Source organism: Stenotrophomonas sp. Marseille-Q5258, assembly GCF_946900935.1.
Lineage (GTDB): Bacteria > Pseudomonadota > Gammaproteobacteria > Xanthomonadales > Xanthomonadaceae > Stenotrophomonas > Stenotrophomonas nematodicola.
On sequence record NZ_CAMPPN010000029.1, the window covers coordinates 1 to 49,591 of the forward strand.

Below are 49,591 nucleotides of genomic sequence, written 5' to 3' on the forward strand. Positions count from 1 at the left end.
CAATTCGACTGACGGACCCTGCCCCTATGCGCTCTTCCCGCCCCCTGTTTACGCGCCACACGCTGTCCCTGGCCCTGGCGGCCGCCCTCCTGCCCTCCGTGGCGATGGCTGCCGACGATGACGGCCATCGCGGCCACCTGACCGAGCTGTCCGAGGTCAAGGTCACCGCCTCGCCGCTGCAGGGCGATGCCGAATCCCTGGCCCGCCCGGTCGATGTCCTCGCCGGCGAACGTCTGGACGAACAGAAGGCCGGCACGCTTGGCGACACCGTCGCCAAGCTGCCCGGCGTGCAGAGCACCTTCTTCGGCCCCGGCGTCGGTCGCCCGATCATCCGCGGACAGGAAGGCCCGCGCGTGGCGGTGCTCTCCAACGGCATGGGCAACATGGACGCCTCTACGGTCAGCGCCGACCATGCCACCAGCATCGAGCCGTTCCTGGCCGACCAGATCGAAGTGCTGAAGGGCCCGGCCACGCTGCTGTTCGGCAGCGGCGCGATCGGCGGCGCGGTCAACGTGGTTGATGGCCGCATCGCACGCGAACTGCCGGACCGCCCGCTCAGCGGTCGCGCCGAACTGCGCGGCAACTCGGTCAATGACGAGCGCAGCGGCATGTTCCGCCTGGACGGCGTCAGCGGCAACGTGGTGCTGCATGTGGATGGCCTCGTACGCAACGGCGACGACTACCGCATCCCGGGCTACGCCGTGATCGATGGCCTGGAAGACCACAGCGGCCACGACCACGACGAAGACGACGCCGACGAGCCGCGCCGCGGCCGTCTGGACAACAGTTCCATCCGTACCCGCGCCGGCGGTCTGGGCGTCACCTGGCTGGGCGACGGCGGCTACGCCGGCATCTCGGCCAGCACCTACCGCACCAACTACGGCATCCCCAACGGCGCACACGTGCATGCCGACGATGATCACGACCACGATCACGACCATGACCACGGCGAGGAGGAAGAAGGCGACGAGCACGACGTGCGCATCGACATGGTGCAGAACCGCTTCGAAGCGAAGGCCGGCATCTACAACCCGGTCCCGTTCCTGAAGAACGTCAATCTGCGCACCGCCTACACCGATTACGAGCACACCGAGCTGGAAGCCGGCACTCCGTCCACGCGCTTCACCAACCGCGGCATCGAAGCCCGCCTCGAGGCGGTACAGCAGCAGATCGGCGGCTGGGATGGCGCCTTCGGCGTGCAGTTCGGCAACAGCGACTTCGGCGCCAAGGGTGAAGAAGCGTTCGTGCCCGACACCGGCACAAAGAACGTCGGCCTGTTCGTGCTGCAGGAAAAGCAGTTCGGCCCGTTCAAACTGGAACTCGGCGGCCGCCACGACCAGGTCAAGCTCGACCCGACCGGCGACTACCGCGCACGCACGTTCGACGCCACCAACCTGTCCGCTGCCGGTATCTGGAAGCTCAATGACGCGGTGGACCTGCGCTTCGGCGTGGACGGCTCCGAGCGCGCACCGACCAACGAGGAGCTGTACGCCGCTGGCGCACACATCGCCACCCGTTCCCTGGAAATCGGCAATGCGGACCTGAAGACCGAGCGCGGGCAGCGCGTCGAACTGGGCATCCACACCCACAGCGACCGCGTCGACTTCTCGGCCTCGATCTACCAGACCAGGTTCAAGAACTTCATCTACCTGGCCGACACCGGCGTGGTCGAATCGCTGCCGGTCCGCCTGTGGACCCAGCAGGATGCCACCTTCAAGGGTGCCGAAGCGGAGGCCCTGTTCCACCTGTTCGAAGGCACGTCCGGCGACTGGGACCTGCGCGTGTTCGGCGACTACGTAAAGGCCGAACTGGATGGCAGCGGCAGCCGCAGCGTGGACATCGCCGTGCCGCATGGCGACCACAACCACAACTACACCGTGGACCTGGCCAACAGTGGCTACCTGCCGCGGATTTCCCCGGCCCGCATCGGCGCCGACCTGCGCTGGTCCCGCGACGGCTGGCGCGCCTCGGTCGGTGCCGTGCGCTACAGCAGCCAGAAGGATGTGGCCCAGAACGAAGACCCGAGCAACGGCTACACCCTCGTCGACGCCCACCTCGCCTACCGCTGGGACCGCAACGACAGCAACAGCTACGAAGTCTTCCTGGACGGCAGCAACCTGACCAACCAGGAAGTCCGCCCGCACACCTCCCTGCTGCGCGACTACTCGCCGCTGCCGGGCCGCGGCGTGGCCTTCGGCATCCGCGCCTTCTTCTGATACCCGCCTCTCACGACCGGGGTCGTTGTTCTTACTCTGAGGGGGCCGCAAGGCCCCCTCTTTTTTTCCCTTGTCCCTCCCCGTGGCACGCAGGTCGATCGAGTGCCGGGGCTTCACCGTGGCTGGCCACCGTGCCGGCACCGCGCTGGGTTCACCCGCCCTGCACAAACCCCAGCGGCGCCCCCTGCGTGCGCCTGACGTGACGCGTCCGCCCCTTCCAGAACGGACACATCTGTCCGAACATGGGCCATGCCTACCCAACGTGCCGATGCGGCCGCCCGCCGTGCCCAGATCCTCGACGCCGCCGATGCCGTATTCGGCCAGCACGGCGTCACCGCGCCGCTGGACCTGGTGGTCGAACGCGCCCAGGTCGGGCGCGCCACCCTCTACCGCAACTTCCCCGACCGCACGGCGCTGGTGGAAGCCCTGCTGCAACGTACGGTCACCCGCATCCAGCGCCAGGTGCAGACCCTGGGTGACCGCGACGACGCCCTGTTCGAGGTGCTCAACGGCATGGCCGCACGCATCGTGCAGTCGCCCGCGCTGTCGGACTACTGGCGCGCCGTCGATCCGGACGATCCCACCATCAAGACCGCGCGCGAGACCATCCGTGCCGTGCTGCGCGCGCCCATGCAGCGCGCCATCGCCGCCGGCCTGTGCCGCGCCGATCTCGACGTGACGGACATTTCACTGATCTCGGGCATGCTGGGAGCCGCGCTGCGTGGCAAGACCCGGGAAGAACGCGCCACGCTGGCCACGCGCGCCCTGCAGTTGCTGCGTGGTGGACTGCGGGGGCCTGATCACGGGGAGGGGTGATGCCGCAGTACCTCAAGCCGGTACCGGACTGGGAAGAGCACGAAAAACCGACGCTGCCCGGCTCGGCCTCCATGCCGTGGCATCCGCCGCACCGGCGCCTGGCCTATGCGCTGGTGGCGCTGCTGGTCGGCATCACCGGCGGGCTCGGCAACGCCCTGGTCACCGCCAACCTGCCTTTCATGCAGGGCCAGCTCGGGCTCACGCCGGCCCAGGGCAGCTGGCTGGTGGCGGCCTACGCGATGGTCAATGTGACCGCCAACCTGCTGGCCTTCAAATTCCGCCAGCAGTACGGCATCCGCCTGTTTGCCGAAATCGGGCTGGGCCTGTACGCCGCGCTGGCGGTACTGCACCTGTTTGTCGGCAGCTACGAGACCACCGTGCTGACGCGCGCGGCCAGCGGATTCGCTGGCGCGGCCTGCAGCACGCTGGGTACGCTGTACATGCTGCAATCCCTGCCGCGCCGTTACACCGGAAATCTACTGGTGATCGGCGTGGGCATCTCGCAGCTGGCGATACCGATCGCCTGGCTGGTGTCACCGGGACTGGTCGACACCGGCCAGTGGCACAACCTCTACCTGTTCGAGGCCGGGCTGGCGCTGTGCGCGTTCGCTGCGGTAGTCGTGCTCAAACTGCCGCCGGGTGCGCAGATCAAGGCGTTCGAGCCGTTGGACTTCCTGACATTTGCGCTGCTCGCGCCGGCGGTGGGCCTGCTGGTCGTGGTGCTGGCCCAGGGCTATACACGCTGGTGGTTCGACACCCCCTGGCTGGGCTGGGCGCTGGTGGCCGCGATCGTGCTGGGCACGACGGCCTTCATCATCGAACACTTCCGGCGCAACCCGTTGCTGCAGACGCGCTGGCTGGCCAGCCTGCCGGTGCTGCACTTCATTGTCGGTGCGTTCCTGATCCGCTTCCTGACTACCGAGCAGTCCTACGGCGTGGTCGGGTTGATGCGTCAGCTCGGGATGGGTCCGGACCAGATGCGCCCGCTGTTCGGTGTGATCCTCGCCGGCGTGGTGACCGGCATCGCGGCGGCGTCGCTGACCTTCGGCCCCAGGCGGATCATCCCCCAGCTGCTGATGGCGATCCTGCTGCTGGGCAGCGCCGCGTTCCTCGACCAGAGCCGGACGAGCCTGGACCGCCCGCACGACTTCTACGCCAGCCAGTTCCTGGCCTCGGTCGGCGCGGGCATGTTCATGGGCCCGCTGATCATGCTCGGCATCACCCAGGCCTTGAAACAGGGCGTGGACCACATGATCACCTTTCTGGTCACCCTGTCGATCACCCAGACGCTGGGTGGCCTGGCCGGTTCAGCGGTGCTGGGCACCTACCAACTGCACCGCGAACAGGTGTACTCCAGCGCGCTCGTCAGCCAGCTCGATCCGGCCGACGGCGTGGTGGCACAGCGCCTGAAACAGCAGCAACAGCTCTATGCCGGCCTGATCACCGACCCGGTGCAGCGCAGCGCGCAGGGCACTGCGCAGCTGGCACTGACCACACGCCGCGAGGCCAATGTGCGGGCGTTCAATGATGTGTTCACGCTCAGCGGCACCGTGGCGCTGGCCTTCCTCGGCTGGTTGCTGCTGCTGTCGGTGCGCACCGCCCTGCTCAAGCAATGGCGCAAACGCCAGCGCCGTGCCGTTTCGCCGACCGTCCCGGCATCCCCGCCGGCCGCTACCCCATGAGTCCCGACATGCCCACTCCCCCGCCACGCGACGACAGCACGCCCGAGAACGTGAATCCAGCGCCGCCGACCGATGCTGCCCCGACCGGTACGCCCGCCGCGGCGACACCGTCGGGCGTGCCCAAGTACCTCAAACCCAGCACGCGCAGCGTCGTGATCATGATCGTGATTGCCCTGCTCGGCATCGCATTGATCCTGCGTGCATGGTCGTTGTGGCCGTTCGACAGCACCCGTGTCAGCACCGACAACGCCTACGTGCGCGGCCAGATCACCGTGCTCGCGCCGCAGGTGAACGGCTATGTCACCGAGGTGCTGGTCAAGGACTTCCAGTACGTGCGCAAGGGCGATGCACTGGTGCGCATCGATGACCGCATCTACAAGGAAAAAGTGGCCCAGGCCCAGGCCGATCTGGACAGCGCGCTGGCCGCGCTGGCCAATTCCGACCAGACCCAGGCACAGAACCGCGCGCAGATCGCCGCCGCGCAGGCCAACCTTGCCGCCGGCCAGAGCGAGCTGTCGCGATCGCGCAACGAACTCAAGCGCTATGAGGAGCTGGCAGCCCAGCAGCTGGTCGCGCTCAACGACCGTGACAAGTTCCGTACCGGCGCGCAGTCCGCACAATCGGCCGTACTGCAGTCGCAGGCGCAGATCCGCATCGCCGAGGAAACCCTCACCTCCACCCGAGTGGCCCGAAAGGGCCTGGAAGCCCGCGTGGAGACCGCGCGGGCACAGCTCGCGCTGGCCCGCATCGACCTGGCCAATACGGTCATCCACGCGCCACGCGATGGGCAGATCAGCGAAGCGTCGGTCCGCCTGGGTCAGTACGTCACCGCTGGCTCGCAGCTGCTGTTCCTGGTCCCCGATGCGTTGTGGGTGGTGGCCAACTTCAAGGAAGGCCAGACCTGGAAAATGCGCATCGGCCAACCGGCCACCTTCTCGGTGGATGCCTTCGACGGCCAGCGGCTGCACGGCCATATCGAACAGATCGCCCCGGCCACCGGCTCGGAGTTCAGCGTGCTGCGCCCGGACAACGCCAGCGGCAACTTCACCAAGGTCGTGCAGCGCCTGCCGATCCGTATCGCCATCGATCCCGACCAGCCACTGGCCAGGCGATTGCGCCCGGGCATGTCGGTGGTGGTGCGGGTGGAGACGGCCGATGCCGGGGCAGATCCCGGCAGGTAAGCCGCCTCATGCAGAAATCCGCGCGTCTGCCGGATGGATGCCCCGCCAGCACCGGGTGCGGCGTTACCCCGCGCAGCGCGCGCAGAGTCCGTGTACTTCCAGGGTCTGCGCCTGCGGCTGGAAGCCCAGCTCCTTGGCGCGCTTTTCCAGCTGGCTGACGATCTCGCGGTCTTCCAGTTCCACTGCGCTGTGGCAGCTGTTGCAGATCAGGAACGGCACCGAGTGCTGCGCACTGCTCGGGTGGTGGCACGCCACGAAGGCGTTGACCGACTCGAGCTTGTGCACAAAGCCGTTGGCCATCAGGAAGTCCAGCGCCCGATACACGGTGGGCGGGGCGTCAGCGCCCACGCCCTTGCCGTTGCGCACCCACTCCAGCAGTTCGTAGGCCTTGACCGGTTTTCCGGCCTCGGCGATCAGACGCAGCACATTGGCGCGGATGGGCGTCAGGCGCAGTCCGCGCTCGATGCACACGCGTTCGACCACCTTCACGAAGTCCGAGGCATCGTGAACATGGTGGTGCGGGGCGGTACAAGCGGTCTTGGCGGACATGCGCGGTCTCCGGTTATCAGGCCGACGGTACTTTAGTGAGTGCGACGTCGATGCGTTTCAAGGCCTCTTCACGCCCGGCCAGGAACACGGTCTGGGAAATGTCGGGGCTGACCTGGGTACCGGTGATGGCCACGCGCAGCGGCTGGGCGACCTTGCCCATGCCGATCTCCAGCGCGGTGGCCACGTCGTGCAGGGCGGCCGAAACGCTGTCGACCGTCCACTCGCCGGCTGCGGCGAGCAGCTCGCGGGCCTTGCCCAGCGGCAGTTCCGCGCCCGGCTTGAAGTGCTTGGTCACCGCCGCCTCGTCGTAGTCGGTCAGCGGCTGGTACCAGACCACGGCCTTCTCGGCCATTTCCTTCAGCGTCTGCACGCGGTCGCGCAGGGCCACCACGACGTCGGCCGGGGCCGGGCCTGCCGCCAGGTCCAGGCCCAGCTTGTTCAGCTGGTAGACCAGGTGCGGTGCGATATCGGCCGGGTCAACGGTCTTCAGGAAGTGCTGGTTGACCCAGCCCAGCTTGGCCATGTCCAGGCGCGCGGCCTTGGAGTTGCAGTGGGTCACGTCGAACAGGTCGATCAGCTCCTGGCGGGTGAACAGCTCCTGGTCGCCGTGCGACCAGCCCAGCCGGGCCAGATAGCTCAGCAGTGCATCGGGCAGGTAGCCGGCATCCTTGTACTGCATCACGTCGGCCGCGCCGGTGCGCTTGGACAGCTTGGCGCCCTGCTCGTCCAGGATCATCGGCATGTGGCCGAACTTCGGCACCGGCGCGCCGATCCCTTCGTACAGATTGATCTGCCGCGGAGTATTGTTGATGTGGTCGTCGCCGCGGATGACCTCGCTGATGCGCATGTCCCAGTCGTCCACCACCACCGCGAAGTTGTAGGTGGGGAAGCCATCCGGACGGAAGATCACCATGTCGTCGAGTTCACTGTTGGCGATCTCGATGCGCCCCTTGATCAGGTCGTCGAACACCACCGTGCCGTCGAGCGGATTCTTGAAGCGGATCACGCGATTGGGGTCGTCGCGGTACGGCAGGCCCAGCTCACGCGCGGCGCCGTTGTAACGCGGCTTCTCCTGGCGGGCCATCGCGGCCTCGCGCATCGCATCCAGCTCTTCCTTGGTCTCGTAGGCGTAATAGGCTTTTCCGTCGGCAACCAGCTGTTCGGCCACCGCCTTGTAACGGGCGACGCGGTCGGTCTGGTAGATCGGACCTTCGTCGTAGCCCAGACCCAGCCAGTCCATCGCCTCCAGGATTGCGTCGATGGCGCCCTGGGTGCTGCGTTCGCGGTCGGTGTCCTCGATGCGCAGCACGAACTCGCCGCCCCGGTGACGGGCTTCCAGCCAGCAGTACAACGCGGTGCGGGCACCACCGATATGCAGGTAGCCGGTGGGACTGGGGGCAAAGCGGGTGCGGCAGATCATGGAGGGCTCGGGGAACGGGAATCCCGGCAATTTTACCCGCCTGCGGCCGCACATGCGAAAACCGGCCAATTCCTAAAGATTTCCAGGGCGCGCCCTGCTTTCATGGCTGCGCGGTGGCACGCCCACCGTCCTGCAACCCGCACTGCCGGAGGTTTCCATGCACCATCCCGCTCGCCCCCGCGCCCCCGTCCTGCATGTTGCCGCGCCCGCCAGCGCGCTGGTGCTCGCACTGGGGGTGGCGGTGATGGCAGTGGTCAGCTGGCCGGAGGTTCCCGCCCCGCCCGGCCCGGTGATGCCGCGGGTCCAGGCGACGCGCCTGGCCCCCTGGATCACCCGCATGCTGGAGCCGACGCTGCGGTCCCGCCGGATGACCGGGCCACCCGGCCAGGTCGACACCCCGCTGCGTGCGCTGGGCGGACTGCTGTCCGACGACACCGCGTTCCATGCCCTCCTGGACGAATGGCGAGGGCGCCAGGACAGTCCTGATCCACGCACCATAATGCGGCTGCACCAAGGCCTGGACGGCTACCTTGCGACCCTGCTGCCCCCGCTGTCGCTGCACACCCTGGCCTGCGATGCGTCGTTGTGTCTGGCCGTCCTGTCCGGGCCCCACCGGACCCAGGACCTGCTGGCGCGGCAATTGATGGCGATCGAGCAGGACGGACACGCCCCCCTGCAGGCCGTGCACGTGCATGAACTGCCGGCCAGCAGCGATACCGGGCCACGCCAGTTCCGCCTGGCCCTGGCGCGCACGGCTGCGCCCTTCGGCACCGCCGCCACGCCATGAGCGGCAGGCAGCGCCGGATCAGGGCGCGAGCAGCGGTTTGCGCGGCAGCTTTTCCTCGCGCATCGCGGCGTGGTAGACGAAGGACGCCACGATGGCCGCTGCCTGCTTGAGGTCCTCCGGCTCGGCGTGGTCCCAGGTATCCAGGTTGCTGTGATGGACGTTGGTGAAGTAGTCCAGGCGATCCTGGATGAACTGGAAACCGGGCAGGCCGACGCGGTCGAAGGCGATGTGATCGGTACTGCCGGTGTTGCGCGTGGCCACGGTGGTGGCACCGACATCGTGGAACGGTGCGAGCCAGGCCTCGAAGATCGGCACGGCCGCCAGGTTTTCCTGTGCGTAGATGCCACGGAAGCGACCCGAGCCGTTGTCCATGTTGAAATACGCCGAGAACCGGTCGTAATCGCGCTGGCGCTGCAACGCCCCGGTCGGTTCGCGCATCGAGGCCGGCAGCGTCAGCTGCTGCGGGTCGGTCGGTTCGGGGTAACGGGCCAGGTGGCGCGACACATAGTCCTGCGAGCCCACCAGCCCCTGCTCCTCACCGCTCCACAACGCCACCCGGATGGTGCGCTTGGGCTTGGCGCCCACCGCCTTGAGGATGCGCATGGCTTCCATCATCACCGCGACGCCGGCCGCGTTGTCGGCCGCACCGGTGCCGGTGTGCCACGAATCCAGGTGCGCGCCGAGCATCACGATCTCGTCGGCCTTGCTGCTGCCGCGGATCTCGGCCAGCGTGTTGTAGCCGGGCTGGTCGGTGTCGTCGGTGAAACGTGCCTGGACGTCCACGCGCAGCTTCACCGGCTGCTTGTGGTCCAGCGCGCGCACCAGCTGGTTGTAGTGCTCGGCCATCATCGCCAGTTCCGGCACGCCGACCGGCTCGCCGGCCTTGCGCGACCCACCGCCGCCGACACGGATGATGCCGTTGTCCCAGCCGCTGATGCTGATGGTCGCCAGCACGCCCTGCTCGGCGAAGAAGGCGTTGGTGGCACGGGTCAGCGCCTGCTTTTCCAGATATTCCTTGGCCTTCCTGGCGCGGTCGGCCTTGGCGTCGGCCACGTCCTTGGGCACCGCGAACACCTGCAGTTCGGCCAGCCCGGCGTCATCGTGGCGGTGCGAGTCGGCGCTGCTGGCGCGTGCGTAATCGCGCGCATCGTTGAGCAGCAGGATCTTGCCGGCGAGCTTGCCCTTGTACTGGTCGAGGTCGGCGAGCTTCTTGATGTCGACCTTGATCACCTCGCCTTCCACCGGACCACGCGTGCCGGGCGTCCACGCCTTCGGCAGCGCGTACAGCGGGGTCACCCGCGGGCTGAGCATCTCGACGTTGGCGTTGCTGAATTCCCAGCCGCGGCCGAACGCATCGAAGGCTTCGTCGTGCACGTTCTGCAGGCCCCAGTCCGTGAACCTGCTGCGGGTCCAGGCATTGGCCTCGGACATCGCCGGGGAGTTGGTCAGGCGCGGACCGATCTGTTCGGTGAGGTGGCTGAAGGTGGCCATCACCTGCGAGCGATGGAACGCCTCCTGCCGGATGCGGCTGACCATGTCCAGGTCCACCGGCTCCTTCGCCTGTGCACCAGCACCGCCACTCAACGCCAGGGCCAGGGCAAGCACGCCCCACTTCACCGCGTTCCGCTTGAACATGCTCCGCTTCAACTCGACCACCCTTCGTTGCACGGCACCCGCCGCGACAGGCGAGTCTAGCGGGCGGCATGCCCGCTGCCCGCGGGCCATGAGTCATGGTCGGCATCGCGACGCTCACGCGCGCCAGCCATACCAGAGCACCCCCTGGACCGGCATCAGGAGCAGCCAGCGACTGCGGTCGAGCGTGGCGGTGCCGTATACCGGCGTGTACTGCGGCCAGTCGGCCGGGAGCCCGTCGATACCCGCCTCCGCCAGCGCGGCCGCGCCCTCCTGCCACGGCCGGTACGCGGCGCACCCTGCCCGCTGCGGCACGCTGCCGCGCGCCTGGCGCGCATCGCGCAGGAACGCCAGCCCCCGGGCGAGCACCGCGGCGCGGGTCTCGGCCGCGATCGAAAAGCGCATCAGGCCGGGCGCGACCCGCGCGCCCGGCAAGGCCTGCAGCGGGGAGGGCCAACCGTCGCCGGCGCCCTCCCCGGCCAGTACGGCACACCGTCCCAGTCGGGCCGGCAGGGCGCGGCTGGCGCGCTCCTGCAGACGGCGGGAAGTGATCATTGTCGTCTCCGTGCTTACTTGAGGCTGGCGCCCAGTTCGTACCAGTCCACGCGGCGGGTGATCCACATCGCCGAGGCGAGCACCGCAAACAGCAGCAGCGACCCCATCAGCAGCGCGTTGTTCTCCGAGATCAGCAGGCCGTACAGCGCGCCGTACAGCACACTGAGCATGGCGGCAAATCCCAGCCCGCGCTTCCAGCTGTGCAGCACCCCGGACAGATACACCGCCTGTACGCCGATACAGGCCACTGCCGAGACCGCGTACGCCATCCAGAACGGAATGTGTTCGGACAGGCTCAGCAGGAGCAGGAAGAACACCGCCAGGCCCAGCCCCACCATCAGATACTGCAGCGGGTGGATGCGCAGATGCTTGATCAGTTCGAACAGGATGAAGCCCACGAAGGTCAGCACAATGAACAGGATGCCGTACTTGCTGGCACGATCGGCCTGCGTGTACACGTCCACCGGGTTGACCAGTTCCACGCTCACCGACTCAATCTCGGCATCGCCAGCGCTGCGCAGCTGCTGCTGCGCCCGCGACGCCAGCGAGGACACCGCCCACTGCGCGTCGAAGCCCTGTGCATCCACTTTGCGCTGGTTGGGCAGGAAACTGCCGCCGAACAGCGGGTGCGGCCACGGCGAGCGCAGCGCGATGCGGCTGTCGTCGCCCACCGGCACCACCGCCAGCGAGCGGCTGCCGTCAAGCACCAGCGACAGTTCCACCGTACTGGCCTTCAGCACGCCACCGCGGTTGTCGTCGAACGGAGCCAGATCCACGTGCAGGCCGGTGGCGATGTTGCGCACCGGACCCGGATCGGGCAACAGGTCCAGCGCCCGTCCATCCACGTGCAGCTGCGGCGAGCCGACCAGCCCGCGCACGTCGGCGATGCCCACGGTCAGGTACGGCGTGCCATATACGCGACCGTCCCTGGCGGGATAGTCGTCGTCGGCGAATTCAGCGGTGATGGTGGCATTCCAGCTGTACACCGGCACCCGGAACAGGCCCACACGGCGCTCGTCCGGCTGCATCCGCCCGTCCACCTGCAGCTTGGACGGCATCTGCAGCCACTCGCCCTGCTCGACCTGCTTTTCCTTCTTCTTGGTACCCGCCGCGTCCACCACTTCGACCTCGCGGGTTTCGGTCCACGGCACCACGCGGATCGGACCGGTCAACGTCTGCGCGCCAGCCCGGCTCTGCGCGACACGCTGGTAGGCCTCGTTGCGATACGCCTCGCGTTCGTTGATCACGCCTTTGATCAGCGCCAGGGGAATCAGCAGCACCAGGATCAGCCCGCCGACAATGGCGAACCGCAACAGCATCTTCAGGGATTTCATCGCCCGTCCTCGGTTGGGAGGACGCCAGCGTCGCGCACGCCGATGTGCGGGGTTTGTGCTGAATTTGAAGTCTGTGTGAAGTCCCGGCGCGCTCAGCGCCGGGCGGGAGCTGACGGTGGCCGCAACGGCAACCACAACTCGGCCCGCGCGCCGCCCTCGGCACGGTTGCGCAGCCGCGCGCGGCCGCCATGCAGGCGCGCCACCTCCTGCACGAACGACAGGCCGAGCCCGGAACTGCGCTGGCCGGTCGCCGGCCGCGCCAACGAATAGAAGCGTTCGAACACGCGCTCGAGGGCGTACTCGGGCACGCCACTGCCGGCGTCGTCCACCTGCAGCGCGACGCCGCCGTCAGCCGGGCTTGCGCGCAGCACGATACGGCTGCCGGGCGGCGCGAAGGCCACGGCGTTTTCCAGCAGGTTGTTCACTGCCTGCCGCAGCAGGTAGCGATCGCCCTGCAGGTCCGGTCCGCCTGGGGCGTCCACGTCGATCGTCACCCCCGCCGCCTGCGCGCTGACGGCCACCGCATCGGCGGCGGCCCGCAGCAGCGGCGCCAAGGCGATGCGCTCCTGCTTCTGCAGCCAGCCGTACTGCTCCACCTCGGCCAGCGCCAGCAGCTTGTCGATGGTTTCGGTGAGGCGCTGCGCCTGGCCCTGGATGCTGCGTGCGAAGTGCTCGCGGTCGGGGTCGGGCAACGGCTCCTGCAACAGCTCGGCCGCACCGCGGATGGCCGCCAGCGGGCTCTTCATTTCGTGGGTCAGCGATTGCACGTACTGCTCCACGTAGGCCTTGCCTTCCAGCTTGCGGCGCATGGTTTCCAGCGCCTGACCGAGGTCGCCGATCTCGTCGCGGCGTGGCTTCGGCGGCGGCACCGGCTCGCCTGCGCTCACCGCTTTGGCGTAGCGGTTGAGGCGGTTGACGCCGTGCATCAGCCAGGCCGTCATCAGCAGGCCGATCAGTGCGGACAACCCGATCAGCCACGCCCCGCGCTTGACGATCGCGCGCTGGCTGGCGGCGATGAACGGGTCGATGCTGCGGTTGGGCTGGGCCAGACTGAGCACCCCGATGAGCGTGCGCCCATCGGCCGGGTCCAGGATCGGCGCGGCCACATGCATCACCGAATGGGTGTCATCGCCCGGTGTCTCCGGGCTGGAGCGTGCGCCGTACTCGCCGCGCAGCGTGCGGTAGACATCGTTCCAGCGCGAGTTGTCGCGGCCGACGTCACGGCCCCGGGAGTCGTAGACCACGATGCCCTTGGCGTCGGTGATGGTCACCTGGTAGTCCAGCGTGCGTTTGGGAAAGCGCCACACCATCGCCTTGGGATCGCGCTGTTGTGCGCGCGCCAGATTGGCCACGAAGGTGCCGTTGCGCAGGGTGCCCGCCTTGAGATCGGCCGCCGCCATTTCCGCCAGCACGTTGGCCGCATCGACCAGGGTCGACTCCATTGCCTGGCGTACGCCCGGCTTCACTTCATTGACGAAGATGCGCATCACAAAGAACGCGGCGATGCCCACGATCAGGAAGAAGCCCAGGAACAGTTTGAGACCCAGGCGCACCGTTACGCCTCCAGCGCGTAGCCCAGCCCGCGATGGGTGCGGATCGGGTCGGGATCGGCACCTGCGGCGCGCAGCTTGGCGCGCAGGGTCTTCACGTGGGTGTCGACCGTGCGGTCGGCGCTGTCGGCATCGCTGTCCCAGCCGCGGTCCATCAGCTGGGCCCGGCTGAGAATCGCCCCCGGGCGCTGAAGCAGCGCGGCCATCAGGGCGTATTCGTAACGGGTCAGGTCCAGCAGCTGCTCGCCGAAACGGATCCGGCGGCCCTCGCGGTCGATCGCGAAACGCCCGAGCTGCTGCCAGCCCGCGCTCTCGGGCACGGCACTGCTGCCGGCCCGCCGCAGCCGCGCCCGTACCCGCGCCACCAGCTCGCGGGGCGAGAACGGCTTGGCCATGTAGTCGTCCGCCCCCAGCTCCAGGCCGAGCACCCGGTCGAATTCGTCGTTGCGGGCGGTCAGGAAGATCACCGGCACTTCGCTGAACGTGCGCAGGCTGCGGCAGACCTCGAACCCGCTCATGTCCGGCAGGCCCACATCCAAGACCACCAGATCGTAGGCCTGCTGGCGCAACCGGGCCAGGGCGTCGTTGCCGAGCAGGCAGTGGCGGGCGGCGTAGCCCTCGCTGCGCAGCGCATACAGAACGGTCTCGGCGATGGCCGTTTCGTCCTCGACCACCAGGACGTTGTGCAGGGGGTGGCTCATCCGCCCAGCATAGCCGCTGGCGCCCCCGCCCCGTACACTGCCCCGATGAACTACCGCCACGCCTTCCATGCCGGCAACCATGCCGACGTGCTCAAGCACGTCGTCCAGCTTGCCCTGCTCGACACTTTCAAGCGCAAGGACAGCCCGTTCTTCGTGCTCGATACCCACGGCGGCGCTGGCCGCTACCTGCTGGCCAGCGAGGAGAGCCGCAAGACCCTGGAGGCCGAGGACGGGGTCATGCGCCTGATGGCCCAGCCGCAGCAGCCGGCCGTGATCGAGCGCTACCTCAAGGCCGTCCAGGCCGACAATCCGGTCGGGGCCATGATCAGCTACCCCGGCTCGCCGCTGCTCACCGCCCAGACCCTGCGTGCGCAGGACCGCATGGCGGTCTGCGAAGTGCAGGACGACGAAGTGGCCTCGCTCAAGGCCCTGTTCGCCCACGACGCCCGGGTCGGCGTTTACCACGCCGACGGCTACGCCCAGAACAAGGCCCTGCTGCCGCCCAAGGCCAACGGGGTCAAGATCGGCCGCGGACTGGTCCTGATCGACCCGCCCTACGAGGCGCAGGACGCCGAGTACCAGCGCATCCTGGCGTCGGTGACCGAGATCCTGGGTCGCTGGCCGCAGGCCACCTTCGCGATCTGGTTCCCGATCAAACAGCGCCGCAGCATCCTGCATTTCCTGCGCAAGGCCGTGGCGCTGCCGGTCCGCTCGGTGCTGACCGCCGAGCTGCTGATCCGGCCCGACGACTCCCCGCTGCGGCTCAATGGCAGCGGCATGCTGCTGCTGAACCCGCCGTGGCAGTTCGACCAGATCCTGGCCCCGGCCATGCCGGCACTGAAGCAGCACCTGGGCGAGGCCGGCGCCTCGACCCGCCTGCAGTGGCTCAAGCAGGCCGAATGAGCCCCCGTCACCGGGGCGGCGGTCTGTGAGCGTTCCGTTCACGGAAGCCTGCCCCGGGGATGCGAGAATCCGAAGACCACCAAGGAACCACCGGTATGGCTACCCGTAACCGCATGCCGCCCTGGCACGAGACCTTCAAAGCCCCCAGCGGGCATGAGCTGTTGATCCGCCCGATCCGCCCGGAAGACGGTGCGCCCCTGCACGCCGCCTTCAGCCTGTTCGGCCCGGAAGAGATCCGCGACCGTTTCCTGCAGTCGGTGACCGAACTGTCCCCGGAAACCACGCAGCGGCTGACCCACCCCAACCCCAAGACCGAGATCACCCTGGTCGCGGCGGAGTCGTTGCCGGCCGGTGAGGCCGTGGTCGGCGCGGTCGCACGCGCCTCGATCATCCAGGGCACCCGGGAGGCCGAGTACGCGATCCTGGTCAGCCGTTTCCTGGTCGGCCAGGGCCTGGGCCGCCAGTTGATGCGCAAGCTGGTCAAGTGGGCCCGCGGCAAATACCTGGACCGTCTCTACGGCGATGTCGCCGAAGAGAACGAGCCGATGAAGCAGCTGGCTGCCTCGCTGGGCTTCCAGCCGGTCCCGCACCCGCAGGGCACGCCCGGCCTGGTGCGCATGGTGCTCGAGCTCGACAGCTGACCTCATGCCGGCCCCTGGCCGGCACGTCGGTGTCCACGGTCGTTGGCGCGGGGTCTGCTAAAATCGCCGGTTCATGTCACGCACCTCCCCTCCCGCACCGCCGCTGCCTCGTTCCGGACAGCTCCGCGCCTGGTGGCGCGCCCCCGCATCGGCCACCGCGCTGGCGTGGTATGTCGCGCGTGCCGCGCAGGCCCACGACGGGCCGCTGCTGGTCATCGCGCGCGACAACCACGGCGCCAACCAGATCGAGTCGGACCTGCGTACCCTGCTGGGGAACGACACTGACCTGCCGGTGGTGGCGTTCCCGGATTGGGAAACCCTGCCCTACGATGCGTTCAGCCCGCACCCGGACATCATTTCCCAGCGCCTGGCCGCACTGCACCGCCTGCCCACGCTGAAGCGCGGCATCGTCGTGGTGCCGGTACAGACCCTGCTGCAGCACGTGGCGCCGCTGAAGTACATCGTCGGCGGCAGTTTCGACCTGACGGTGGGACAACGCCTGGACCTGGACGCCGAGAAGCGTCGCCTGGAATCGGCCGGCTACCGCAATGTCCCGCAGGTGATGGACCCGGGCGATTTCGCCGTGCGCGGTGGGCTGCTCGACGTCTACCCGATGGGCGCCGACGCGCCGCTGCGGGTGGAACTGCTGGACGAGGACATCGATTCGATCCGCGCCTTCGACCCCGAGTCGCAGCGTTCGCTGGACAAGGTCGATGCGGTACGGATGCTGCCGGGCCGCGAAGTTCCGCTGGACGATGCCAGCATCGCGCGGGTGCTCGCCATTCTGCGCGAACGCTTCGACGTGGACACGCGGCGCAGTGCGCTCTACCAGGACCTCAAGTCAGGTCTGGCGCCGGCCGGTGTGGAGTACTACCTGCCGCTGTTCTTCGACCAGACCGCCACGCTGTTCGATTACCTGCAGCCCAACGTGCTGCCGCTGGTGGTACCGGGCGTCGGCGACGCCGCGGCCGCATTCTGGGCGCAGACCCAGAACCGCTACGAGCAGCGCCGCCACGATGTGGAACGGCCGCTGCTGGCCCCGCAGGAGCTGTACCTCAGTCCCGAGGCCTTCAACAGCCGCCTCAACACCCTGCCGCGCGTGGACGTGTGGGCCGCCGACCACCCGCGCATCGCCGAGGCGCACGCGCTGGGCGACCAGCCGCTGCCGCCCCTGCCGGTGGCCGCGCGCGATGCCCCGGCCGGCGAGGCGCTGAAATCGTTCATTGGCCATTATCCCGGCCGCGTGCTGATCGCCGCTGACTCGCCAGGTCGCCGCGAGGCGCTGCTGGAGGTGTTGCAGGCCGCCGAGCTCAAACCGCCGGTGGTCGCCGACCTGCCGACGTTCCTGGCCCAGCCGGACCTGCGTCTGGCCATCACCGTGGCGCCTCTGGAAGACGGCTTCGCGCTGGACGATCCGGCGCTGGCGGTACTGACCGAACGCCAGCTGTTCCCCGAGCGCGCCGGCCAGACCCGCCGCAGCCGCCGCGTCGGGCGCGAGCCCGAAGCGATCATCCGCGACCTCGGCGAGCTCACCGAAGGCGCGCCGATCGTCCACGAGGATCACGGCGTCGGCCGTTACCGCGGCCTGATCGTGCTCGACGCCGGCGGCATGCCGGGCGAGTTCCTCGAAATCGAATATGCCAAGGGCGACCGCCTGTACGTACCGGTCGCCCAGCTGCACCTGATCAGCCGCTACTCCGGCGCCTCGGCCGAGACCGCCCCGCTGCATTCGCTCGGAGGCGAGCAGTGGACCAAGGCCAAGCGCAAGGCCGCCGAGAAGGTCCGCGACGTGGCCGCCGAGCTGCTGGAGATCCAGGCCCGTCGGCGCGCCCGCGCCGGTCTGGCGCTGCACGTGGACCGCTCGATGTACGAACCGTTCGCGGCCGGCTTCCCGTTCGAGGAAACCCCCGACCAGCTCGCTGCCATCGATGCGACCCTGCGCGACCTGGCCAGCAGCCAGCCGATGGACCGGGTGGTGTGCGGCGACGTGGGCTTCGGCAAGACCGAAGTGGCCGTGCGCGCCGCCTTTGCCGCCGCCAGCGCCGGCAAGCAGGTGGCCGTGCTGGTGCCGACCACGCTGCTGGCCGAGCAGCACTACCGCAACTTCCGCGACCGCTTTGCCGACTGGCCGCTGCGGGTGGAGGTGCTGTCGCGGTTCAAGACCAGCAAGGAAATCAAGGCCGAGCTGGAAAAAGTCGCCGCCGGCACGATCGACGTGATCATCGGCACCCACCGCCTGCTGCAGCCGGACGTGAAATTCAAGGATCTGGGCTTGGTGGTGGTCGATGAGGAGCAGCGCTTCGGCGTGCGCCAGAAGGAAGCGCTGAAGGCCATGCGCGCCAACGTGCACCTGCTGACGCTGACCGCCACGCCGATCCCGCGGACGTTGAACATGGCGATGGCCGGGCTGCGCGATCTTTCGATCATCGCCACGCCGCCGCCGAACCGGCTGGCGGTGCAGACCTTCATCACCGCCTGGGACAACGCGCTGCTGCGCGAAGCGTTCCAGCGCGAGCTGGCGCGTGGTGGCCAGCTGTATTTCCTGCACAACGACGTGGAGAGCATCGGCCGCATGCAGCGCGACCTGGCCGAGCTGGTGCCCGAAGCGCGCATCGGCATCGCCCACGGGCAGATGCCCGAGCGCGAACTGGAGCGGGTGATGCTCGATTTCCAGAAGCAGCGCTTCAACGTGCTGCTGTCGACCACGATCATCGAGTCGGGCATCGACATCCCCAACGCCAACACCATCATCATCAACCGCGCCGACCGCTTCGGCCTGGCCCAGCTGCACCAGTTGCGCGGCCGCGTCGGCCGTTCGCATCACCGGGCCTACGCCTACCTGGTGGTGCCGGACAAGCGGTCGATGACTCCCGACGCCGAGAAGCGCCTGGAGGCGATCGCCTCGATGGACGAACTGGGTGCGGGTTTCACTCTGGCCACGCACGACCTGGAGATCCGCGGTGCCGGCGAACTGCTCGGCGAGGACCAGAGCGGGCAGATGGCCGAGGTCGGCTTCAGCCTGTACACCGAGCTGCTCGAACGCGCCGTGCGCAGCATCCGGCTGGGCAAGCTGCCCGATCTGGACGCCGGCGAGGAAGCGCGCGGCGCGGAAGTGGAACTGCATGTGCCGGCGTTGATTCCGGACGACTACCTGCCCGATGTGCACACCCGCCTGACCCTGTACAAGCGCATCAGCAGCGCGCGCGATCCGGACGACCTGCGCGAACTGCAGGTGGAGATGATCGACCGCTTCGGGCTGCTGCCCGATCCGGCCAAGCACCTGTTCGCGGTGGCCGAGCTGAAGCTGCAGGCCAACGCGCGCGGCATCCGCAAGCTTGAGCTGGGCGAGAACGGCGGCCGCATCGTGTTCGATGCCAAGCCGGACATCGACCCGATGGCGGTCATCCAGCTGATCCAGAAGCAGCCCAAGCTGTACAGCATGGACGGCCCGGACAAGCTGCGCATCCGCCACCCCCTGCCCCTGCCCGAAGACCGCTTCAGCGCCGCCAAGGCGCTGCTGCTGACGCTCGCGCCGGGCTGACCGCTCCCCCGACCCCCTTCGCTCAGCGGGCCGGAGGGGCTCACCCTGTTCTTTTGCCCGCGACAAGGAGAGTTGCTTTGAAACGATTCCATTACCTGCTGCTGGCCGCCGTGCTGGCCCTGCTGACCGCCTGTGGTGGCGGCATGAGCGCCCGCGACTACCTCACCGAGAACGTCGCATATTGGAACGGCACCACCAGCACCGTGCAGCAATGGACCGTCGGGCCGCAGAGCGAACAGCTGCAGCGTGCACTGCAGGAAGGCAAGGGCCTGGGCACCTTCACGTTCGCGCTGGGCAATGCGCAGAAGGAGATGAAGGACCGCCTGGTCAGCATCGACCAGATGCCCCCGGCCGACGACGCCAAGGACCTGCACCAGAAGCTGCGCACCTATGTGCAGACCGCCGAGGAACTGTTCGGCGTGCTGCTGCAGATCGCCGCGCTGCCGGATGGCTACAGCCAGGAGCAGATCGCGCCGATGGCCGAGAAGCTGACCGCCATCGGTGAGCGCATGGACGTGGAAATGCAGTCCCTGAGCGATGCCCAGGATGCCTACGCCAAGCAGCACCGCATCAACCTGCAGAAGCATTGATCCACCCGGTCCCGGCCACGCAGGTGGCCGGGACCCTTGAAGTTGTGACCGTGACCGATCCCCTCCCCCGTCCCACCGATCCCCCCCTCGCCTGCTCCATCGACGCGCTGTCGATGTCGCTGCAGATGCGCGACCCCTATACCCGTTTCCACTGCGACCGCGTCGGCACGATGTGCGAGCAGCTGGGACGCTACTGCGACCTCGATGCAACCGACCTGTCGCACCTGGCCCTTGCCGCGCGCTTCCACGACATCGGCAAGATCGGCATTCCCGACAATGTCCTGCTGCATCCGGCACGCCTGGATGACGATCAGCGCGCGATCATGCGCACGCACCCCGAGCGCGGCGAACGCATCTTCGCCGCTACCGGCCGCGCCGATGCCCAGGCGGTGGCACGCCTGATCCGCGGCCACCATGAGGCCTACGATGGCAGCGGCTACCCCGATGGCCTGCGTGGCAGCGACATTCCGCTGGCCGCCCGCGTCCTCACCGTCGTCGACGCCTGGGATGCCATGACCAGTGAGCGGCCCTACCGCGATGCGATGGAGCGCAGCCGCGTCATGTTCCTGCTGGAGGACGCTTCCGGCGGCATGATCGATCCACAGGTCCTGGGTGCGTTCCAACACCTGCTGCGCCGCGAACCGGGCCTGGGCTGAGTCCCTGCGGTCGGCCCACAAAAAACCCGGCAATTGCCGGGTTTTCTGTGTGCATCAACCGCGCGCGATCACCAGATCACGACACGCTTGTCGTCGGCACGCACCATGCCGTCGCCGGCCTTGCACGCGAATGCCTGCGCATAGGCGGGCATGTTCGACGGCGCGCCGTTGGCACGGAAGTTTGCCGGCGCGTGCGGATCGGTGTTCAGGCGCACGCGCAGCTCGCCTTCGGTGAAGTTGCGGCGCCACACGGTAGCCCAGTTCATGAAGAAGCGCTGGTCCTGGGTATAGCCGTCGACCGGCACGTTCACCTTCGGGTCTTCCTTCAACGCCATCTGCAGCGCGTCATAGGCCACGGTCAGGCCACCCAGGTCACCGATGTTCTCGCCCAGGGTCAGCTTGCCCTTCACATTCACGCCCGGCAGCGATTCATAGCCGTCGAACTGCGCAACCAGCTGGTCGGTCCGCTGGGTGAAAGCACTGCGGTCGGTGTCGGTCCACCAGTTGTCGAAGTTGCCGTTGGCGGCGAACTGGCTGCCCGAATCGTCGTAACCGTGCATCATCTCGTGGCCGATCACCGCACCGATGCCGCCGTAGTTCAGCGCCGGATCGGCCTTGGCGTCGAAGAACGGCGCCTGCAGGATCGCTGCGGGGAACACGATCTCGTTCTTGGTCGGGTTGTAGTAGGCGTTGACGGTCTGCGGCGTCATGCCCCACTCGGTCTTGTCGACCGGCTTGCCGATCTTGGCCAGCATGAAGCGGTAGTTGAACGCACGCGCGGCCTGCATGTTGGCCAGGTAGCTGTCGCCGTTGGTCTCCAGGCCCGACCAGTCACGCCACTTGTCCGGGTAGCCGATCTTCGGCGTGAAGCTGGCCCACTTCTCCAGCGCCTTCTTGCGGGTGTCTTCGCTCATCCACTCCAGCTTCTCCAGACGCGCCTTCAGCGCGACCGAGAGGTTCTCCACCAGGTGCTGCATCGCCACCTTGGATTCGGCCGGGAACACGGCATCGACGTACAGCTGGCCCAGGCCTTCGCCGATGGCGCCATTGACCGATTCCAGCACGCGCTTCCAGCGCGGCTGCATTTCCTTCTGGCCACGCAGGGTGGTGCCGTAGAAGTCGAAGTTGGCCTTCTCGAAGGCGCTGCTCAGGTACGGCGCAGCGTCATCGATGGTGTGGAAGCGCAGGTAGGCCTGCCAGGTGGCGGCCGGCACGTCGGCCAGCATCTTGTCCACTTCGCCGAAGAAGGCCGGCTGGGCCAGCGAGAACTTCTGCGCGGCCGGCACCTTCAGGGTGTCGAACAGTGCGGTCCAGCTGAAGTTCGGGGTCAGCTTGTCGGCCTCGGCGGCGCTCATCGGGTTGTAGCGCTTGGACGGGTCACGCAGCTCGATGCGCGACAGCGAGGCCTTGGCCAGACGGGTTTCGAAGTCCAGCACGGCCTTGGCCTGGGTCTTGGCCTGCTCGGCATCGACGCCGGACAGCGTCAGCACCTGGGCGATGTAGGCCACGTAGGCGTCGCGGATCTTGGCCTGCGCATCGTCGACGTAATAGCCCTTTTCCGGCAGCCCCAGGCCGCCCTGGCCGACGTAGGCGATGACGTTGGCCGAATCCTTGTAGTCCGCATTGCCGAACAGCGAGAACAGCACGCCCTGGCCCTGCGCCTGGCTGTCGCGCAGATACTGGGCGATGGTGGCGGTGTCCTTCAGCGCCGCGATCTTGTCCAGCTGCGGCTGCAGCGGCGCGATGCCGGCAGCTTCGATCTTCGCCTCGTCCGAACCGGTCTTCCAGATGTCGCCGATCTTGGCTTCCACCGAACCGGCCTTGGCCTGGCTGGCGGCCGCCTGCTGGACCAGCGCGTGCTGCACTTCCAGCGAGCGCTCGCGCAGGATTTCGAAGCTGCCCCAGGTGGTCTGGTCGTTGGGCACCGGGTTGGCCTTGAGCCACTTGCTGTTGACGAACCCGTTGAGGTCCGTGCAGGCCGCGATGGTCGGGTCCAGGTCGGCGCTGTTGAGGGAGATCAGCGCGGTCTTGATCTGCGACTGGTCGAAGGCCGGCCTGGCAGCGGCATCGGCCGTGGCCGCAGAGGTGGGTTCAGTCTTGCCGCACGACGCCAGCGACGCGGCGATGGCGAGGGTCAGGCCCAGCGGGACCAGTTTGGACAACTTCATTCGACTCTCCGGCTACGGATGGATGCAACGCCCGGATGGCGGGCAATCACGGAGCGTAGCGCGGGAGGGGAAGCTCGGGACCGGCCAAAGGTCACCCCCCTGCCACGGGGGGTGCGGGGCAGCCTCCCCCTGGCGGTGGGTGCGGGGCGTCGGTCCGCACGGGTCTGCCCACATGGAGCGCCAACGGCAGCCGGGCAGCGCCCGGCTTTGCCTGGCGCGACCTGCCGCGGGTGGAGGGGCGCTACTTCGCCTTGCCCTGATTGGCCACGGCCTCGGCGGCCCTGCGTGCCGCTTCCGGGTCGCCCAGGTAGCGGAACGACTGCACGGTGAGGTCGTCGTTGAGCTCGAACAGCAGCGGGATACCGGTCGGGATGTTGAGTTCCAGGATGGCTTCCTGCGACACACTGTTGAGGTACTTGTACAGCGCGCGCAGCGAGTTGCCATGCGCGGTGACCAGCACGGTCTTGCCGTCCTTGAGCTGTGGAGCGATCGAATCGAACCAGTACGGCAGCACGCGGTCCAGCGTGGTCGCCAGCGATTCAGTGCCCGGCAGCGCATTGCGGTCCAGACCGGCGTAACGGCGGTCGTGGATCGGGTGGCCCGGGTCTTCGCGGTCCATTGCCGGCGGGGGGATGTCGTAGGAACGGCGCCAGATCTTGACCTGGTCCTCGCCATGCTTCGCGGCGGTCTCGGCCTTGTCCAGGCCCTGCAGGCCGCCGTAGTGACGCTCGTTCAGGCGCCAGCTCTTGCTGACCGGCAGCCAGTCCTGGTCCAGCTCGGCCAGTGCCCCCTGCAGGGTGTGGATGGCGCGCTTGAGCACCGAGGTGTGCGCCACATCGAACTGCAGGCCTTCCTCGCGCATCAGACGACCGGCGGCGGCGGCCTCACGGCGCCCCTGCTCGGTCAGCTCCACGTCCACCCAGCCGGTGAAGCGGTTGTCCAGGTTCCACTGGCTCTGGCCGTGGCGCAACAGTACGAGTTTCCGGGTCACTGCAGTATCTCCGACAGATGGCAAGGCAGGCGGGCATTGTAGCGGCAAGCCCGCCCGGCCCGCCTGCGTACGCCACGGTCATGGGTGCGGATGGCCGTGATGGCCCTGCGCGTCCGGGCCGCTGCGGCGGCGCTCGCCCGTGCCGCCGTGAACATGCGTACCGTGGTCGTGATCGTGGCCGTGGCCGTGGCCGTGGCCGACATGATCGTCTGCATGGGCCGGCCGCGGCGCGCCCACACTGCAGGCATCGCCGCAGTGGTCGGCTTCGATCTGCAGCGTCACATGGTCGATGCCGAAGCGTTCGTGCAGCGCCGCGCCCAGGTCGCGCCGCAGCCGGTCCGGGTCCACGCCGGTGCCCATCACCACGTGCGCGGTCAGCGCCGGCGTGCTCGAGGCCAGCGCCCACACATGCAGGTCGTGCACATCCACCACGCCGTCGTGGCTGCACAGCGCGGTGCGCACCGCTGCCACGTCCATGCCCTTGGGCACGCCTTCCAGCAGCACGTTGATCGCCTCGCGCATCAGCACCCAGGTGCGTGGCAGCACCCACAGCCCGATCAGTACCGCCAGGATCGGATCGATCGGCCTCCAGCCGGTCCACTGGATCAGCAGCGCCCCCAGGATCACCGCCACCGAGCCGAGCATATCGGCCCAGACTTCCAGGTAGGCTCCCTTCACATTGAGACTCTCGCCGCTGCCGGCTCGCAGCAGGCGCATCGAAATCAGGTTGATGACCAGGCCGAACGCGGCGATCACCAGCATGCCGGTGGAGGCGATCTCCTGTGGCGCGCGGAACCGCTCGATCGCCTCGTACAGGATGTAGCCGGCCACCACGAACAGCATGCCGCCGTTGATCATCGCGCCCAGCGCTTCCAGCCGCGCATAGCCATAGGTGCGCTTGGCATCGGGCGGGCGCCGGCTGAGCCGCACGGCCACCAGCGCGATCATCAGCGCCAGGGTATCGGTGGCCATGTGCGCCGCATCGGACAGCAGTGCCAGGCTGTTGGTCCAGAAGGCGCCCGCCACCTCGACCAGCAGGAAGGTGGTGGTCAACCCGAGCGCCCACCACAACGGTTTTTCGTGGCGGATCTCGCTGGGCAGGTGATCGTGATCGTGGGCCATGACAGTACCTCCGGAACAAGGAGCGCAGGTTAAGCAGGGCGTGCGGCGGAGACTATTACACTTGTGCCGGCGTTCATTCTGTAACTTCATTACAGCCGCGCACGGCCGCTAACGTTCGACGGCCTGTGTGGCGGGAAGAGCAATCATCGTGGATAACGTTCCAAACCTGGACGAGGCCAGCCGACCGCTGGCCGATGCCTGGCAACATACCCTGCAGTCCACCGGCGCGGCGGCCGCGTCGCTGCTGTGCGCCCTGGCCGCCGATTCGCCGCCGGAGCTGGCCCACCACTTCTACGACGTACTGCTGGAGGACCCGCGCGCCAGCCGCTTCCTGTCGCACGACCAGGTCCGCCTGCGCCTGAAACCGGCCATGCAGCGCTGGCTGTGCCAGCTGCTCACCGCGACCCCGGCCAGTATCCCGGCGCTGGTGGCGGCGCAGCGCGTGATCGGCGATGTGCACGCGCGCGTGGGCATTCCGGTGGATCTGGTCACGCGCGGCGCGCGGGTGCTCAAACAGCGCCTGTTCGAGCGCATCGTGGCGCAGGCACCCAGCAGTGCGGTGGCGTTCGAGGCGATCGCCTGTCTGAGCGCCTCGGTCGACATCGCGCTGGAAGGCATGACGCTGGCGTACACGCATGCGCGCGAGCGCTCCTCGCGCACCGATGCAGCCTACCGCCTGTTCTCACTGGTACAGAACGTCAGCACCGAACGCGAGCGCCAGCGTGCGCTGCTGCTCGACTGGGAAAACGCGCTGCTCTACGCGATTGCCAGCCAGGCCAGCGACGCCGACACCGTCGACCTGGCGCACTCCGAGTTCGGCCTGTGGTTCACCCACAAGGGCATTCCCAGCTTCGGCGAAAGCAGCGAGACCGCGCAGGTCGGTGCCCTGATCGCCACGGTGGATGCGCAGTTGCGTGCCGCCCAGGCGCATGCCGACGTGGGCGCGCGCTTCGCCGCCCTGCAGGGCATCCGCGAGCAGCTGGCGCGCATACGGACGCTGATGAGCATGCTCTTCGAACGCATCGGCGAGCTGGATGCGGGCAGCGATGCGTTGACCAACCTGCTCAACCGGCGCTTCCTGCCGACCGTGCTGCGCCGGGAAATCGAGCTGGCCAACAGCACCCACACGCCGTTCTCGGTACTGCTGCTGGATCTGGACCATTTCAAGGCGATCAACGACGCGCATGGCCATGACGGCGGCGACCGCGCCCTGCAGCACGTCGCCGCCCTGCTCGGCCAGCTCACCCGCGGCAGCGACTACCTGTTCCGCTACGGCGGCGAGGAGTTCGTGGTGGTGCTGGTGGCTGCCACGGCGGCACAGGCCGAGGTGATCGCAGAAAACCTGCGCAAGCACATCGCACAGACCCCGGCGCAGCTCGCCAACGGGCAGCCGCTGGCACTTACGGCCAGCATCGGCGTGGCCGCGCATGAGGGTCACCCGGACTACGAACGGTTGATGGCCCGCGCCGACGCCGCCATGTACCAGGCCAAGAAGCGCGGCCGCAACCAGGTCGTGCTGGCCAGCGACGACCTGCCCGAGCCGCCCGGCAGACGCGGTCTGCAGCGCGGCTGAGGGGGCATCACTGCGCTCGACGGCGCAGCCAGCGCGACAGCAGGCTGCGCCAGTCGCCGCCGAAGGAAATGACGGCCGACGCGCAGCGGGGACAGCGGCGGACAACGTCCACGCCTCCCAGCAGGCAGTCACTGCGCGGGCGGACCCAGCGGAACCAGCGGCACGCGGGGCAGAGGTACATGCGGGCGGGAGGACGGATCATGTGAGTGCCGCTGTGGGGCGGTCAGTCGGCCGCCGCTTCATCGCGCACCCGCTCGATCAACGCCTGGGTCTTTGCGATCACCACCCACAAACCGACCAGGGCAAGGGCATTCTTCAGCATGGCACTTCCTTTACAGCGTTGGAGGAGCCTGTATCGTGGCCCGGTGGCGCGACGATCTGCGTCGCAGCGCCACCGGCCCGCTTGATGCCTCAGTGGGGCAGCCGCTTGAGCTCGGCGTCGAGCGCGAGCGCTTCCTCGTTCCAGGCCTGGAACTGCTGGCGACGCTCCTTCACCACGGCCGTTTCGGCCTGCATGGCCTGTGCGCGGGCCTCCAGCGCCTGGTAGTCCGGGAACAGACTGGGCACGGCCTGCTCGCCCTGCAGCATCGTCAGCAGGTCCGCGCGCTGGTCCTCGAACGAGGTCACCATCGTTGCGATGAGCGTCTGGAAGGCTTTCTCGCGCTGGGCTTCGTTCCAGCTGTCCCAGATTTCCATCGCGGCGCCCACGAACACCAGCGCGCCGTTGGCCGCCTTGGCGAACTTGACCGCTCCCCAGGGCTTGAACTTGAGCGCCTTGCCCACGCCGTCCATGCCCAGCGCTTTGGCTGCCCCCACGATGCCATCGCGGGCGGCCAGTACCGAGCCGTTGTTGATCAGATTGCCCTTCAGGACGTACTGCAGGCCCTGCTTGCCCATGTCGCGCATCACCGCATTGATGTGGTTGACCTCGGTATCCACGTCGAGCTGGACCTTGGCCATCTGCAGGTTGACACCCTTCACGCGCTGCTCGAACTCGTTCTGCAGGCGGGTGGACAGCATGATGCCGTCGGCGCCGATCTCGCGCTCGTAGAAGTCGGTGAAGGTCTGGCGGTCCACGCCCTTGGCCTGCAGGATCAGCCCGGCGAAAAAGTCGGCAACGAAACCCCGCAGCTCGACCAGCGTCTCGGTGACATCGCCCCTGGCCTGGACAAGCTGCTGGTTCATGCGCTCGGACAGCGCTTCGGCGCGCTGCAGCTTCTCGGCGATGCGCGCATCGTTCTGCCGGGCAACCGGAAGCTGCTTGTCAAGCACATCGCGGATCACGCTGCGGCGGGCCTCTTCCACCAGCGCCACCGCCCCGCCACTGCGTGCGATGCGCTGCCGGGTTTCCTGCTGCAGCACCCCGATGCGCGACAGCCGATGGTAGGTGTCCAGCTGTGACAGCCAATGCGGCAATCCCATGTCGAAGGGGTTGGCCGCCACTGCCACAATCGACAGGTCGGCTCGCTCGGCCGCGTCCAGTGCGAGCAGGTCGGTCAGGCGTCCGGCGACGTTGTCGCGTTTGATCGCCAATGCCGCCTGGTAGCTCTGCTCGTCCTCCACGTCGGCCACGTCATCGAAGCGACTCAGCACGAACACCGTGCGCGGCAACAGGTCGAGGGTGCGGAACAGCCAGATCAGCTCGTCGCGGTGGCTTTCCTTGACCGGATTGACCGAGTTCATCACGTACAGCACCAGATGCGCCTGGCTGACGTAGCGCCGGGTGATGTCCTTGTACTTCTCGACCTCGTGGGTGTCGGCACTGATCCGGTCCTTGAAGCCGAACAGCCCCGGCGTGTCGATCAGCGTGAAGTCGTCGCCCACGTCATAGACCTTCACCTCGTTGGAGGACTCCTGGTGGCTGATCTTCATGCTCGCCTCGTCGAGCTGCTCCAGCCACGCCGCCGCGATGGAGGTCTTGCCTTCGGAGAACCCACCGATCAGGGCGACCTTGAGCTTCTCGCCCGCGATGCCGTCGCGCACGGCCACGAGCTTGTCGATCAACGACGGCTCCAGCGTGATGCCCAGCGCGCTGCCGCGCTCGAGGAACTGGATCAACTTGCCCAGCACATCACTGGCCTGGGACTGCTGCGCCTTGAAGGCGCTCAATGTGGTTTCCATCAAAGGGTTCCTTGTGCGTGGATCCGGGAGGAGAGCTGCTGCAGGTTGCGGGTGGATGTGATCAGCACCTGGTTGAGATGATCGACCTGCTCGACCGGCGCGCGCAGGGATGCCTGGATACCGGCAACCACGGCATCCAGCTCGGCGAAGGCCTCGTTCAGCCCGTCCTCAAGACGACGTTTGAGCTGATCGGCCGCGCTGGCGATGTTCTCGTCGACCGTCTTGCGCTGCTGCGTCTGGCGGAACTCGCTGCTCAGGAACCCACGGATCGCCTTGTAGGCCGAGAACGCCAGCGTCAGCGCGGACGGGATCATCAGCAGCCAGCCCGCCGGGGTCCAGAGCAGCACAGCACCGCCGATCAGCGTGGCGATGAGGCTGCCGATCTGGATCCCGTGATCGATGTTGATCTTCAGGTTGATGCGGCTGTCCAGGCCGCCCACGGCCATGCCGCGGCACGCGTCGAGCAGTTCCTCCGCCTGCTGCCGGAACGTCTCGATGATCGAGGCGATCTCCTGTTCGAGGCGGTCGCGCTGTGCGGCCATCGCAACGCCGACATCCTCCACGAGCTGCTGGGCTTCGCGCGCCATGCAGTCCTCCAGCGTACGGGTGAACGCCTCATTGCCGTGGTCGCCCTCGATGTAGGCGTACATATGCTCGCGTACGCGCACGGTGTAGCGGGCAATGCAGGACCGCCCCTTGTCGCGCAGCCGCGCCCGCATCGACTTCACCGCAAGGCCGATCTGGCGCACGGCGCCGTCGGCGTCCTCGGCCAGACTGCTGGACAGCGGCTGGAACCGCTCCTGCTGCAGCGTGGCGATGCTCGCCGCAACCGTGTCCACCACCTCGCGCGCTTTGTTGAAATTGGAACGCTGGATCTTGGCCTTGCAGTCGTCCACCAGCTCCGTGGTCAGGAAGGTCTGGAACGCGGTGAAACCGCTGCGCAGCAGCAGTTCATCGGCCGTCATCCGGTCCAGGAACTTGCGTTGGGTGCGTGCGATGTCCGAGCCGGGCACCAGGTGCCGTGCGTTTGCCAGGAAGGCAGGATGCGCGCTGACCGTGCGGCTGCCGCGGTACTGGTCAACCAGCACGCTGGCCACGCGCCCGTCGAGGTCGGCCAGGCTGGCCGCCTCGTCCTCGCTGGTGAGCCGGGCGGCCTGCAGCTGCATCGGGTTGGTCACGCGCTTGTTGTACAGCGTCCAGACTTCGGTCTGCGGCCCCAGATGGCGTGCGATCTTCTCCAGCGTACCCGGCCGCCCGGCCTCGCCCTTCTGCGGTGCGGTCGGCTTGCCGGTGACGTAGAACACGGCGTGGGCGGTCTGTACCGCACTGTCGATGTGGTCGTGCACCTTGGCCTCGTCGCCTTCGATGCCTGGCACGTCCAGCAGCACGAACGAGTGGCCGTTGGCTTCGAAGGCGAAGCGCCCGGTGGCGACGGTGAAGTCCGAGCGCCCATCGCCGATGATGCCGCCGTCCGCGTAGTCGGTCAGTTGCTGCAGCGCTTCGCGCTGGCGCATCTGCCGCTGCTCGTCTTCCAGCAGCTGCTGCCGCACCTGGGCCACCCGCGCCTGCTGCGACTGGCGCGCCGCCTCGCGCTCGGCGTTCACATCTGCCAGCCGACGCTGGGCGTCGTGCAGCCGGGTGTCCTTCGGGGTCCGACGAAGGACCGCCAGCAGGCGTGTCCACCACGACGACGCAGGCGCCGAGGCCGCTTCGGCCTGCAAGGTGGCGATGTCATCCAGCAGCGCGGTCTGGCGCGAATCGTACTGGATCATGGCCGTCTCCTGCCCGGCCTGCAGCGCCGCGAGTGCATGGCGCGCCTCGTCGATGCGTCCCTCCAGTGCGGCGATGTCCGCCTCACCCAGCCCGTGCTCGCGCTGGAGCTGCTCGAACGCCTGCTGTGCATCGCGCTTGCTGGTTTCGCCGAGCGCGATGCGCAGCGCTTCGATGAGCGTGGACTTGCCGGCGTTGGTCTCGCCGTAGAAGGCGATGGTGAAGGCATCCCATTCCGCATTGCGGTCCAGCGCCTGCACCTGCTCATCGATGCGCTGGCGGAAATCGGCCAGCAGCGCCACGGCGGCGCGGGTATGCGCCTCAAGCTGCGGGTGGGCGGACGGGACATCGAAGCGGGTGAGAATGTCTTCGACGTCGCGCGCAACATGCCGGTAGATATCCGTCGGCGAGTTCAGGTCGGTGGTCACGTGACTGTCCATTTTCATGCGTTGCTGAAGAATCGGGAAAGAAGTGGCAGGGCGCGGACATGCGCGGCAACCGCCGGATCAGCCGGGGACGCCATCCGAACACGCGGCTGCGACAAGCTGCGCCGCAGCGTCGGGCGACAGCCCCTGCAAGGCGCTGCGCAGGTGCTGCAGGCGCAGCGCATCGGCGAGCGCGGTCGGGGCCAGCACGCGCACGGAAGGCCCCAGGCCCATCAACCACCAGCGCAGCTGCGAGGTGTCTTCAACGTCGGCATGCAGGTGGAATCCGCCGGTGGCGGCGTCATGGGCCAGTTCCTGGTCGATCGCCAGGGCCGCCTCGCCGAGGTGCTGGCCGAGCGCGGCATCGACCCACAGCGACAACGCGATCCGCCCGTGCCGTTCGAAGCCCGCCGCCACCTGCGGCAGCGCGGACGCCAGGGCGGCAGCGTCGCCACTGTCGGCATCGGCGTCCAGCCGCACGGCGGCAGCGATGCGATGCAGCGCCAGCATGCTGCGCGTGGATCTGCCGTCGATGCGCGCGACCAGGTACGTGATCGGGCCGCGCAGCACGATGCCCAGCGGATGCAGTACATGCGTGCGGGCCTGGGCGCGGCCACGCGCGAGGTAGTCCACCTGCAGCTGTTGCCCGCCGTACAGCGCCTGGTGAACCGCGAGCAGGACCTGATCGTCGATGCGCGGCGGAATCAACGGCTGGTTGGCATCCACGCGCGCCACACGGGCATCCCAGCGCGCAGTCGCGCTGCGGCCGAGTCCCTTGGCGAGGGTGCGCTCGGCCTGCTGGAACAGTGGCTCCAGCTCGCGCCACTGGTGCAGCGGCAACAGATCACGCAGGTGGCCGCGGGCAGTGAGCAGCACCACCGCCTGGATGGCCGACATGCCCGGCAGCGAGAACGCCTTTGCATCGCGCTGCCAGCTCCAGCCGAAGGGCCGCTCGCGCTCGTCGCATTCCAGCGGGAACACCGCCGACAGTGCCTGCAGGTCACGTTCGACCGACCGTTTGGTGATCGGGTAGTCCGACGCCAGGCGGTCGGCGAGTTCGCCGGCGGTAATCCGCTGGGGTGCGGGCGGCAGCATGTTCAGCAGGGCCCACTGGCGGGCCAACGTTCCCTTCGCGTCCTTTCTCAACATCTGCTCCGCTTCATCCTGAAGATCCGTGGCCCATCGACCACAGCTGCCATCTCGCCCTGACCACCGCCCACTGCCGTACGCAGGTCACCGCATTGTTATCGGCAGCAGCCGACCGATATTTAGCCTGCGCTGCGTGCGGCAGGCAAGCCAGCCGATCGTGGCGTGCGGCAAGGCATGCCGCCGCATGATGCGTGGTCCGCGGCGGCGGGGCGGCGTAGCATCGCCGGGCGCGGCGCGTCTGCCCGCACCTGCAAGGAGTCCCCGATGTCCACCCGTTCCGTCCTGTCCTGCGGCGTCCTGCGCGGACTGCGCGTCATGCTGCTGCTGGTGCCGCTCGCTGCGACCGCGCGCGAGGTACCGCCGCCCGCCGACCACGTGGACGCCGATGGCCCGTACGTGTTCACCACCGCAACGGGCCTGGAGGCGCAGTGGGTGTGCAACGACCACGTGGTGCGCCGCACCCTGCCCGCCCGCCGCGCGGGTACCGTGATCGCACCGGAATGCGGTTACGCCCATCCCCTCACCGTGGTACCCGCGCAGACCGCCGCTGCGGCGCGGCTGCCGGCCACGCCGCGCATCGTCGCGCTGTCGGACATCCACGGCCAGTACGACCTGCTGGTCAGGCTGCTGCACGCCCATCGTGTGATCGATGCGGCAGACCGCTGGTCGCTCGGCGATGCCACGCTGGTGGTCGCCGGCGACGTCTTCGATCGCGGGCCGCAGGTGACGGAAGCCTTCTGGCTGCTCTACAGCCTGCAGGAGCAGGCACGCGAGGCCGGCGGTGCCGTGCATTTCGTGCTCGGCAATCACGAGACGATGGTGCTCTACGACGACCTGCGCTACGTCAACCCGAAATACCTGCGCAGCGCCGCGCTGCTTGGTCGATCCTATCCCGCGCTGTACGGGGCCGACAGCACGCTCGGCCAGTGGCTGCGCACCCGCCCGGCGCTGCTGCAGATCGGCGACACCCTGTTCCTGCACGGTGGCATCGCGCCGGAGAATCTGGACCTGGTGCGCGACATGGCCACCACCAATGCCACCTACCAGGCGACGCTCGGCCTGCCCCGCGACCAGGTCAAAGCCGCGCCGGACAGCGCGCGCCTGTTTGATGGCAAGACCAGTCCGATCTGGTATCGCGGCTACTTCGATGGCCGCCTGGATACCGATCAGGTCCAGGCGCTGCTCACGCAGCTGGACCTGGCGCGCATCGTGGTGGGCCACACATCGATGCCGCACGTGAGCAGCTTCCACGGCGACCGCATCATCGCCATCGACAGCAGCATCAAGGACGGCGAGAACGGCGAACTGCTGTTCATCGAGAAGGGGGTGCTCAGCCGGGGCCTGCTCGACGGCCGCCGGGTGCCGTTGGCTGAAGGCACCCTTGCCGTGGACGACTGAGCGTCGGCAGCGGGCCTTGCATGGCGTGCGACAGTTGTCTCACACTTGCGACATCACTCCCGGATGCCGTGACCGACATGTCCCGACTGCCAACGCCGTCCAATGCCGAGCTGGAACTGCTCAAGTGCCTGTGGCGCAGTGGCGCCTGCAGTGCCCGTGAACTGCACAACGGCGTCTCCGCCACCCTGGCGTGGTCCTATTCGTCCACGCGCAAAACGCTGGAGCGCATGGTCGACAAGGGCCTGGTCGCCGAAGTCGCCGAGCATGGCCTGAACGTCTATCGGGCCAGGGCCAGCAAGGTCGCCACGCTGGCGGCGCTCAGCGCCGACTTCGCCCGACGTGTGCTTGAGATCGACGGCGCACTCCCGGTGCAGGCGTTCGCCGACAGCCGCCTGCTCAGCGACGCCGAACTGACCCAGTTGGAGGCACTGCTGCGCGATCCCGACCAGGATCTTCAGCCATGAGTCTGTCTGCGCTGTCGCCGTGGGTTCTGCACCTGTCCGGCAGCCTGCTCGGAGCCGGTCTGGCCTGGGCACTGGGCATCGCGCTGCACCGCCTGCTGCGGCTCTCCACTGCCACGCCGCGCTATTGGCTCGGGATCTGGCTGCTTGCGGTGGTGCCACCGTTGCTGGCCGTCGCGCTGGCCACTGCCGCCCCCATGCAGCTCGCCGCCCTGCCCGCTCCGCTGTCCCTGCCGATTGCGCTGGACGAAGGAGCCGCTGGCGGCACCACCATCCCGGCGCCGATGGCCGGGCTCGGATGGCCGTCGCTGACCCACGTGGCCTTGGCCGCCTATCTTGGCGTGGCCACCGTGCTGCTGCTGCGCCTGCTCGGCGGCATGCGCAGCGCCGCACGGATCGTGCGCCTTGCCACGCCGGTCGCAGACAGTGCATGGCCCGGCAGGCTCAGTGGCGACACGGCACGGCAGTTGGCCGACAAGGGGATTGCACTGCGGGTCACCGGTCAGGCCATGACCCCCTTCGCCGTGCGCTGGCCGCATCCCACCGTGGTCATGCCCGCCGATGCGCTGCTGCGCTTCAACGACCGCCAGCTGCGCCTGGTCCTGCGCCACGAGGCCGCGCACCTGTCGCGTCGCGACCCGCAGCGGGCCGCTGTCATGGCGGTGACCGGCGCGCTGTTGTGGTTCAACCCCTTCGTGCGGCTGATCGCCGCGCGCGTGCAGATGGCCGTCGAACTGCACTGCGATGCCGAGGCGCTGCAGGGCGACGACGACGCCCGACGCGATTTCGCCAGCGCCTACCTCCAGGCACTGCGCATGGCCGGGCATGGCGGCGCGCCCACTGCGCTCAACGCGCTGACCCACCGTGAGGTGGCCGGCCACCGCCTGCGCATCCTGCACATGCTGCAGGGCGATGGTGCGCGCCGGTTGCCGCGCGCTGCATGCGCCCTGCTCGGTGCCGGCGCGCTCGCGGCGGGTGCCATGCTCACCCTGGCCCAGGCCGTTGCAGCCACCACACCGGCACAGATCGTCGCCGTGGCCGGGATTCGCACCACCACGGCAACAGGCGGCGCACTGCGCATTCCACCGCCGCTGCGGTTTGCCGCGCCATTGGCCCAGGCCAGGATCACCGGCCAGTTCGGCGATACCGGCGGTATCCGCCAGCGCGCGCATCGCGGCACCGACTTCAGCGCCCGCGTCGGAACGCCCGTGCTGGCGCCCGCTGACGGCACCGTGCTCATCGCCACCGATGCGTATCCCGAGGGACCGCAGTACGGCACGGTCGTGGTACTCGATCACGGCAACGGTTGGCAGACGCTGTTCGCCCACCTCGATGCCACTGACTTGCAGGCTGGCCAACGGGTGCGCGGCGGCCAGCAGATTGCCCGCAGCGGCAGCAGCGGACGGGTCACCGGGCCGCACCTGCATATGGAGATGCTGCGTCACGGCGAACGCGTCGACCCCCAGCACCACTTGAACTGACCGCCCGCCACACCTCGCCGTTCGATCCACCGTTGCCGTTCGTTTTCGCCTTCCTGGCCGCAGGAGGGGTGGGTATTGCCCATCGCATGCCTGCGCCAGCCCACTGCACGGACCTCGCGCATGCCCCGTTCCGCCCTGTACCCGCTCGCCCTGATGCTGCCGCTGTACGCCGTCGTTCCCGCCGCTGCACAGCCCGCGCCGTCCACCTCCCCACCCACCACGCTGGACACCGTGCAGGTGCAGGCCGCGTCCTACGACGCACGCCGCGACGATACCGCCACGCGCATCGTGATCGGTGCGCGGGAGCTGCGGCAGTACGGCGACCCTGCGCTGATCGATGCGCTCAAGCGCCTGCCGGGCATCAGCGTCGTGCCGGGCGCACCGGGGCGTGCAGGCACGGTTTCCCTGCGTGGACTCGGCAACGGCTACACCCAGATCCTGATCAACGGCCAGCGCGCTCCATTGGGATTCGATCTGGACGCACTCACTCCGGCGATGGTCGAACGCATCGAGATCCTCCGCGCTCCCACTGCCGACCTGCGCGGCGAAGCGATCGCCGGCACGCTCAACATTGTGCTGGTGGCCGGCGCACGCAAGGACGCCGCATCGCTGACCGCCGCGTGGGGCGTATCCAACGGCCGCAACACGCCCTCGTTGACCTGGCAGCGCAGCCGCAATGGCCGTGATCGCAGCAGCACGGTGACCGCCACCGCATCGCGCCGGGCGTTCCAGGTTGACGAACGCACCACCGAAACCGGTCACGACAATGCCGGTGGCACCACGATGCTGCGCGACAGCCGGTTGCAGGCCCGTGGCGCACGCGAAGCCGTGTCGCTGGCACCGAGCCTGGACCTGCGGCTGGGCAACGGGGATTCGCTGACGCTGCAGGCACTGGCCGACGCCAGCCGCTTCCACCGCGCGGTCGACATCGACTGGAACACCCTGTTGGGCCCTCCCCTGCAGCACGACCATTACCGGCAGCGGACGGAGATCGACGTTGCCCAGCTCGGCGGCAGCGCCACCTGGACGCACGGCCTGGCTGCTGGCGGCAGCTTCGTCGGCAAACTGGCCGTGGGCGGCAATCGCGAGCGCTACCGCTATCGCGAGCAGGGCTACGACACGGTGGGTACACAGAACCTGGACGACCACACCGACGCCCGTCTGCGCGTGCACAACATCAACAGCACCGGCAAGTACGCGCTGCCCGCCCACGGACGGCACACTGTGGAACTCGGGTGGGAAGCCAGCGTGGACGGACGTGATGAAACGCGCCTGCAGCGGCTGCTGCCGATCGGTGGCCCCCCCGGCAGCGCCAGTGACCTTTCCTTCGATGCCCGGGTACGCCGGCTTGCACTCTACGGCCAGGACGAGATGCAGCTCAGCCCCCGCTGGTCGCTGTACCTCGGCCTGCGCTGGGAGCATATCGACACGCGCAGCGTCGGCAGTGGCTTTGCCGCGGTCCAGCAACGCGACCACGTGCTGTCGCCCGTGCTGCAGTCCCTGTGGAAGGTGCCGGGCCGGGACGACCAGCTGCGGGTGGCAGTGAGCCGCACCTACAAGTCGCCGACGCTCGCCTCATTGATTCCACGCCCGTACACCTCGACCAACAACCGCCCGTTGAATCCGGACGAGCAGGGCAACCCCGCCCAGCGTCCGGAGCTGGCCACCGGTGTGGACATCGCCTACGAGATCCAGGGCAGGGAGGGCACCCAGCTCAGCCTGGGCGCCTATGCGCGCCGCATCCGCAACGTGGTGCGCACCGAGACGACGTTGATCGATGGACGCTGGGTCGCATCGCCCCGCAATGGCGGCGATGCCACCAGCACGGGCCTGGAGATGGATGCGCAGCTCGCACTGGCACGCTGGATCGACGCCGCACCGGAGGTCACGCTGCGCGCCAATGCCACCCGCAACTGGTCGCAGGTGCAGGACGTGCCAGGGCCGGACAACCGGCTGGACAAACAACTGCGCTTCACCGGCACGGTGGGCGCCGACTACCGGCTCAACACGCGCTGGACCACCGGGATCACCTACACCTGGCGCAATGGCGGCCCCACGCGGATCACCGCCGGGCAGATCGACACGACCGCTGATGGACGCGAACTGGACCTGTACGTGCTGTGGACGCTGTCGACGCGCAGCAAGCTGCGTCTGAGCGCCAACAATCTGCTGCAGCGCGACCTGCTGTCCGGGCAGGAGCTGCGGGACGCGCTGGGCCGGCAAACGCTGGAACGGCGGCGCAGCGGTGTCCCGCTGTGGCGGGTGCAGTGGGAACGGCAGCTCTGACCGGCCGCGCCGCTCAGCCGGGCTGCGTGCTGCCCTGCCCGACCGGCGCCAGTGCCGGCGCGCGCGACGGTCGGCTCGGGAAGGCGTGGCGCACGATCCGCCACATCACCTGGCCGAACTGCCGGGGCAGCGAGCCGGTGTTGTAGTGCTGGCCGTAGCGCGCGCAGATCCGCTTCACGTCCACGGCAATGGCGGCATAACGGTTGGCCGGGATATCCGGGTAGAAGTGGTGCTCGATCTGGTGGCTGAGATTGCCCGACATCAGGTTCATCAGCTTGCCACCGGTCAGGTTGGACGAGCCGCGGAGCTGGCGCAGGTACCAGTGGCCGCGCGTCTCATCGCGCACGCATTCCTTCGGGAAGGTTTCGGCATCGGCGGTGAAGTGGCCGCAGAAGATGATCACGTACGTCCACACGTTGCGGATCAGGTTGGCCGCCACATTGCCGAGCAGCACCGGCAGGAAGAACGGGCCAGCCAGTGCCGGGAACAGCAGGTAGTCCTTGAACATCTGCCGGCCCATCTTGCGGCCGACCGGACGGAACTGTGCACGCAGCTGCTTGAAGGTCATCTTGCCGGCGAACCAGCGGCCCAGTCGCAGGTCCTGGATGGCGATGCCCCATTCGAACAGCAGCGCGAACACCACCGCCACCACCGGCTGGAGCAGGAAGAACGGGCGCCAGCGCTGCTCGGGGAAGATGCGCAGCAGGCCGTAGCCGATGTCGTCGTCAAGCCCGCGCACGTTGGTATAGGTGTGGTGGCGGAAGTTGTGGGTCTTGCGCCAGTTGTCGGCGGTGCCGACGATGTCCCATTCGTAGGTGCTGCCCTGCAGCTGCGGATCACCCATCCAGTCGTACTGGCCGTGGATGACGTTGTGCGCCAGCTCCATGTTCTCCAGGATCTTGGACAGTGCCAGCAGCACCACGCCGGCGATCCACGCCGGAATCAGCACGCTGTGCACGAAAGCGCCCAGGAACAGCAGGGCGCGGCCGGCCACGCCGGTCCAGCGCACCCCGGCCACCACGCGGCGGATGTAGCGCGCATCGGCAGCGCCCAGCGTCGCCAGCTGGCGCGCGCGCAGCGCGTCGAGTTCAGCGCCGAAAGACTGCAGTTCGGCGGCGGAGAGTACGCGGTTGTTGACGGATGACATGCTTACAGCTCCAGGATCAGGTCGGTGCTGGCGCTGTTCACGCACAGCTTCACTTGCGTGGCCGGTTCGGCCGCGTACTCGCCGGTGAGGGTGTGCCGGGTCACGCCGGACGCCTTGCCGCATACGCAGGTATTGCAGATGCCCATGCGGCAGCCGCTGGCCGGGCGCAGCCCCTCCGCTTCCAGCGCCTGCAGCAGCGACGTGCCGCGCGGCAGCGCCAGGGTGCGTCCGCTGCGTCGCAGTTCGACCTGTACCAGACCGGTTTCGGCATCGGGCAGGACCGGCGGACTGAACGCTTCCACCTGCAGCGCGGCGACCTGCGATTGCAGGCGTGCACGCGCGGTGTCGACGAAGCCACCGGGTCCGCACACCAGCACGCGGGCGCTGGCCAGATCGCCCAGCGCATCGAACGCGTAGGCATCCACGCGCGGGGCCGGGGCCTGCGCATCGCGGGTGGGCAGGTAGTGCACGCGCAGGCGGGGATGGCGCGCGGCCATCGCGTCCAGTTCGTCGACGAAACACAGCGCCTCGCGCTGGCGTGCCCAGTACAGCAGGTCCACCTGCGCAGGCATGCCGGCCGCATCGAGCTGGCGCAGCAGCGCGCGCATCGGTGTGATGCCGCTGCCGGCGGCCAGCAGCAGCAGGCGTTGATCGGCCTGCGGAGGCAGGGTCATCCCGCCGAACGCCTGGCCCAGCTCGAACACCTCGCCCAGGGGCGCGCCGCTCGCGAGGTGCTGGCTGACACGGCCACCGTCGATCGCCTTTACGGTGATCGCCAGCGTGCCATCGGCCAGCCGCGTGGGGCTGTAGCTGCGGGTCAGGCGGCGGCCGTCGACCTCCACGCCCAGATTGACGTGCTGGCCGGCGGCCATCCCGCGGAAATGGCGGTTCGGCTTCAGGATCAGGGTGACCGCGTCGGCACTGGCCGCCTCACGGGCGACCAGCCGGGCGCGCGGGCGGCGCAGCGTCCACAGCGGATGCAGGCCACCGGCCCAGAAGTCAAACAACGCCTCGGGCACCCAGTGGCGGGGCGACAGCGGGGTGCGGCGGCGGGAATCAGGACGAAGGCGTGCGCTCATACAGGCACTATACGGCCGAGCATACGCCTGTGTATACACTTGTATATCCGTGGGACCGGCTATGATTCAGCGACGTGACCACCCTGCCCCCGATGACCTCCCCAGACCTGCCCCCGACCGTGGTCGACGATGCCCACCACGGGCGCAAATCCTCGATCACCCGCGACGACCTGCTGGCCGCCGCCCTGGCCCTGATCGGCCCGCATCGCAGCGTCTCCACGTTGAGCCTGCGCGAAGTGGCGCGCGAAGCCGGGATCGCACCGAATTCGTTCTACCGCCAGTTCCGCGACATGGACGAACTGACCGTCGCCCTGATCGACCTGGCCGGGCGATCACTGCGCACCATCATCGGCGAGGCGCGCCAGCGCGCGGCCTCATCCGAACGCAGCGTGATCCGGCTGTCGGTGGAGACCTTCATCGAACAGCTGCGCGCCGACGACAAGCTGCTGCATGTGCTGCTGCGCGAAGGCAGCGCCGGCTCGGATGCGTTCAAGCAGGCGGTGGACCGCGAGCTGAACTATTTTGAAGACGAACTCCGGGTCGACCTGATCCGGCTGGCCGCCGCCGACGGCGCGGTGCTGCATGAGCCGGCGCTGGCGTCCAAGGCGATTACGCGCCTGGTGTTCGCGATGGGGGCCACGGCGGTGGACCAGCCCCCGGAGAAGGACCCCGAGCTGATCGAACAACTGGCGCAGATGGTGCGGATGATCATCACCGGTGCCCGCACCATCGCCGGCAATCCGCCGACGCGCTGAGTACCGCCAGCCGTCAGCGCTTGTCGTCGGGCGCATACCAGAACGGAATGCGGTACTCGCGGCGACGTTCGCGGCCGCGCTTCCCGCCGTCCGCATTCCAGACCAGCAGCAGGTCATGGCGTCCCGGCGACAGCCCCTCCAGCGGCAGGTAGCCGGCCAGGCCGCGCATCTCCAGATCACGCCGCTCGATGGGCAGGAAGCCGTCGAGCGGCACCGGCGTGCCGTCCAGGCTCACCTGCCAGACCTTCGCCAGGCAGGCCACGGCACGGCTCGCCGCCTCCGGGCCGGCAGCCGTATTGCCGCCATCGGGCAGCGCACACAGGCGCTGCGCCAGTGCGTTCTCGCGTTTGGGCTGGTGCGGAATGAACAGCCGCAGCCGGCTGCCCTGGATCACGTCGGCCGGGATCATCGGATAGCGCAGCAGGCGATCGTGCTCGGTACGCAGCGATTCGTAGTGGGCACTGAGCATGCCCTGCTCGACCGCCGCTTCGGTGACCAGCGAATAGCGGTCCAGCAGCGAAAAGCGCATCGACCCCACGGCCTGCACCCCGCCGATCACCATCGCGACCATCACCGCGCCCATATACAGCCACATGAAGTGCCGGGCGCGCTGGTTGCTCTGCAGCATCAACTGTACCGGCAGCAGCATACGCATCGGCACAAACCACTGATTGAGCGCCAATACACGGTGTGTTGCCCGCTCCAGTCGCGGGCTCGCTTCGCCACGCGCGTGCCGCCTGGCGACCGCTTTGTCCATTATTCCTGCGCCGAGGCCCAGCATCACCGGTACGCCCGTGAGCACAGCGAGGATCGCCAATGCCACCTCATCCGAATGGGGGAACAGCGCACCGATACCCGCCGAGACCGTGATCGCCAGTATCGACATCAGCCCGATGACGGCCATCGTCAGGGCGAACAGGAGCGTGGTCGAGAACAGCGTCGACGCGGCGCGGTCGGCATTGGTGATGGCCTGGTCCAGGCCGACTACCCGTGCCTGGTAGAACCCGCGCGCGGTACGACCCAGAAAGGGAATGTGATCCCAACGGATACCGTCGGGGAAATTGCTTTTCAGCCCGATCAGGCCGACCCAGTAACCACGGATGGCCAGGTGCGCGATCAGGGCTATCGCCAGCACGTAGCACAGGCCAACGCTGGTGCTGAAGCCGAACCAGAGCGCCTGCCAGTAGATGCCGTCGGTGTGCACCTCGCTGACCGCCCAGGCATCGAAAATGCGCCCCGGCACCGCCAGCAGTGCGAAGGCAAGCAGGCCGGAGATGAACATTTCCAGTTCGTCGGTCCGCTCGCGCAGGCGGGCAAAACGACCGTGGGAATCGGCGTCTGCACCGGGTACGTCGGGGGTACTGCCAGGGTCGAGCGCGTCGCTCACAGGCGGATCGTCCATGCGGTTTGGCGGAGTATACGGGGGCTGCCGCCACATTCGGCAAGGTCCGGACACGACGACGCCGGCCCGGGGCCGGCGTCGCATTGCTGCTCGTGAACGATACGGAGGCTGCGGGGATCAGCGGTAGACGCGCTCGCAGCGACGTTCGACCACGCGGTTGCCGGACTCCTGCTGATGCCGGCCCTGCACGTTGCGGCCAACCGCACCGCCAGCCACCGCGCCTGCCACCGTCGCCACCTTCTTGCCATTGCCGCCGCCGACCTGGTTGCCCAGCAGGCCGCCGACAATGGCGCCGGTGGCGGTACCGGTGATCCGGTTGGGGTCCTTCGCGTTGCGCTGGACTTCCACGTTCTTGCACACCACCTTGCTGCCGTCATTGAAACGGCGTCCTTCGTCCTTCGGTCCGTAGGTCTGAGCCGTGGCGGCAAAGGACGATGCCAGCAGCGCGCCTACGCACAACAGATGGGAGAGGGTCGGTTTCATGTCGGCTCCTTGTGTCAGCTCGTGGCGCCAGTGTCCGCGTCGGGACGGCTGCAGGCCGTGAAATGGTGTGGATGCCGCGTCAAGGCGCTGCCGTTGGTTCAGCCTGCAGCGGGGCGGCGGCGACGCCACGCCGCCCTGCCGCACGCCGCCCCGTGCTCAGGGCGCGCGCCGCCTGCCCAGCGTTTCGCCAAGCCGATCCAGCCGTGCAGACAGGTCCTTCAGCACCACGCTGCCCTTGCCTGACAACCACGACAGCTCCTCTTCAAGGAAGGCGTCCCGGCCCTTTTCAGGCTGTGGCAGCGGCGGCAGGATGTGGGCGTAATAACTGTTGCCGAGCAGACGGTGCAGCAGCCGTTCGCCGGGGAACGGCGCGTTGTTGTTCAACGCCCGTGCCGCTTTGATCAGATTGCGGATGTCGTACTGGGTCGGGCTCAGGTCAGGTACCTGCTTGCGCAGCCCGAGCAGGGTGTACACCGCCACACGCGCCGTGCGGATCGAGCTTTCCATCGTGAAGATCACATCGTTGCGCGTTTCCACGAACTGGCCGAGCAGGCCCAGGTTGGTGCAGCCGGCCGGTACCACGTGCGGACGGTCGCCAGCGGCACGCGGCATGAACTGCGCGGTGATGTACGGCATCAACGCCAGCCGCACCCTGGTCGCGGCGGCTACCGCATCGATCTGGTCGCCGATGCCCAGGTGGTGGCACAGTTCGGCCAGCACCTCGCGTCCGGTACACGCCGGCATCGGCTTTTTGATGTGGTTGCCGTCCTGATCCATCAACAGGGCATAGACCCATACCACCAGCACGTCCTTGGGCTGGTCCACGAAATGCGGCTGGCGGTTGACGGTGAAGCTGAGCACCCAGTTGGAATCGGTGATGGTGATGACCCCACCGGTCACGGTGCGCCCGGAGTACGGATCGTTGACCGACAACGTGCGGATCTTGTCCACCAGCGGCGAGGGGCGGCAGGTCAACGTGGCCGACTCCCACATCGAGCGGTCCACGTCGCCGTAGAACTTCTCCGGCTTGCCGAAGATCGGCGACTGCCGCGCGAGATTGCGCCACAGCGCCCAGTCACTGTCCTCGCCCGGGTCCCGGCGGTCGCGCGCCAGCGGCGGCACGGTGTCCATGTCGCCGTACGCCGTGCCTTCGGTCATCGAACCGGTGAGCGCGAACACCAGGTCGCCCGCCGCAACCGGCAGCGTGGTCTCGTTGCCGGCCACCCGGCAGCGCAGCGCGGTGACGGTGCGTGACTGCCCGTCCACCGCCATCTCCAGGTCGTGGACGCGGGTATCGAACTGCACGTTGACGCCCTGCGCGCGCAGCATCCGCGACAGCGGCACCACAAAACTCTCGTATTGGTTGTACTTGGGAAACACCAGCGCGGACATGTCGTTCAGACCGTCGATGGCATCCAGGAACCGATGCATGTACAGCTTCATCTCGAGCAGGCTCTGCCAGTTCTCGAAGGCGAACATCGAGCGCCAGAAGAACCAGAAGTTGCTCTGCAGAAAGCCTTCGCTGAAGTAGTCCTCGATGGTGACGTCGTCCAGGTCTTCCTTGCGCTTGAGCAGCAGCTTGACCAGCTCCCATTGCTGGCCGCGGCTCAACCCGAACGTGGCGAAATCCTTGACCTTGCCCTGCTGGTGCAGCAGCCGCGCCTTGGACCAGTTCGGATCGTTGTCGTTGACGGCGCGGTACTCGTCGAGCACGCTGAAGCCGGCCGGCAGTTCGAGTGCCGGCACATCCTGGAACAGGTCCCAGAAATTGTCGTAGTTCCAGTTCATCTCGCGGCCGCCGCGGATCAGGTAGCCCTGCTCGGCATCCCCCGCGCCATCCAGCGAACCGCCTTCGATCTCCAGGCTGTCCAGCAGCGTGATGTTGGCCGGCGGCATGCCGCCGTCGCGGATCAGGTAGAACGCCGCCGCCAACCCGGCGATGCCGGTGCCGATGATGTAGGCCTTGCGCTGCGCCACGTCCTCCGGCGGCAGCGGCCGGTTGCGCATGTAGGCCCCCATCATGTCCGGCGGTGGCAGTGTGTTCTCCGGCCGGTTGGACCAGTAGCCGCCGGTGCTGTCCGGCTCGTGCTCGAAGGCCGGCGTGGCCCCTGCGTTGCGTCCCGGTGCGGTGGGCTGGCTCATGGCACTGCTCCTGTAGGGATGGAAATAGCGTGCACCGTCCATGTTACGCAGCGGCGTCGGTCACGCCTTGATCCGCATCAAAGACCCGGGCTTCACGCGGCGCGCACTATCTTTTGCCAGACTTTTTACGCAGGGAGCCGCCAGCACGTGAGCCGGCATGCAACGCAGGCGCGCGCTACGAACGCGCGACGCAGGATCGCCTGGGGGATTGGCGCGGCACTGCTGGCCGCCGCCCTGCCGCTCACCGCCGTCGCCCAGGACAGTCCTGCGCTGGACTGGGTGCAATCGCAGCAGCGGCTTGAGCAGGTCTCCGACGCGCTCGCCGCCGCCGATGCATCGGTGCGCAACAAGGAAGACCTGCAGGACGCCACCCGGCTGCTGCGGCTGCCGGAGATCACCGGCGAAGTGCGCCGGCTGCAGTTCCAGAAGACCCTGACCCTGCCGCTGGGCTCGTTGACCCCGGTGGCCGAAGCGTTCGGCATCGACTCCCCGTTGCAGTTCACCGAGCGCGACTGGCGTACCCGGCCGGTGGTGACCGCGGTGCTGCCGCTGTATACCGGCGGCCTCATTCCGGCAGCCCAGCAGGCCGCGGCCGGTGCCACCGAGCAGGCCAACGCCGAGCGCGACGCGCAACGCCAGTCGTTGAGCGTGCAGCTGGCCCAGGCCTACTTCGGGCAGCAGCTGGCCGAGCAGGCGGTGAACGTCCGCCGCGACGTGCGCGATGGCATGCAGCGCCACCTCGACGATGCGCTCAAGCTGGAGCGCGAGGGCTTTGCCACCCGCGCCCAGCGGCTGCAGGCCAACGTCGCCCGCGACAAGGCCGAGCGCGAGTACCAGAAGGCGTTGAACGACCTGCAGACACTCAAGGCCGCGTTGTCCACGCTGCTGCGCAGCGGCGGCGAGGTGCGGCCCATCTCGCCGTTGTTCGTGCACCGCGCGCCACTTGGCGACGTGGCCAGCTTCGAGCGCGTGGCGCAGGCGCGGCAGCCGCAGATCGCGCGTCTGCGCGCCGTGGTGGCGCAGGCCGAACAGGGCGTACGTGTGCAGCAGGCCAAGCTCAAGCCGACCGTGTATCTGTTCGGCCAGTACGACTTCCGCCGCCGCGATGAAATGATCACCGACCCGGATTGGGCGTTCGGCATCGGCCTGAAGTACACCTTCCTGTCGCCCAGCTCGCGCCCGGCGCAGATCCGCGCTGCACGCGCACAGCAGGAGCAGGCCGAGGCCGGCCTGCGCGAGGCCGAAAACCAGGTGGCGCTGGGGGTACGCAAGGCCTGGAACGAGCTGGAGACCGCGCGCCACCAGTACGCGCTGCTCGACAGCAGCATCGAACAGTCGCGCGAGAACCTGCGCCTGCAGGAACTGGCCTATCGCGAAGGCCAGGCCACCTCGCTGGATGTCATCGACGCCCGGCTCGGTCTGGGTGGCGCCCGCGTGGAACGCGCGCAGGCCGCCTATCAGTACGACGTGGCGCTGGCGCAGCTGCTGGAGATCAGTGGACAGATGGACCGCTATGACGAATTCCGACGCCGTGCGGACGAGGTGATCGACCATGAATGACACATTGCAGGCGCCGGCCGACGCCCCGCCCCCGAACAAGCGCCGTGCCGGCGTGGTGATACTGGTGGCGCTTGCGCTGGTGGTACTGCTGGGCCTGTGGCTGGCATGGCGCACACCGGCCGACCAGCTGCAGGGCATGGCCGACGCCGATACGCTGAACGTGGCCGCCAAGATCACTGCACGGCTGGCCGAGCTGAACGTCCGCGAGGGCGATCGGGTCGCGGCGGGCCAGGTCCTGTTCGTGCTCGACAGTCCCGAAGTGTCGGCCAAGGAGGAACAGGCGCACGGCGCACTGGACGCCGCCCGGGCCGTCGCCGACAAGGCCGATGCCGGTGCGCGCCGCGAGGACATCCGCGCTGCCCAGGCCAACTGGAAACGCGCCGAGGCCGGCGCCACCCTGGCCGATGCGACCTACCGGCGCGTGCAGAACCTGTTCAACGAAGGCGTGATGAGCCGTCAGAAGCGGGATGAGGCGCTGGCCCAGTCGCGCAGCTCGCGCGAACTGGCCAATGCCGCACGCGCCCAGTACGACCAGGCGCTGGCCGGCGCACGCGAACAGGACAAGCGCGCCGCGCAGGGCCAGGTGCGCCAGGCCCGGGGCGCGGTGGCCGAAGTCGATGCCGCGCGCGATGAGGTCAACGGCCGTGCACCAGTGGCCGGCGAGATCAATAAACGCATGGCCGACATCGGCGAACTGGTCCCCGCCGGGTATCCGGTGTTCACGCTGGTGGACATCGACCGCATGTGGGTGTCGATCAACCTGCGCGAATCGCAGATGCAGGGGCTGAAGATCGGCAGCCCTCTGCGTGGCAGCATTCCCGCGCTCGGCCGCGATGCCGACTTCGAGGTCTACTTCATCAATCCGGCCGGTGACTACGCCACCTGGCGCAGCACGCGCCAGTCTTCCGGCTACGACGTGCGCAGCTTCGAGATCCGGGTGCGCGCGGTGGACCGCATCGAGGGCTTCCGCCCGGGCATGAGCGTGCTGTTCGCGTGGCCACAGGGATGAAGCCGCCGCTGCGGGCGGGATTCTCCGCCTCGCTGCAACGCGAACTGCGGCACCTGCGCGCCGATCGCGCCGACCTGGCGCTGATCACCGTGCTGCCGCTGCTGATGCTGCTGGCAATGGCCTGGCTGTTCTCCGCGTCGGTGATGCGCGCGGTGCCGATTGCCGTGGTCGACCTGGACCACAGCGCCGAAAGCCGCCTGCTCACGCGCATGCTCGATGCCAGCCCAGGCGTGGCGGTGGCCAGCCAGCCGCCCACGTTGGCGCAGGCGCAGACCCAACTGCGCCGCCTGGAGGTGTTCGCCGTCGTGCTGGTGCCGCGCGATGCCACCCGTCAGGCGCTGCGCGGCGGCGAAGGCACGGTCCTGGCGTATTACAACGCCAGCTACCTGACCACCGGGCAATCGGCCGCACGCGATATCACCGACGCCGTCGGGGCCTGGAACGCGCGCCTGCTGACGGAGCGGATCGGGCTGCAGGTGGGCCCGGGCAAGCTGCGCGCCGCGCCGATCCGGGTGCAGTCGGAGATCCTCTACAACCCGGCCCGCAGCTATGAGCTGTTTCTGCTGCCGCTTGTTTTCCCGGCGATCCTGTCGCTGGTGCTCGCGCTGGCGGCGGCCAGCAGCGTAGGCCGCGAAGTGCGCGACGGCACGCTGGCCGCCTGGCTGGGCGACGCACCGTGGGCAGCGCTGGCCGGCAAGCTGCTGCCGTATGTCCTGCTGTTCGCCGTGTATGGCGCCGCCGGCGTGCTGTACCTGGCCTATCTGCGCGGCGATGGCGTGGCCGGCAGCCTGCTGCTCCTGCTGCTGGCACAGCCGCTGTTCTACCTGGCCTGTGCGGCCTATGCGGTGCTGTTCGTCGGCGTCACCCGCGACATGGGCACGGCATTGTCGGTGGTGGGTCTGTCGCTGGGCACCGCGCTGGCGTTCTCCGGCGCCACCTTCCCGGTGATCGACGCGCCGCTGTTCACCCGCATCTGGAACCTGCTGCTGCCGCTGACCGCCTATGTGAAGCTGCAGACCCAACAGCAGTTCGTCGGCGCTGCAGGAGCGGTATCGCTGTGGCCGCTGGCCACGCTGGCGCTGATGATCCTGGTCGCCGGCGGCATCGGCGGCTGGCGGCTGATCGCCACCGCGCGCGCCCTGCGACCCGCAGCGTCGGCGCAGGGAGCGTCGCCATGAGCCGGGTCTGGGACAGCCTGCGCCAGACCCTGCGCGCGGTGCTTACCGACCGCTACGCACTGGTGGTGATGATCGGTGCGGTGGTGCTGTATTCGTTCTTCTATCCGGCCGCGTACCGGCACCAGGTCGCCGGCAACCTGCCGATCGTGGTGGTCGACCTGGACCAGAGCGCCACCAGCCGCGAACTGCTGCGCCGCGTGGACGCGCTCAATGCGGTGCGCATCGTGGGCCAGCCGGCCAGCCTGGACCAGGCGCGCCGCGTGATGGAGGCTGGCCATGCCGAAGGCATCCTGCTCATCCCGGACCGGTTGGAGCGCGACATCCTGCGCGGGGGCAGCGGCGATCTGGTGCTGATCGGCAACGGTGCCTACCTGGGCCGTGCCAGCTGGGTAATGGCCGGCGTGGCCGAGGCACTGGGTGCGTTCGGCCGCGACGCTGCCGTCGCGCAGGCCGCGTTCATGGGCCCACCGCAGCCGCCGCCGATCCGCCTGGTGCAGCGCCCGCTGTACAACACCCACGAGGGCTACGGCAGCGCCATCGTCGCCGGGGTGGCCGAACTGATCGTCCACCAGACCCTGCTGATGGGCATCGGCGTGCTGCTGGGTACCCGCCGCCTGGCCCTGGGCCGGCGCCTGCGCTTCGATCTGCCGACGTTGTCCGGCATGGCCGTGGGGTTCTGGTTGATCGGCATGCTCGGCCTGCTCTACTACGTCGGCTTCACCGCCTGGGTGCAGGACTATCCGCGCGGCGGCAATCCCGTCGGTGTACTCGTGGGCGGTGCGCTGTTCATCGCCGCGACCGTCGCCTTCGGGATGTTCATCGGCAGCTTCTTCCGTACCCGCGAGCGCGCGTTCCAATACGTCATCGCGTGTTCCATTCCATTGTTCTTCCTGGCCAACCTGTCGTGGCCGGCGATCGCATCGCCACGCGCACTGGTCGCCCTGTCGCAGTTGCTGCCCACCACCTCGGGGATCAACGTGGTGGTCCGCATGAACCAGATGGAGGCCAGCGTGGCCGACGTCGCCCGCGAGCTGTGGACGCTGGTCGGGCTGGCCGTGCTGTATGGCGGGCTGGCGATCTGGCGGCTCGGCCCGCAGCGCGCACCGCGCCCGTAGCGGCCCCCGGAACGCCCCCTCC

The 49,591-nt window shown here is 68.3% G+C and carries 39 protein-coding genes; 20 read left to right on the forward strand and 19 right to left on the reverse strand.

All coding sequences use genetic code 11. The annotated features are described in order from the left end of the window. Nucleotides 1–26 precede the first annotated feature (26 nt). From OC534_RS16660 to OC534_RS16675, 4 genes are all read left to right on the forward strand, one after another. Nucleotides 27–2,216, forward strand: a complete 2,190-nt coding sequence (locus OC534_RS16660; RefSeq protein ID WP_136004322.1) for a TonB-dependent receptor — start codon at nucleotides 27–29, stop codon at nucleotides 2,214–2,216. Between the two features lie 249 nt (nucleotides 2,217–2,465). After that, nucleotides 2,466–3,032, forward strand: a complete 567-nt coding sequence (locus tag OC534_RS16665; protein WP_153164446.1) for a TetR/AcrR family transcriptional regulator — start codon at nucleotides 2,466–2,468, stop codon at nucleotides 3,030–3,032. Then, nucleotides 3,029–4,714, forward strand: a complete 1,686-nt coding sequence (locus OC534_RS16670) for an MFS transporter (RefSeq protein ID WP_316044093.1) — start codon at nucleotides 3,029–3,031, stop codon at nucleotides 4,712–4,714. Before OC534_RS16665 ends, OC534_RS16670 begins: the two co-directional genes overlap by 4 nt. Nucleotides 4,715–4,722: 8 nt before the next feature. Continuing rightward, nucleotides 4,723–5,895, forward strand: a complete 1,173-nt coding sequence (locus tag OC534_RS16675; protein WP_136004327.1) for an HlyD family secretion protein — start codon at nucleotides 4,723–4,725, stop codon at nucleotides 5,893–5,895. 63 nt (nucleotides 5,896–5,958) lie between these two features. Here OC534_RS16675 and OC534_RS16680 read toward each other — a convergent pair whose 3' ends face one another. Further along, nucleotides 5,959–6,444, reverse strand: a complete 486-nt coding sequence (locus tag OC534_RS16680; protein ID WP_136004329.1) for a Fur family transcriptional regulator — start codon at nucleotides 6,442–6,444, stop codon at nucleotides 5,959–5,961. A gap of 16 nt (nucleotides 6,445–6,460) precedes the next feature. After that, nucleotides 6,461–7,864: a glutamate--tRNA ligase gene (gene gltX, locus OC534_RS16685; protein WP_136004331.1), complete on the reverse strand. Its 1,404-nt coding sequence runs from the start codon at nucleotides 7,862–7,864 to the stop codon at nucleotides 6,461–6,463. Between the two features lie 157 nt (nucleotides 7,865–8,021). On the opposite strand from gltX, the gene OC534_RS16690 reads away from it, so the two are divergent. After that, on the forward strand, nucleotides 8,022–8,651 hold the full coding sequence (locus tag OC534_RS16690) for a hypothetical protein (protein WP_262072211.1): 630 nt from the start codon (nucleotides 8,022–8,024) through the stop codon (nucleotides 8,649–8,651). Nucleotides 8,652–8,669: 18 nt separating this feature from the next. On the opposite strand, the gene OC534_RS16695 is transcribed toward OC534_RS16690, so the two are convergent. The 5 genes from OC534_RS16695 to creB all read right to left on the reverse strand — a co-directional run bounded on the left by OC534_RS16695 (nucleotide 8,670) and on the right by creB (nucleotide 14,423). After that, nucleotides 8,670–10,286, reverse strand: a complete 1,617-nt coding sequence (locus OC534_RS16695; protein WP_136004335.1) for a M20/M25/M40 family metallo-hydrolase — start codon at nucleotides 10,284–10,286, stop codon at nucleotides 8,670–8,672. A gap of 114 nt (nucleotides 10,287–10,400) precedes the next feature. Further along, the gene (locus tag OC534_RS16700) at nucleotides 10,401–10,838 is read right to left on the reverse strand and encodes a hypothetical protein (RefSeq protein ID WP_136004337.1); all 438 of its coding nucleotides are present in this window, start codon (nucleotides 10,836–10,838) and stop codon (nucleotides 10,401–10,403) included. A 14-nt stretch (nucleotides 10,839–10,852) separates the two neighbouring features. Next, on the reverse strand, nucleotides 10,853–12,172 hold the full coding sequence (gene creD, locus OC534_RS16705; protein ID WP_136004339.1) for a cell envelope integrity protein CreD: 1,320 nt from the start codon (nucleotides 12,170–12,172) through the stop codon (nucleotides 10,853–10,855). Between the two features lie 92 nt (nucleotides 12,173–12,264). After that, nucleotides 12,265–13,725, reverse strand: coding sequence for a two-component system sensor histidine kinase CreC (creC, locus tag OC534_RS16710; RefSeq protein ID WP_136004341.1), 1,461 nt, complete (start codon nucleotides 13,723–13,725; stop codon nucleotides 12,265–12,267). Nucleotides 13,726–13,727: 2 nt separating this feature from the next. Continuing rightward, on the reverse strand, nucleotides 13,728–14,423 hold the full coding sequence (gene creB / locus OC534_RS16715) for a two-component system response regulator CreB (protein ID WP_136004343.1): 696 nt from the start codon (nucleotides 14,421–14,423) through the stop codon (nucleotides 13,728–13,730). Between the two features lie 45 nt (nucleotides 14,424–14,468). Here creB and rlmJ point away from each other — a divergent pair, with 45 nt between their 5' ends. From rlmJ to OC534_RS16740, 5 genes are all read left to right on the forward strand, one after another. After that, nucleotides 14,469–15,326: a 23S rRNA (adenine(2030)-N(6))-methyltransferase RlmJ gene (rlmJ, locus tag OC534_RS16720; protein ID WP_136004345.1), complete on the forward strand. Its 858-nt coding sequence runs from the start codon at nucleotides 14,469–14,471 to the stop codon at nucleotides 15,324–15,326. Nucleotides 15,327–15,421: 95 nt separating this feature from the next. Next, entirely contained in the window at nucleotides 15,422–15,967 is a 546-nt protein-coding gene (locus OC534_RS16725) for a GNAT family N-acetyltransferase (RefSeq protein WP_017356031.1), read from the forward strand. A gap of 73 nt (nucleotides 15,968–16,040) precedes the next feature. Beyond that, complete coding sequence (gene mfd, locus OC534_RS16730; RefSeq protein WP_153164453.1) at nucleotides 16,041–19,508, forward strand: transcription-repair coupling factor; 3,468 nt, start codon at nucleotides 16,041–16,043, stop codon at nucleotides 19,506–19,508. A gap of 77 nt (nucleotides 19,509–19,585) precedes the next feature. Then, nucleotides 19,586–20,098 carry a hypothetical protein gene (locus OC534_RS16735; protein ID WP_017356033.1) on the forward strand — a complete coding sequence of 171 codons (513 nt, stop codon included), beginning with the start codon at nucleotides 19,586–19,588 and terminating at the stop codon, nucleotides 20,096–20,098. A gap of 50 nt (nucleotides 20,099–20,148) precedes the next feature. Further along, nucleotides 20,149–20,754 carry an HD-GYP domain-containing protein gene (locus OC534_RS16740; RefSeq protein WP_037591213.1) on the forward strand — a complete coding sequence of 202 codons (606 nt, stop codon included), beginning with the start codon at nucleotides 20,149–20,151 and terminating at the stop codon, nucleotides 20,752–20,754. 68 nt (nucleotides 20,755–20,822) lie between these two features. Here the strand turns inward: OC534_RS16740 and OC534_RS16745 are convergent, their stop codons facing one another. The 3 genes from OC534_RS16745 to OC534_RS16755 all read right to left on the reverse strand — a co-directional run bounded on the left by OC534_RS16745 (nucleotide 20,823) and on the right by OC534_RS16755 (nucleotide 25,035). Next, entirely contained in the window at nucleotides 20,823–22,922 is a 2,100-nt protein-coding gene (locus tag OC534_RS16745) for a M13 family metallopeptidase (RefSeq protein WP_262072212.1), read from the reverse strand. 241 nt (nucleotides 22,923–23,163) lie between these two features. Then, a complete protein-coding gene (gpmA, locus tag OC534_RS16750; RefSeq protein WP_262072213.1) occupies nucleotides 23,164–23,913 on the reverse strand; it encodes a 2,3-diphosphoglycerate-dependent phosphoglycerate mutase in 750 nt (249 codons plus the stop codon). Between the two features lie 78 nt (nucleotides 23,914–23,991). Then, nucleotides 23,992–25,035 (reverse strand): cation diffusion facilitator family transporter, encoded by a 1,044-nt coding sequence (locus OC534_RS16755; RefSeq protein ID WP_262072214.1) that lies wholly within the window; start codon nucleotides 25,033–25,035, stop codon nucleotides 23,992–23,994. 148 nt (nucleotides 25,036–25,183) lie between these two features. Between OC534_RS16755 and OC534_RS16760 the strand changes: the two genes are divergently transcribed. Then, nucleotides 25,184–26,608, forward strand: coding sequence for a GGDEF domain-containing protein (locus OC534_RS16760; RefSeq protein ID WP_136004352.1), 1,425 nt, complete (start codon nucleotides 25,184–25,186; stop codon nucleotides 26,606–26,608). 7 nt (nucleotides 26,609–26,615) lie between these two features. On the opposite strand, the gene OC534_RS16765 is transcribed toward OC534_RS16760, so the two are convergent. The 4 genes from OC534_RS16765 to OC534_RS16780 form a co-directional block, all read right to left on the reverse strand. Further along, nucleotides 26,616–26,810 carry a hypothetical protein gene (locus tag OC534_RS16765; RefSeq protein WP_136004354.1) on the reverse strand — a complete coding sequence of 65 codons (195 nt, stop codon included), beginning with the start codon at nucleotides 26,808–26,810 and terminating at the stop codon, nucleotides 26,616–26,618. A 209-nt stretch (nucleotides 26,811–27,019) separates the two neighbouring features. Beyond that, nucleotides 27,020–28,729, reverse strand: a complete 1,710-nt coding sequence (locus tag OC534_RS16770; RefSeq protein ID WP_166472768.1) for a LeoA/HP0731 family dynamin-like GTPase — start codon at nucleotides 28,727–28,729, stop codon at nucleotides 27,020–27,022. After that, nucleotides 28,729–30,927, reverse strand: a complete 2,199-nt coding sequence (locus OC534_RS16775) for a hypothetical protein (RefSeq protein WP_262072215.1) — start codon at nucleotides 30,925–30,927, stop codon at nucleotides 28,729–28,731. The genes OC534_RS16770 and OC534_RS16775 overlap by 1 nt, the downstream gene beginning before the upstream one ends. Nucleotides 30,928–31,005: 78 nt before the next feature. Then, the gene (locus tag OC534_RS16780; protein WP_136004360.1) at nucleotides 31,006–32,073 is read right to left on the reverse strand and encodes a WYL domain-containing protein; all 1,068 of its coding nucleotides are present in this window, start codon (nucleotides 32,071–32,073) and stop codon (nucleotides 31,006–31,008) included. Nucleotides 32,074–32,388: 315 nt separating this feature from the next. On the opposite strand from OC534_RS16780, the gene OC534_RS16785 reads away from it, so the two are divergent. The 4 genes from OC534_RS16785 to OC534_RS16800 all read left to right on the forward strand — a co-directional run bounded on the left by OC534_RS16785 (nucleotide 32,389) and on the right by OC534_RS16800 (nucleotide 37,699). Beyond that, nucleotides 32,389–33,471: a metallophosphoesterase gene (locus tag OC534_RS16785; protein WP_262072224.1), complete on the forward strand. Its 1,083-nt coding sequence runs from the start codon at nucleotides 32,389–32,391 to the stop codon at nucleotides 33,469–33,471. A gap of 77 nt (nucleotides 33,472–33,548) precedes the next feature. Further along, nucleotides 33,549–33,935 (forward strand): BlaI/MecI/CopY family transcriptional regulator, encoded by a 387-nt coding sequence (locus tag OC534_RS16790; RefSeq protein ID WP_017356044.1) that lies wholly within the window; start codon nucleotides 33,549–33,551, stop codon nucleotides 33,933–33,935. After that, nucleotides 33,932–35,413: a M23/M56 family metallopeptidase gene (locus OC534_RS16795; RefSeq protein WP_262072216.1), complete on the forward strand. Its 1,482-nt coding sequence runs from the start codon at nucleotides 33,932–33,934 to the stop codon at nucleotides 35,411–35,413. The genes OC534_RS16790 and OC534_RS16795 overlap by 4 nt, the downstream gene beginning before the upstream one ends. Nucleotides 35,414–35,533: 120 nt before the next feature. Beyond that, on the forward strand, nucleotides 35,534–37,699 hold the full coding sequence (locus tag OC534_RS16800) for a TonB-dependent receptor (protein WP_262072217.1): 2,166 nt from the start codon (nucleotides 35,534–35,536) through the stop codon (nucleotides 37,697–37,699). Nucleotides 37,700–37,712: 13 nt separating this feature from the next. Here the strand turns inward: OC534_RS16800 and OC534_RS16805 are convergent, their stop codons facing one another. Together OC534_RS16805 and OC534_RS16810 are read right to left on the reverse strand one after the other, a co-directional pair. After that, nucleotides 37,713–38,846 carry an acyl-CoA desaturase gene (locus OC534_RS16805; protein WP_136004368.1) on the reverse strand — a complete coding sequence of 378 codons (1,134 nt, stop codon included), beginning with the start codon at nucleotides 38,844–38,846 and terminating at the stop codon, nucleotides 37,713–37,715. A gap of 2 nt (nucleotides 38,847–38,848) precedes the next feature. Next, a complete protein-coding gene (locus OC534_RS16810) occupies nucleotides 38,849–39,925 on the reverse strand; it encodes a ferredoxin reductase (RefSeq protein WP_168355621.1) in 1,077 nt (358 codons plus the stop codon). Between the two features lie 92 nt (nucleotides 39,926–40,017). On the opposite strand from OC534_RS16810, the gene fabR reads away from it, so the two are divergent. Next, nucleotides 40,018–40,680 carry an HTH-type transcriptional repressor FabR gene (gene fabR / locus OC534_RS16815; protein WP_017356049.1) on the forward strand — a complete coding sequence of 221 codons (663 nt, stop codon included), beginning with the start codon at nucleotides 40,018–40,020 and terminating at the stop codon, nucleotides 40,678–40,680. 13 nt (nucleotides 40,681–40,693) lie between these two features. Here the strand turns inward: fabR and OC534_RS16820 are convergent, their stop codons facing one another. The 3 genes from OC534_RS16820 to OC534_RS16830 form a co-directional block, all read right to left on the reverse strand. Further along, nucleotides 40,694–42,082 carry a hypothetical protein gene (locus OC534_RS16820; protein WP_153164462.1) on the reverse strand — a complete coding sequence of 463 codons (1,389 nt, stop codon included), beginning with the start codon at nucleotides 42,080–42,082 and terminating at the stop codon, nucleotides 40,694–40,696. Nucleotides 42,083–42,199: 117 nt separating this feature from the next. Further along, nucleotides 42,200–42,565, reverse strand: a complete 366-nt coding sequence (locus OC534_RS16825; RefSeq protein ID WP_017356051.1) for a glycine zipper 2TM domain-containing protein — start codon at nucleotides 42,563–42,565, stop codon at nucleotides 42,200–42,202. 156 nt (nucleotides 42,566–42,721) lie between these two features. Next, nucleotides 42,722–44,707 (reverse strand): oleate hydratase, encoded by a 1,986-nt coding sequence (locus tag OC534_RS16830; RefSeq protein ID WP_262072219.1) that lies wholly within the window; start codon nucleotides 44,705–44,707, stop codon nucleotides 42,722–42,724. A gap of 207 nt (nucleotides 44,708–44,914) precedes the next feature. Here OC534_RS16830 and OC534_RS16835 point away from each other — a divergent pair, with 207 nt between their 5' ends. Genes OC534_RS16835 through OC534_RS16850 form a run of 4 tightly spaced genes read left to right on the forward strand, consistent with a single transcriptional unit; the run spans nucleotide 44,915 to nucleotide 49,569 of the window. Next, entirely contained in the window at nucleotides 44,915–46,267 is a 1,353-nt protein-coding gene (locus tag OC534_RS16835; RefSeq protein WP_243746359.1) for a TolC family protein, read from the forward strand. After that, complete coding sequence (locus tag OC534_RS16840; protein WP_262072220.1) at nucleotides 46,260–47,276, forward strand: efflux RND transporter periplasmic adaptor subunit; 1,017 nt, start codon at nucleotides 46,260–46,262, stop codon at nucleotides 47,274–47,276. The genes OC534_RS16835 and OC534_RS16840 overlap by 8 nt, the downstream gene beginning before the upstream one ends. Beyond that, complete coding sequence (locus tag OC534_RS16845; RefSeq protein ID WP_262072221.1) at nucleotides 47,273–48,454, forward strand: ABC transporter permease; 1,182 nt, start codon at nucleotides 47,273–47,275, stop codon at nucleotides 48,452–48,454. Before OC534_RS16840 ends, OC534_RS16845 begins: the two co-directional genes overlap by 4 nt. Beyond that, a complete protein-coding gene (locus OC534_RS16850; protein WP_262072222.1) occupies nucleotides 48,451–49,569 on the forward strand; it encodes an ABC transporter permease in 1,119 nt (372 codons plus the stop codon). Before OC534_RS16845 ends, OC534_RS16850 begins: the two co-directional genes overlap by 4 nt. Nucleotides 49,570–49,591 lie beyond the last annotated feature (22 nt).

Excerpts from the sequence above, each read along its gene's own strand:
- OC534_RS16660 (WP_136004322.1), top strand. The coding sequence starts at position 27 with ATGCGCTCTTCCCGCCCCCTGTTTACGCGCCACACGCTGTCCCTGGCC.
- OC534_RS16665 (WP_153164446.1), top strand. The coding sequence starts at position 2,466 with ATGCCTACCCAACGTGCCGATGCGGCCGCCCGCCGTGCCCAGATCCTC.
- OC534_RS16675 (WP_136004327.1), top strand. The coding sequence starts at position 4,723 with ATGCCCACTCCCCCGCCACGCGACGACAGCACGCCCGAGAACGTGAAT.
- OC534_RS16680 (WP_136004329.1), bottom strand. The coding sequence starts at position 6,444 with ATGTCCGCCAAGACCGCTTGTACCGCCCCGCACCACCATGTTCACGAT.
- gltX (WP_136004331.1), bottom strand. The coding sequence starts at position 7,864 with ATGATCTGCCGCACCCGCTTTGCCCCCAGTCCCACCGGCTACCTGCAT.
- OC534_RS16690 (WP_262072211.1), top strand. The coding sequence starts at position 8,022 with ATGCACCATCCCGCTCGCCCCCGCGCCCCCGTCCTGCATGTTGCCGCG.
- OC534_RS16695 (WP_136004335.1), bottom strand. The coding sequence starts at position 10,286 with ATGTTCAAGCGGAACGCGGTGAAGTGGGGCGTGCTTGCCCTGGCCCTG.
- OC534_RS16700 (WP_136004337.1), bottom strand. The coding sequence starts at position 10,838 with ATGATCACTTCCCGCCGTCTGCAGGAGCGCGCCAGCCGCGCCCTGCCG.
- creD (WP_136004339.1), bottom strand. The coding sequence starts at position 12,172 with ATGAAATCCCTGAAGATGCTGTTGCGGTTCGCCATTGTCGGCGGGCTG.
- creB (WP_136004343.1), bottom strand. The coding sequence starts at position 14,423 with ATGAGCCACCCCCTGCACAACGTCCTGGTGGTCGAGGACGAAACGGCC.
- rlmJ (WP_136004345.1), top strand. The coding sequence starts at position 14,469 with ATGAACTACCGCCACGCCTTCCATGCCGGCAACCATGCCGACGTGCTC.
- OC534_RS16725 (WP_017356031.1), top strand. The coding sequence starts at position 15,422 with ATGGCTACCCGTAACCGCATGCCGCCCTGGCACGAGACCTTCAAAGCC.
- mfd (WP_153164453.1), top strand. The coding sequence starts at position 16,041 with ATGTCACGCACCTCCCCTCCCGCACCGCCGCTGCCTCGTTCCGGACAG.
- OC534_RS16745 (WP_262072212.1), bottom strand. The coding sequence starts at position 22,922 with ATGAAGTTGTCCAAACTGGTCCCGCTGGGCCTGACCCTCGCCATCGCC.
- OC534_RS16755 (WP_262072214.1), bottom strand. The coding sequence starts at position 25,035 with ATGGCCCACGATCACGATCACCTGCCCAGCGAGATCCGCCACGAAAAA.
- OC534_RS16765 (WP_136004354.1), bottom strand. The coding sequence starts at position 26,810 with ATGATCCGTCCTCCCGCCCGCATGTACCTCTGCCCCGCGTGCCGCTGG.
- OC534_RS16770 (WP_166472768.1), bottom strand. The coding sequence starts at position 28,729 with ATGGAAACCACATTGAGCGCCTTCAAGGCGCAGCAGTCCCAGGCCAGT.
- OC534_RS16780 (WP_136004360.1), bottom strand. The coding sequence starts at position 32,073 with ATGTTGAGAAAGGACGCGAAGGGAACGTTGGCCCGCCAGTGGGCCCTG.
- OC534_RS16785 (WP_262072224.1), top strand. The coding sequence starts at position 32,389 with ATGCTGCTGCTGGTGCCGCTCGCTGCGACCGCGCGCGAGGTACCGCCG.
- OC534_RS16790 (WP_017356044.1), top strand. The coding sequence starts at position 33,549 with ATGTCCCGACTGCCAACGCCGTCCAATGCCGAGCTGGAACTGCTCAAG.
- OC534_RS16795 (WP_262072216.1), top strand. The coding sequence starts at position 33,932 with ATGAGTCTGTCTGCGCTGTCGCCGTGGGTTCTGCACCTGTCCGGCAGC.
- OC534_RS16800 (WP_262072217.1), top strand. The coding sequence starts at position 35,534 with ATGCCCCGTTCCGCCCTGTACCCGCTCGCCCTGATGCTGCCGCTGTAC.
- OC534_RS16805 (WP_136004368.1), bottom strand. The coding sequence starts at position 38,846 with ATGTCATCCGTCAACAACCGCGTACTCTCCGCCGCCGAACTGCAGTCT.
- OC534_RS16810 (WP_168355621.1), bottom strand. The coding sequence starts at position 39,925 with ATGAGCGCACGCCTTCGTCCTGATTCCCGCCGCCGCACCCCGCTGTCG.
- fabR (WP_017356049.1), top strand. The coding sequence starts at position 40,018 with ATGACCTCCCCAGACCTGCCCCCGACCGTGGTCGACGATGCCCACCAC.
- OC534_RS16820 (WP_153164462.1), bottom strand. The coding sequence starts at position 42,082 with ATGGACGATCCGCCTGTGAGCGACGCGCTCGACCCTGGCAGTACCCCC.
- OC534_RS16825 (WP_017356051.1), bottom strand. The coding sequence starts at position 42,565 with ATGAAACCGACCCTCTCCCATCTGTTGTGCGTAGGCGCGCTGCTGGCA.
- OC534_RS16830 (WP_262072219.1), bottom strand. The coding sequence starts at position 44,707 with ATGAGCCAGCCCACCGCACCGGGACGCAACGCAGGGGCCACGCCGGCC.
- OC534_RS16840 (WP_262072220.1), top strand. The coding sequence starts at position 46,260 with ATGAATGACACATTGCAGGCGCCGGCCGACGCCCCGCCCCCGAACAAG.
- OC534_RS16845 (WP_262072221.1), top strand. The coding sequence starts at position 47,273 with ATGAAGCCGCCGCTGCGGGCGGGATTCTCCGCCTCGCTGCAACGCGAA.
- OC534_RS16850 (WP_262072222.1), top strand. The coding sequence starts at position 48,451 with ATGAGCCGGGTCTGGGACAGCCTGCGCCAGACCCTGCGCGCGGTGCTT.